This is a genomic window from Microcoleus sp. PH2017_05_CCC_O_A, from assembly GCF_020738785.1.
Lineage (GTDB): Bacteria > Cyanobacteriota > Cyanobacteriia > Cyanobacteriales > Microcoleaceae > Microcoleus.
Window position 1 is genome coordinate 1 of record NZ_JAEQCB010000010.1, and the last position, 57671, is coordinate 57671.

Consider the following 57671-nt stretch of genomic DNA (forward strand, 5'->3'; position numbering starts at 1 on the left):
TGGGACTGGAATTGCACTTAGTTTCTGGAGAATTAAGGTTCAGAAATCCTCAAACAGGAGAGTTTCTGAAGACTTACCAGCAATCAGAACAAGAACGGCTGGCGGAACAACAAGCACGGCTGGCGGAACAACAAGCACGGCTGGCGGCGGAATCAGCTTTGCGATCGCTGATTTCTCACCTATTAAATTCGGGAATGAATTTAGAGCAAGTTGCACAAATGATGAATTTATCGACATCGGAGGCGCAGCGATTAATAGGAGAAAATGAATAGATTTCTCCCGCAACTATTTTAAGGTAGGTGTGCCGACTGCCTTTTTTTGTTTAACCAGAGGTAGTGAGAGCGCGATCGCCCGCAAAGCTTTGTCGTGAGGGCGAGATCGCCCGCATCAAATTTTTATGTAAAACATACTTGACATTAAGTAAAGCACGTATTACACTAAAGATACGGCTTGAATAGGTTCGTGCTGCAAGCTGAGGCAAAAATTTATGCAAAATCAGATCCGCGTTCTCAGAACCGAACGTCAATGGTCGCAAGCACAACTAGCAGAACGCTTGGGTGTCAGCCGCCAAACAATTAACGCCTTAGAAGCGGGTAAATATGACCCGAGTCTGCCATTAGCACTCAAAATTGCCCAACTATTTAACATCCCTATCGAAGCGATTTTCTCGCAGGAGGAAGTAACAATGTTTGCAAAGCAATCACCTTCCAATTTTTCTAACTTGCCCGAAACACCGCTCGCTCACAGATTTACCCCCAGAACGATTAAAGTTATTAAGTTGGCTCAAGAAGAAGCAGGCAACCTGGGTCATAATTGGGCCGGCACGGAGCAAATTCTGCTGGGATTAATCGAGGAAGGAACAGGAATTGCAGCTCGGGTTCTGAACGAGGCAGGAGTGAATTTCAGAGCCACACGGATTGAAGTAGAAAAAATTATTGGTCGTGGCAACGGATTTGTCACTAAAGGAAAGGCGTTTACTCCTACTGCGAGAGCAAAATCTTTGCTCGATTGTGCGGCGCGATCGGCTAGTGAATTAGGGCATTCTTATATTGATACCGAACACCTACTTTTGGGCTTGTTGCGAGTTGATAAACCCGATCGCCTCACAGAGAAAGGAGAAGGGGTGGCTGTAAAAGTTCTCCAGAACTTAGAAATAGATCTAGAAGTGCTAGAGCAACAAGTATTGCAAGTTGCTACTACAAGAGGAGAAGATTTAGGAATTGCTGCCCAAATTGAATCCCAGAGCGAATCAACCCAACAAGCTGCTTCGATAGTGGGATCTAGCGATAATTCAACAACTGACTTTGTTTCTGCCGAAATTAGCGCTCGTTTTTGTGCTTTGTTATTTGCTTGGATCGAGCCGCGTAAATTGGGACGAGCGATCGGCTATCGCACCGAATTTCACTTACCTGATGGTAATGTGCTAACTCCTCGAATCGCATTTGTTGCTGCCGAACGTCTCAAACGAGTTCCTCGCATCTATCCAGAATTAGCACCGGATATGTTTGTTGAGATTAAATCTGTTGTCGATCGATCGCCTCGATTGCAGGAGCAAGTACAAGCAGCGATCGCCTTGGGTGTTAAGGTAGGATTGCTGATCGATCCTGACGAGCAAACAGTCACGATATATCGCTCTGAAGGGGCGATCGCAACATTGCGCGATCGGGATGTGTTAACAGTGCCGGAGTTACTGCCCGGTTGGAAAATTCCGGTGGCAAATCTTTGGTCGCCGATGTTTTAGAAAATATCTGCGATCGAAACTTCCAATCTGCTATAATTAAACGCTCCAGCGCCAGAGATTACGGAGAGAAGGGAGAGTTTTTTCGATCTATTTTTGCGATCGAGCTGAATAGAGAAGCATGAGAATTATACCAAATCCGGGTTAGATATACCTCAATCGATCGGCGGTTGAAACCGCTGCTACACGCACAAAGTCCGCATATTCAGAGGACTGAAGTCCTCACTACGAACCAAATTACAATCTCGGATCAACAGGTTCGCTCTCCATCGCTAAAACTCCGAAAACGCACTCGTGGACTTGTCTCAACGGAGCACCAGCCACAAATCTCTCCAACGATTCTACACCGAGAGCAAACTCTCGCAAAGCTAAAGAACGCTTCCCGGAAAGCCCGCGCGATCGCAATTTGTCTAAATGCTCCGGCAAAGAATATTCCAAGCCGTAAATAATTCGCAAATACTCTTTACCGCGACATTTGATCGCAGGCTGTACGAGTCCTTTGCTATTGTTCACAATAAATTCCATCGGTTTAACCACCATCCCTTCTCCCCCAGCATCAGTCATTTTTTCCCACCATTGAATCCCTGCCAATTGACTGTCAAGATCGGGAATTCTCACTACTTTATATTCAGTAGCTAACAGCAATTCTAGGTCAAAATTACAGATTTCTGCTATCTGTTCCATGTGCCAGCAGTGATTCTGATCGGTGTGAACATTTCCCTCGGTTGCCAAGATGTGGAAAGGCGCTAACTTGAGGTCGGAGATGGATTTCACGGGCCAGCAGTAGCGCTGGTAGGCATTGACATAGCGATCGGCTAAATCGGCTCGTTCCCGGTAGCTAGCCAACACAGAATCAACCTCAACTCCCCGCTGTTTCGCCTGTTCTAGCTGCTGAATCGCCTCTGCAAACCCGTGACGGGATGCGGTTCCCACGGCAGCATATTGTTCTTGCAATAAACCTTGAGCTTTGGCAGACCAAGGCATTAATTCGCAGTCCAAACACACCCAATCGGTTTTAAATTTATCCCAAAAATTGCTGGCAGAAAGAGCGCGATTTACCCGCGTTAAAAACTCGGTTTCTAAGGTAGAATTATCGAAGAAATGGCGACCTGTACGGGTGTAACAAATGCCAATGCTGTTGTTGAGAATCCCAAAGCGCCGTTTGGCCGCCGATTCATCGCGGCAAACAATGACAACTGCACGGGAACCCATGTGCTTTTCTTCGCAGACAACTGTTGATACGCCCTGCTGTTGGTAGTAGTTAAAGGCTTCGGCTGGATGTTCTAAAAGTCCGGGTTCTTGGGAGGTAGCAGCGGGAGACATGGTGGGCGGTAAGTAAATCAGCCATTTGGGATTGGCGGCAAATCTGCTCATTACTTCTAGGGCTGCGATCGCATTTTCTGCGCGAATTGTTATGTTACGTTGCAGCCTGGTTGAAATCATGCGTTTTCCGAGCACGTCGGCAATATCCAGCACGTCATCAAACTGCTGTTGGGCGGTGAGATTTGTGGCGGGAAAACTGTTATCTGGAGTTGCAATGGATGGAAATGCGATCGGTTTGGCTGGTTCGCAGTAAATCATCGCAGCAGGAACGCTGACAAATTCTCTTTCAGGATACCGCAAAGCTGTTAGCTTGCCGCCGAAAACGCAGCCTGTGTCAATATCAACAGTATTGTTCAACCATTCTGTTTCGGGAATCGGGGTATGTCCGTAAACAACAGCAGCTTGACCTCGATATTCTGCGGCCCAATTGTAGCGGACTGGTAAGCCGAATTCATCGATTTCGCCTGTGGTTTCTCCGTACAATGCGAAATCTCGAACGCGGGCCGATGCGCGTCCCTGAAGTTCTGCTTTCATTCCGGCGTGGGCGACGACTAATTTGCCACCGTCGAGGACGTAATGCCCGATTAAACTATCTAGAAATTGGCTAATTTCGCTAACTGCTGATTCGCGCAATTCATCCGGTAAATCTGCAATTTCTGCTAAGGTTTGTTCGAGTCCGTGGTTGATTTTGACATTTTTGCCGCTGAGTTTTCGCAATAATTTGATGTCGTGATTTCCGGGGACGCACAAAGCGGTTGATGCTGCTACCATGTTGCGGACGAGTTTGAGGGTGTCGAGAATGCGCGGGCCTCGATCGACCAAATCGCCCAAAAACACGGCTTTACGACCTTCTGGATGGGCGTAGGTGGGATAATCCCAAAAGCCAGATGCGCTGGATGGTTCGACAATTTGATAGCCCAACTGTTGCAGCAATTGTGACAATTCGCCACAGCATCCGTGAACGTCACCGATGATGTCAAAGGGGCCTGTGTCCTGTTTGCGGTTGTTCCACAGCGGTTGTCTCTCGATTTGGGCTGCTGCGATGTCTTCTGGGGAACGGAGGATGTGAACGTAGCGGAAGCCTTCGCGATCGAGATTTCGGAGCGATCGTCTTAAATTTTGAACGTGGCGGCGAATGACATGACTGCCAAAATTGCGGTTTGGACGCTGTTGATTGCGATCGGCACACAATTTTTCGGGCAAATCCAGCACAATTGCTACTAAAAAGCAATGATATTTTCGGGCTAATTCTAACAGCGGTTTGCGACTTTCTGGCTGCACATTCGTAGCATCAATCACAGTTAATTTACCCGCAGCCAGACGTTTAGCAGCGATTAAATGCAGCACTTCAAAAGCATCAGCGGTAGCCGCTTGATTGTTTTCGTCGTCGGAAACCAGGCCGCGGCAGTAATCGGATGAAATGATTTCTGTCGGTTGGAAATGCTGGCGCGCAAAGGTAGATTTGCCGGAACCCGATGCACCGATGAGCAGGACTAAAGATAGTTCGGGAATTGTAATTTTCATGGTTTAATAATATTATTCAGCAAACATCTGCGCCAGAATATCTAAAACAGCTTTTTGTTCGTCAGCGCTGATTTTACCGAGATATTGAACTAATCGATTTTTGTCAACAGTCCGAATTTGATCCAGGATAATTTGTCCATCTTTGCCTTGAAAATTACAAGCTATCCGGCTGGGATATGCTTGCCCCTTCGTTGTCATTGGAGCAATGATGACAGTGGAAATGCGCTTGTTCATATCATCGGGTGAAATCACTAAACAAGGTCTTGTTTTCTTAATTTCACTGCCAACAGTGGGGTCGAGATTAACTAAAAAAACATCAAAACGTTTGACTACCATTGCCACTCATTCTCCTCCCACTCAGTAGTTATGACATCATCAAGCAGGACATCATCATGTTGTTCTGCCATTTTTGCGAACGCTTCTTCCCAACCAGCACGCGGTTTTATAGCTGCACGAATGACGATTCGATCGCCCTGAACTTCGATTTCTACTGCTTCACTAATACCAATTTGCTCTAATAAAGATTTAGGAATGCGAATTCCTTGAGACCGATCGACTTTAATTATCTGGGTTTGGATAGATTTGCTCATAGCTGAAGCCTGCCTTTTTCCAAGTTTAACTACATTGTAAGCACAAAAAACTGTAGCAGTTATTCTATCAAAGCAAATATTGCCATTTGTGTAGGCGAACCAAGTGCTAAATCCTCCGATCCAACGGATCGAAACTCCACCCTAAAACCAAACCGTTCAGCCACCCCATTCGCCCAAGTCTGAAACTCTGCGCGCGTCCACTCAAAGCGGTGATCGCGGTGGCGAAATTTACCCGCCGGCAAGTTTTCAAACCGAACATTGTACTCAACGTTGGGAGTTGTGACGATCGCAAATTTCGGCCGCACAAACTCAAACAAAACCCGTTCAAAAGCAGCCAACCGTTCTAAATCGAGATGTTCGATCACCTCAATCACCGCTGCTGCGTCAAAATCAGTCAAGCGGCTGTCCCGATAAATCAGGGAACTTTGGATCAATTGTAAGCGAGATTGCTGTGCGGGAGAAAAGCGATCGACCTGCAATCGTTCCTTAGCGATTTCCAACGCCCGAAAAGACACATCGACTCCGGTAATTTGGGCGATCGCACTTTCGGCTAAAAGCAATCGCAGCAGTTTTCCCTCACCGCAGCCCAAATCTACCACTCGCTGAGCACCGCGGGCTTTTAAAACAGTCATCACAGCTTCTAAACGTTGTTCGTTGAGGCTAATTCGCTGTTCTAAAACTTCCTCTTCTAAAGCACGAGAAACTTCGCTTGCATCGCAGTCAAGATTATCTTCTTCTGCTAATTGTGCCACAGCAAGGCGAGTCAAACGGCGCTGGCGTTTCAAATAGCGATCGGCAATTTGTTCGCGGGCGGGATGCGAGTTCAACCAACCTTCGCCGTGACGCAATAACTTCTCGATTTCATCATCGCCCACCCAATAATGTTTATCGTCATCTAAGACAGGAATTAGTACATAAAGATGACTCAACAAATCCGCCAACCGCACTGTATTTTGCAGTTCCACAGCAAAGTAAGGACTCGCGCCCCACTCGGGAAATTGTTCGTCAAGAATCAGCGGTTTTGCTGCGACTTGATAGCCCAGCGGCTCAAACATTTGGCGCAGGAACTTCTCGCCCCCGCGACAGGGCAAAACCGACAGCTTAACTGTCAGCGGAATGGCAGTTTCTGCGAGTTCTGGACGGTCTTTGCAGCGCCCGGATAGGGCGGTACGGAAGACCTGGGCGAGGGCGACACTGAGAAAGGATGAGGCTACGTAGGGGCGATCGTTGACGTATTGTTCTAAAGGGCGATCGCCCGATTTGGTCTTACCGCGCACCAAACCAACCGGATCGACATCTAACAGCAAAGCTGCCGTGCACTTGTCTGCATTTGCTTCAGGATAAAACACGCTGGCTTGTCCGAAAGTCATCGGGAAGCATTGAAGGCGATCGGGATGTTTGTGCAGCAAATAGCCTAAATCCGTAGCAGGGACGCGAGTTGTGGAGATAGTTAATAACATAATATTGGGAATTGGGCATCGGGCATCGGGCATCGGGCATCGGGCATTGGGAATTGGTGTTTGTTATTTCATAATTACTTCTTTTTACTAATGACTAATGACTACTGACTACTGACTAATGACTACTGACTACTAAGATTGCTGTTTTTCCACACTTCCCAAATTCAACTTAGCGCGCAATTCATCCTTAATCCGATTTAAAATAGAATCCTCATCCAAAGAAGCCAAAATCTTACTCACCACAGCCTTCGGCCCATCATCACCCCAAGAAGCACCATTAGCCAAATAAGCCTTAGTAACTTGACCAATTCCGTAGCAAGAAACCCCAGCAATTGCAGCTTGAGTCACAGCCACAGAAACATAAGGCCCCAAAGCCAAACCACCCGTCGCCGGCGTCGCCAAACCCAGCAATCCTTTCAAAGAACTTAAGCCAAAATTCGCTAACAATTCCCCCGCAGTAATTCCCCCCATACTAATCGCAATCTTTTGCAGCAATTCCACCGCCCCCGCTTCGGTCATCGGAATGCCGTAAACTTTAGATAGAGTTAATATCATCACCACATCAATTACCGCCCCGCTGAGAATATCAACTATTGTAATTGGATTCAGGGCGATCGCCACAGCTTTAGTCATTACCCCATTCCAGATAATCCGGTTAGCAGCATCATCGCGAATCTCCATTTTTCGCTGCACCAACTGCTCGTTAATATCCCCCGCACAGAGCATCGTATTCAGCGCCACCAAAGATTTACCTTCTCTGTCTAAAATCTCCAAAATTTTTAATTTTAAATCTTGTACTTGTGGTAAACTGCGCGTCATTTTTACTCCCATACTTCCGTCGGGACGGCGCACCGCCTGCGCTGTCAAAGGTGAAGCCGCCGACATCACAATTTCATCGGGAGATAGCAATTCTCTCACGCGATCGTCCCGGATTTTATGATAAATTGCCAGCCTGTCTGCATCGGGATACTGGTCAATTTTATTAAACACTAATAACATCGGTTTTCCGGCTTCCCGCAACTGCGAAAGTGCTGCGTATTCTACTTTTGTAATATCGCCAGCCACCACAAACAAAATCAAATCGGCTTGTTGCGCGACGCGACGGGCTAAAAGTTCGCGAGTTTCGCCGTCAACTTCATCAATTCCCGGAGTATCGATTAATTCTACTTGCGACAAACGGTAAATAACCGGCGAAAGTCTATCGGGTAAATCATCATCAACACCATCTCCGACATCCCACTGGCCAATAGTTGTGGTGCGAGTCACCCCGTGAGTCGGGCCCGTTTCAAACACATTTTGACCCAAAAGCGCGTTCAAAACCGAAGATTTTCCCCTTCCTACCATCCCAAACACAGCGATTTGCACGCAAGCGCGCTCTAGCTTGTCGAGCATGGTTTCCAAGCCGCCAATTTCCGGCTCCAGTCCAGTTCGCTCTTGTGCTGTCAAATCGAGATTTTCTACTATATCTCGCAGAGCATCTTTGGCGCGGCGCAGGTTTAGTTCTGCTTGAATGTCTGCGAAGCTTAATATTGTGTCGTCTAATTCGCGATCGACATTTGAAAAATCCGATACTTCAGTCATTGTTACCTGATGTTATAGCTTTGCTTTACTTAAAGTTTCTACCGATATGATGCTATTCTAGCTTTTTCTGTGGGCTTTGTACATTAGGGGTAGGGCAATGGCGTGTTTATAATCCGGGTATGGACACAGCAATGCTGTGTCCTCATCCTGGTAAGGACACAGCAATGCTGTGTCCCTACAGATATCATGTAAAACTTGTTTAATTTACAACAATGATTAACCGCCTCCAAATAATAGCCAGTTATCCATTTCCATTACGTGTAATAATTTTCCTCTTAATCTTAGCAGCAATCTGGCTACCGCTAGCCGTACCAATTTATCTCTTAGTTAAAGATAGTAACCTAGCAACCATTCTGACAATGGGATTGCTGTTTACCGAGTTTTTGTTGCTACTTCCGCGCTGGGGAAAACAGGTTTACAGACAAACGCAATTGCTCAAAAGTTATGGTTTAGTAAATACGCGACAAAACGGTTTTGAGCTTTTGACGGGATTGGCGATCGGCATTTCGATTACTTTCACCCTATTTTTTGTGCAAGGGCTGCTCGGCTTTGTCGCATGGCAAAATTCTCATAATTTGCCGAGAATCATCGCAGAAGGGCTATTAAGCGCCCTGGGAGTGGGTTTTGCAGAGGAGTTGGTATTCCGGGGTTGGTTGTTCGACGAGTTGCAGCGGGATTACAGTTATCCGATGTCTGTGCGGGCGAACAGTCTGGTGTTTGCCCTATCTCATTTTATCAAACCCGTGGAGGCAATGCTGCGGACTTGGCCTCAGTTTCCGGGGCTGTTGTTGCTGGGTTTGATCCTGGTTTTGGCAAAGCGAAGTTGTCAAAATCGATTGGGTTTGTCGATCGGGCTTCATGCAGGTTTAGTCTGGGGATACTATATAATTAACGTCGGAGAGTTAGTGCGATATTCTGGCTCTGTGCCGGATTGGGTGACTGGAATTAATGGCAATCCGTTGGCTGGTGCGATCGGGCTATTGTTTTTGAGCGTGTTGGCTGTGGGAATGCGGCAGATGTCCCAACAGTCCAAAGGTTTGTAGTCAGGACTTTAGTCCTTCTTCCCAAATTTTCACCCTTGATTCTATAGTCTCTTAGAGAGGGACATCGTTTGTATAGACGCGGTTTAAACCGCCAATTATTCTACTCTACAACCAACCTGGGGAACTTTTTATGCAGCTTGCTGAACTTCTACCACTCGTGAAAAATTTGCCTCACACTGACAAACTTTTACTACTGCATTTTATCGTATCAGAATTACTCCAAGAATCAGGTATAGTTCCGCTAGAAGAGCAAGGCAAAGTATCTAGCACTAATTCCTACAACTCTTTTGAAGCCGCTGCTGTATTAGCAAAGGCATTATCAGAAGAAAAAGCAGTAAAACATGGTTGATAAAGTCAGATTTGCGTTTACCGAAATCGATCCGCAACTGGGTGCATTAAGTACATTGCCTTACTTGCCACTAACTTTAACTTATCAGAATTGCTCTTTAAGTGCATCAGGCTTGCTAGATACAGGTTCTAGTGTTAACGTATTGCCCTACGAAATGGGATTAAGATTAGGAGCAATTTGGGAACGTCAAACACTTTCTGTTCCATTAGGAGGCAATTTGGCTAGGTTTGAGGCGCGGGCTTTGGTATTGAGGGCGAACATTGAGCGCTTTCCTCCAGTGGATTTAGCTTTTGCTTGGACAAAAGACAGGAATGCTCCATTAATTCTAGGACACATGAATTTCTTTCTGGAGTTTGATGTCTGCTTATACCGGGCTGAATTATTATTTGAAATTAGTCCTAAAAGGAGAGGAGAGCAAAGATAGGCTGGGTTTGTCGATCGGGATTCATGCAGGTTTAGTCTGGGGATACTATATAATTAACGTCGGAGAGTTAGTGCGATATTCTGGCTCTGTCCCGGATTGGGTGACAGGAATTAACGGCAATCCGTTGGCTGGTGCGATCGGGCTATTGTTTTTGAGCGTGTTGGCTGTGGCAATGCGGCAGATATCGGAACAGTCCAAAGGTTTGTAATATATCCATCAGGTGCGGATCTATCAGATTGTTGGTATTGAGTTAGGAATTTATCGCAGGATCCACACCCTACAACTACTTAGGCTTATGTCTCAGAATTTTCAGATAATTAGCATTTCTGGTGAAATCATGGGCGGAACACCTGTTTTTATTGGCACTAGGGTTCCTGTCCAAACACTTTTTGACTATTTAGAAGCCGGAGAGTCAATTGATGATTTTTTAGATGGATTTCCCACTGTAACTAGGGAGCAAGTAATTGCTCTCTTGGAAGTTCTTAGAAAACAATTGATTGCGATGGTGGCGTAGAATTAAGCCGATCTTAGCTAACGTAGTTAATTGATAATTATGTTATACTGAATTCATAAAAACGCAAAAACCATGCTAAGTAAATCTTCGCGCCTTATTTACGGCGATGAATTAATTACCGCAACAGAATTGAACCAGCAACTGAATCGAGTGCTAGATTTGGCGATGGAACACCCTGTCACTATCACTCGCAACGACCAGCATTTTGCTTTACTGCGCCGGGAAGAGATGACGCTGTGGGTAAAAGCTGCGACGCTTTCTTTGACTGTATTTGAAGTAAGTGCCGCTGCTTACCGGCTGCGATTGGGAGAAGCGATTAGTTCAGCAAATCCCTATCACTGGCTGACAGTATTTGACTCAGATGAACTGTGCGAATTGATTGCTGAATTAGAAAAAGCTTACCGACTTGCTGAGTCGGAATCTGGCGCATGGAATCAGATTGAGATTGTAATTCATGAATGGCATGAAAGCGCTAAAGCAATTTCTAGCCCGGAACTCGCAGCAGCTTTCAGCGATGAAATTGACGAAGTTTTGCTGACACCACCTCAAATAGAAAGCACTACTGAATCGACTCAGTTATGACCCACACTCCACCTACTCCAGACGATTCAGAAACTGGCGTTTCCTCTGAAGAACTTTCCGTACCTGTACCCGTGATTTCCGAGTTGGTAATCCCACCTGAAGAAGCACTTACAGCACCCCGAACATCCCTATCTACTAAAGAAAATGCAGCCGAAATTATCGTGCAATTGCCTGAATCGCCCTGGTTAGTAGTAGCGAAAAACCGACGGGTTAACCGAGATTGGGAAGCTTTATTGTTACGCGCCCCTGAGAATACTCGTCGCTGCTATCAGGATTTATGTACTAGCCCGATGGTGAGAAAACCGAGGAGAGTTTTTCCGTTAAAAGGCAAACTTTATCAAGGTGCGTGGGAATACGAAGTAACAAGTTCAGACAGAGTATTTTATGTACCGGATGAACACAAACGCAAGGTGCTTGTTTATTACGCGGGAACCCATCCTAAATCAGCACCAACTCCTCCGTAAATAAACCAGACTATTTCAGCAGACTTGTCTCTACAGAAAGCATTGGCAAATTGACAGTAATTTTCCCAAACAAAACTTACGCACAGGTGGCTAGAAACCGGGTTTTTTGACGATAATCCTTCGCTGTACTCCACAGAAAGTGTAAAAAACCCGGTTTCTTTGTCGGGAGTGCATCCACGAGTGCCAAAAATAAATCGAGTCACCAGAGGCGATAAGGGGAAGGGAAAAGAGAAGAAGAGTAAAGGACAAAAGAGCAAAAAAACAAAGGGCTAAGAAGTCCACGCAGCCACACACACAACCCGAAAACCCTTGCCGTAGTCGCCCCAGTCCTGCCCATTACTGTGCCTAGAAGCAGAACGGCAAAGCCCCGAATCGTTGACGAACGAACCACCGCGCAAGAGCCGCCTTCGACTATCTCCACCACTTTCCCAAGCACTACCATCAGTCGGCGCACCGTTATAAATATCGGGCCAAATATCTTGACACCATTCCCAGACATTCCCGTGCATATCATAAAGTCCAAAGGTATTAGGCGGAAAACTACCCACAGCAGTTGTTTTTGCACGATAGGTTCCCTTCGGTGCAGAACCATAGGGATAATTCCCGTCATAATTAACTAAATCCAGGGTAATAGTGTCCCCAAAATAAAAAGGTGTCGTCGTTCCTGCACGACAAGCATATTCCCATTCGGCTTCACTAGGCAATCTATAATTGCGTCCAGTAAGTCGAGATAACCTCGCACAGAATTCTATAGCATCATTCCAACTTACTTGCTCAACAGGTAAATCATCACCTTTAAAATTAGAAGGATTAGCCTTGAGGTCAATCTTGACTTTTGGAAAACCGGCCACAGCACGCCATTGAGCCTGAGTCACCTCATATTTTCCCATCAAAAAAGCGGCGACATTAACAGTACGCTGTGGTCCTTCATTCTTCTCTCGTCTTGGTTCCGTATCGGGGGAACCCATGACGAAACTACCCCCAGGAATTGCCATCATGTCTAAAGTTATGCCATTGGCGATAGTTTCAGTAAAAACCTGTGCTTGACTTTGGCTGCGCTTGGTGATTTCCCCCTTTGAATTCACTGTCACCGTTTCAAATTGAACTGTTTTTAGGGTATTTGACGATACTTTTGGCGCTGGAGTTTTTGGTGGTGGTGGTTCTAGTTGTCGGATTTCTGAAGGTGGCAAAGGAGATGGTGTATCATTGCGTAATCTCGGTGACGATGGCTGAACCGTTGGAGTTTGAGAGGAGTTGTTTAGCAAGTTTTGAATCACAACTGAACCGACAAGTCCTACTCCAGCAAAACCGACTAATTGTAAAAAACCTCGCCTTGTCGGTGGCGGTGGTGGCGGTGGTGGCGGTGGTGGCGGTGGCGGCGGGGAAGACTGCGACAAAGATAAAATTGCCTGGAATGCTTCATCTGCATTTTGATAACGCTGACTGAAATTGTCGCGCACCATTTTATCTAAAACATTAGCTAAATTATTACTCACTTGAGCCTGATTTCGCCAAATTACCTCTCCTGTCCGCGTATCTTCTCGTAAGTTAAAAGGATGTTCACCAGTCAATGCTTGAATTCCAATCATCCCCACTGCATGAATATCACTGGCAAATCTAGGTTTGCCCTTCGCTTGTTCGCTCGGCATATAACCAGGAGTACCAATTGCAATAGTTAAGCTAGTTTGCTTTTGAGCATTTACAACTATTGTGCTAATTTCCTTGACAGCGCCAAAGTCAATCAAGACAATTTTACCATCTTGGCGACGCATTAAATTATCAGGTTTAAGATCGCGATGAATCACCTTTTGCTGATGAACAATTGCTAATATTTCTAAGATATTGTGCAATAATGTAATAGTATATGATTCGCTTAATTTTTTACCGGGAATCAGTTCTTTCGTAAGGTCATGTCCGGCGATAAAATTTTGCACCAAATAAAATTCCCCATTTTCCTCAAAGTGGGCGGAAAGCTTGGGGATTTGGTCGTGTAGACTACCCAATTTATACAGAGTTTGGGCTTCCGTCTCGAATAAGCGTTTGGCCATTAGCAAAAGGCCAGGGTCAGCGTTTTTCGGTTTAAGATGTTTGACAACGCACTGGGGATGTCCGGGTAAGTCTAAATCTTTGGCAAGGTAGGTGTGGCCAAAACCGCCTTTCCCCAAGAATTTGATAATTTGATAATGATTGCGGAGGGTACGACCCAGCATAGTTTTCAGGGAATGCAGTGGAAGTTAGGATATATTGTCGCACAAAAAGTAATGAGATGCTTAAACTCAGAATCGTTTCCACAATTGTACTGCTAGTTAGTGCCAGTTGTTCATCTCCCGCACAGGCGCAAAATCCTGCACAAATAAAGCCAAATAATTCTTTAGTTCAAGTCCAGCCAACCCGCGAACAAATCCTCAATGCTTGCGTGCTCAATCGTGCGGAAACTCTGCCAAATCCTTTTACCGATGTGCCATCAAATCACTGGGCTTACAAAGCTGTTTTGACGATGTATTATTGCGGCGCTTACCGAGAAGCAACCCCGCCTGCTTTAATTCAAGAATTGCTGGAATCAACACCAACAAATTGACTATCCCGCATTTCATCTGCGTTAATCCGCGTTCATCTGCGGTTAAAAAAACAAAAACCGCAGATTTCAGGCAGATAAACACAGATAAACGCAGATTATTTCAAGATTATTTGGGAATGAGTGCAAGAGGTTTATTCTCAAAATTCAGCCCGAACCGTAAACGAATAATCGCCGCCCGGTTCAAGCTGATAATCCCATTTCTCTAAAAAACGGTGCAGCGGTTCCTGAATCAATGCCCTACCCTGAGAAGGTTCCAGAATTAGTGTTTTTTCTTCCCGAAAACGCCATTGAAAGTGCCACTCAAAACTGCCGGCAGTCACTTCACCTTCAAGCGTGCCTTTTAGCCAAGATTGACCCGTAACTCGGACATGGGCTGTAGTTTCAGGCAAACGTCTCGAACTCACCTTTTTGTTTCCGCGTTTGTTTCTATAATGGTACGATTGTTGTAGAGACTCATGCTTTTTTCTATTCCTTGTTGCAGACTTAGCTCGATCGCCTCTACAACCAATTTCAGCATCTTCTCTACTAACTGACTTTCCTCTGAGGAAAATTTTCCTAATACGAAGGAAATCGTATCTTTATCATTTTTAGCAGGATCGCTTTGAGGTTTGCCGATGCCAATCCGCAATCGGGGAAATTTGTCTGTCCCCAAATGAGAAATTGTGGATTTCATGCCGTTGTGCCCGCCCGCTGAACCGGCTAGGCGCATTCTCATTTTCCCGATCGGCAAATCCATATCGTCGTACACTACTAACACAGCAGGCGCAGGTATTTTGTACCAATCCGCAGCCGCCCGAATCGATTGGCCCGACAGATTCATGTACGTCAGCGGTTTCAGCAAGCGAATTTTCTGTCCGCGCGGCCGATTTCCCTCGCCGAATATGCCTTGAAATTTGCGATTTTCCGACAGCGAAATCTGCCAAGCTTGAGCCAAAGCATCTACTGCATTAAAGCCGATATTGTGTCGCGTGCGATCGTACTTTGGTTCTGGATTCCCCAAACCTACAATTAGCTGGGGAATCACCAACTCTGCTGGAGTTTCCGACTTCTGAGTGTTGTTCATTTAAATGTCTGTGCTATCTTCCTTAACAGCCGCGAGTTTTTCCGGTTCCGGCTTTTTGATTGCGACTGCTTCTTCTAACTGCTTCGTTTCCCGCGTAAACTCCGACTCAAAATCCCGCGAAGCATCCTGAAAACTCCGCAGTGCTTTCCCGAAACTACGACCAATTTCTGGTAACTTTTTCGGACCGAATACCAACAGGGCGATAGTGAAAATTACTGCCATTTCCGGCAAGCCAATGCCAAAAATATTCATTTTGTTTCTCCTGCAATTTGTTTAATTAGTTAGAATTTAATTCCGACGCACTAACGGGAAAGGGCAAGGGGAAATGGGAAAACTTAGCTTTTACCCTTTCTCCTCTACCCTCAGCTTTTACTGTTAGTCTTAAATTTCGCTGCTCAAAGTTTAGCGGCCGAGACTCGACCAATCAACGTCCACATTCTCCAGAATCAGAGAAGAGTTGTAGATTTGCAAAATAATCAACAAGAACACGAAAAACAGTCCAATGAAAACGCTCATCAATAGGGTGGTTCCCCAACCGGGGGCTACCTTGCCGTATTCTGAGTTAAGGGGTTTGAGTCTGTCTCCCAACCAAGTCCGTTGTGCCATAAGTCACCTGCAATGAATCTCTACAGAAAAGTTTGACATATTTCCACCGCTAATTGCGATCGCAATTTCTCAGATCCCCCACTCGGACACTCTCCCCCTCTCCCTGTCCCACTCAGAGGCTGCCATACCGTACCGCGCCTCAAATTACTAGACTTTTAGACGAATTGTTATTTTTTGTAATATTATAGAGGGGATCACTCATAATCGCTCCTCAATATGGAACCAGCAGCAGTTCTCGGCATTTCTCTCGGTATGTGTCTGGTGGCAATCACCGGTTTCTCGATCTACACGGCTTTCGGCCCTCCTGCTAAGGAATTGAGAGATCCTTTTGAAGAACACGAAGATTAGAAATGAAGGAAGAAGGAAGAGGGAAGAAGGAAGAAGGAAGATTTTCCCTCTCTCCCCATCTCCCCCTCCCCCCTCTCTCCCCATCTCCCCCTCTCCCCCTTTCCCAATTTTCCCCCTCCCCGCTGCGATCGAACTTCTGCGTTGCGCGAATCACCGTCTCCTGCTGCTCAATGCTATATTCTTTAAAATACGCTAAATCTATATTTGAGAAATCTATCTTCCAGTTAAAGTAAAAATTATTAAGTTTCAGGGAAAAGCATTATGGGCAATAGCTTTGGGCATCTATTTCGGATATCGACATTTGGGGAATCTCACGGCGGGGGTGTGGGAGTGGTAATTGACGGTTGCCCGCCTCTGGTGTCGATCGACTCATCGGAAATTCAAGCGGAACTCGATCGCCGCCGCCCCGGACAAAGCAAAATTACCACACCCCGCAAAGAAGCAGATACCTGCGAAATTCTGTCGGGTGTGTTTGAAGGCAAAACTCTGGGAACGCCGATCGCCATTTTAGTCCGCAATCAAGACACTCGCCCCCAAGATTATGGCGAAATGGCCACAACTTACCGTCCTTCCCATGCTGATGCTACCTACGATGCTAAGTACGGAATTCGCAACTGGCAAGGCGGAGGTCGATCGTCGGCGAGAGAAACAATTGGTAGAGTAGCAGCAGGGGCGATCGCCAAAAAAATTCTCCAACAAGCAGCAGGCGTAGAAATAGTCGGCTACGTCAAACGCATCAAAGACTTAGAATGCGTCGCCGACCCGGACACTGTTACCTTAGAACAAGTAGAAAGCAACATCGTTCGCTGTCCCGATGCCGAATGCGCCATTAAAATGATTGAACTGATCGAAAAAGTTCGCGACAGTGGAGATTCGATCGGCGGCGTAGTCGAATGCGTCGCCCGCAACGTACCCAAAGGTCTGGGAATGCCGGTATTCGACAAACTCGAAGCCGATTTGGCCAAAGCGATTATGTCATTACCCGCCAGCAAAGGCTTTGAAATTGGTTCGGGCTTTGCGGGGACTCTGCTTTTGGGCAGCGAACATAATGATGAATACTATACTGATGAACAAGGAGAAATTCGTACAGTCACGAATCGCTCCGGTGGAATTCAGGGTGGCATTGCTAACGGTGAAAATATCATTCTGCGCGCGGCTTTCAAGCCAACTGCAACAATTCGCCAGCAACAGCGCACAGTCACCCGAGAGGGGGAAGCAACGCTGCTGGCGGCAAAAGGAAGGCACGACCCTTGCGTTTTACCAAGAGCTGTGCCAATGGTCGAAGCAATGGTAGCTTTAGTGTTGTGCGACCATCTGCTGCGCCATCACGGACAATGTGGAACCTTAAAGTCTGAATTTTAAAATGGAAATCAGCTTGTCCTCTGTAGTGGCAAATCCCGTTGATTGCCCTCAACCCTCCGAAGCAATAAAAGGTATAGATGATTTTGTAGTACAGTTCTGGGGCGTGCGGGGCAGTGTTCCGACACCCGGATCGGAAACTGTTCGCTACGGTGGCAATACTTCTTGTTTGGAAATGCGAGTCGGTGGAAAACGCTTGATTTTTGACGGCGGAACTGGCTTGCGGATGCTGGGAGACCAGTTGCTGCAAGAAATGCCCGTGCAAGCTTATATGTTTTTTACTCACTATCACTGGGATCACATTCAAGGGTTCCCAATGTTCGCCCCAGCTTTCATTCGCGGCAATAGCTTTGATATTTATGGGGCAATTCCCCCCGATGGAGATTGCCTGAAACGGCACTTCGTCGAACGGGTTTTGCACTCCAATTCGCCGGTACCGCTGATGGGTTTGCCGGCAGATCTGACTTTTCACGAGATCGATCACAACCAGACGATGATGCTGGACGATATTGAGATTAGAACTGGTTCTCTGAATCACCCGAATACTGCTATGGGATATCGGGTGACTTGGCAGGGACGTTCAGTTGTTTACTGTTCGGATACGGAACATTTTCCCGATCGAATAGATGAAAATGTGTACAATTTAGCCCTCGACGCTGACGTGCTGATCTACGATGCGATGTACACCGACGAGGAATATCACAACCCCAAGTCTCCGAAGGTGGGTTGGGGACACTCGACTTGGCAGGAAGCGGTGAGAATGGCTAAGGAGGCCCGGGTGAAACGGGTGGTGATTTTTCACCACGATCCGGCTCATACTGACGATTTTCTCGATCGCATCGCCGAAGACGTGCAAATCGCTTTTCCCAAGGCTGTTATGGCCCGCGAGGGTCTTATTTTGCCGATCGGCTTCTGAACTTTCGTCGGTACGGTCGATCGTATCCTTTGTCAAATCATCATGATGATGATGATGATGATGATGATGATGTGGAGTAGGTCTCGCGGCCTGCTCCACAACTTTTTTATGTGTAGCAAAGAGTCTTGGTACGTGGTATAATTCTGACTTGGTAACTTTTTAGGAAGAATATTTAAGGTTTTTTTCATTGTTTGACAGGCTCTTATTTGAGAAAATCGAACAAAATTGGCAGTTTGTTATTCAAAGCGGGAGTTTAGCTGCTCAAGTCTGTAGACCCGATTACTGGACTTTCTGTGACTGTGATGGGTAGAAATATGCCGACCGGAAAAAATATCTAGTGCAAGCAAGGTCTCAGACTTTCGCCAAATGCCATGACAGAACTAACGTCGCCCCTAAACCAAAGCAAAAATTTATTGCGACGTGCTATTATTTGCGATCGAGTAACGACGCATCTGGCCCGATCGCTTCCGCAAAATGCACAGCAAGAAGTAAAATAACTGGAGGATTGCCAGAGGCGAAAAGGTCAACGTTTTGAGTGCCAACAAACACGGCAAAGCTCGTGAGAGCAGACTCTCGCGATGAGCGGCTGGTGGCAGCAAACTTCCCAAATCCCGATCGCCCAGTAATTTTCTGAGAATTCCTAAAGATAAAAGCTGAGGTTAGATTTACGAAAAAATACAGCATTGCGATGCTTTTTTCCGAACATGAATATTGGCAACTCTGAAAAGCCGATTTGAGAGCTTTTCGTTACAATCTGAGGAATTTTTCAGCAGTCAATTTCACTCAAAAGAAAGAGACTATCGCTCTTTGGTTTGGGACTAGCTGCAAGCAAAGTGAAAGTTATGACTTGACTATCAAAATGGGAAATTTACGTTTTAGATCTTCAGCAAATCAGTACAGATGGATTGCCTTAGGCAGTTTCGCTGTAATTATGGGTATTTCAGGGGCCCTTGCCTACCGCCTAGCTCCGCCACCCGGATTCATGGCCCAAGGCACTCTCACTTCTAACAATCCGCCAGTCAAATTTTCGAGCACGGGCACGACAATTCTCAAGCAGGGAGAGCAACTGACTCCGGATGTTCTACTGGCAGATAATGTTGTCAAAGCAGTGGCAGATGCAGTTAAACTGTCGCCACAGCAAGTTCGACAAAATGCTAGCGTCCAGATTTCTAAGCCGGAACAACCGCTAGAGATTGCTGTTGGGTATCGCTCGCTCGATCAGCAGCAAGCAATCAAAACAGCGGATATGTTGATGAAGGGCATGGTTGAAAAAAGCCGGCTGATTAACAGATATCGCTGGCAATCAGTCAATCAGACGCTCAACCAACGCTTGGCACAAGTCACTCAAGACCTGAAACAAGCTCAGCAAAAACTCGACCAATACGAAAGAGAGCGCGCTCGCCTGTTGCAGCAAATGAAGCTTCAGCAAGACGTTTACAACAAAACTCAGCTTGCGATGGCGGATACGCAAGCCTCGGAAAAAGAAATGGTGAGCAGTTTGGCCGCCGCTACAGCGCCACAAATTGTGGCGACGCCCACGAGCGATCCAACTGTGCCTCTGATTGTGGGAGTTGGCCTGCTGTTAGCGATTTTGGTAAGTCGCGGTTTGATTCCTTCAGTGGCGGATTGGAGGAACAAAGCAGCTTTTCAGCGAGAAGAGAGCGAAAGGCTCCAAAGTGCTTTGTACCGACTGATCAAGGAAGGCAGCGGCGAAATCACTCTGGTACGGTTTGCGATGGAGACGCGGCTGTCGCCGGATGTCGCCCAGCGTTTTTTGAACCAACAAGCTGAAGTCTTTAATGCCAACTGTGAAATTAAAGACGACGGCAGCATTTTGTATCATTTCCACATTTAAAGGGCTGCGGGCGCGAGCCCTCCACAGAAGAGTTTAGCCGATCGAGCCACTGCTCGATCGGCTTGCTTTTTTGGGGTAAACAACGGCGAGCAGATGTTGCAGTTAAGGTTTTTTTGGTTAGGTCGGCGAGATTAAACAGAACCATGTAACAGTATGTAAATAGACTGACGAGTTCTGGTTTCTTCCCATTTGGATACTTTACGATCCTTAACATAGTTGCCTTTTAGAGCGCCGACGTACTTAATTGCGATCGCGCGTGACAGCAATCTCCGTGTCTATTTTTCACATCGTTTTGGCGATCGGAGGGTCTTAATTGAACCTGATTGAGCGATACGAGAAAAGGAAAAATCAATCACAGCAAGGGTTTCAGCTTGTTTTGGCGATCGGACGGTCTTAGCTGAACCTGATTGAGTTGTATGAGAAAACGGAAAAGCAATAATAGCAAGGGTTTCAGTAATTAACAACTCCAGATCGGCTGGCATTTGTGTTGATTTGGTAAACTTTTTTGATTTTGTGTTCAGCTCACTTAAATATCTATATAATAAAAAATAAGTAAATGTACGGTTGATTTTACCTAAGTTTCCGGATAAAGGACTACTCGATCGTTAAATATTGTTGAGAGGGTTAACAAGCTCAGTAGAAATACTGTAATCTCAAGCAATAACTTGTTGAGGGAAGTTAGATAGTTTCACATAAGAGACTCGATCTAGCAAGAGCCAAGAATCAAACTCCCAGCCTGAAAGCGTGTGTTTTTACCTTCCACTTTTGCAATGACCTGTTGAGGCTAGACTTATGATGTTTGGAATAATTTGTTCTTCTTGCGTAGTATACTTTTTGCTAATGTCGATCGCCAATTACGGTGACACAGGAATGTAAATTATTGAAGGCACTCAGGCACTCTCGACAGAAGGCAGCAGACAAAAAAACAGTTTGACAACTTCGGTGAAGTCTCAGAAGCTGACTTGTGTGTCGTGGATTTGCTAGGAATAAAAATAGATGGATGAAGGAGTCGTTAAGTACCGCTGCGAATGGCAAGAGGCAGATCCTTTAGCTGCCGAGAACATAGCAGATTTGATGGACTGGCGCGATCGACTCCACTCTTGGGGACTAATAGGCGTCTACGAAAATAGTATTGGTTTTGGTAACATCAGTATCAGAATTGGCAATTCTTGTCAGTTCATTATTTCAGGCACCCAGACGGCACACTTGCCAAATCTGGGGCCTGAATTTTATTGTACTGTTACCGAATTTAACTTAGAACAAAATTTCCTCGGCTGTCGCGGCCCCGTACCAGCTTCGTCGGAGTCTCTAACTCACGCTGCACTGTACCTTCGCAGAGATGATGTGCGTGCGATAATTCACGTTCACAATCCTCAACTATGGCAGCAACTGCTGTTTAAAATTCCTACTACTAGAAAAGAGATACCCTATGGCACTCCTCAAATGGCGCTAGAAATGTTTAGACTTTTTGACGAGGAGAATTTGGCCGATCGCAAAATTCTGGCCATGGCCGGTCACGAGGACGGAATTATCTGTTTTGGCGGCACCTTGGATGAAGCTGGCAAAGTGCTCTCGGCGGCGATCGGGTAAACTGGAGATCTCGCACTCTTGCCAGAAAAAGCTCATCGTGATATGTAGTTAGAAACCAGGTTTCTACCAATTTTGCGACAGGGATAAGAAATCTACGCAGAAACCTGGTTTCTGAGGTAAGCGAGGCCACACAGATGAACTTGTCTCTCAAAAGCGGTTTTTTTAACCAAATATTTGACTCAAACCGCAATCATGCAACTGTAGGTGTGCGCTTCAATCCCTTATAAAATCTAAAATCTAAAATCTAAAATCGGCTGATGTTGGTGCCGATCGGGGTTAAACTGGGCTTGGTCGTTGATTTGTCACCGATCGCTCTAGCGACTGCGGGTTCAAAACTTTTCAAGTGCCTCTTGCCTCTGAGGTAAGGTAAAGATATTTTAAAGAAATATATAATGTAAAAACTGAGGGCCATTGTGAATCAGACGAAACTTGTAAGCTCAAAAGAACTGCAATCAGAGGTATCTCGTCTCACCGAAGAGCTGCAAATGCGCGACCAATTGGTGCAGCAGTTATCTCAAGAACTTTTCAGACTGGTCAAGGGAAATTCGAGTTTTGTCCCGGCGCCGGAAGTTTCCGATCGCCACCAAGCTCAAATGCAGGCGATGCGAGAACAATTGCAAGCCGTGGAAGAGCAAGTTGGTTTTTATCAAGAACAAATCGCCGAGCGCGATGCTGAGGTTTACCAACTGCGACAGTCGGTGCAAGAATTGACCGATCGCTCTAGAATGCTCGAACAGGTGGTTCAGGAATTGCCGGGAGTTTACCGCCAGAAGTTTGCCGAGCGGATCGAGCCGATTAAGGAAAAGTTGCAGCAACTGCAAAAGGAAAACAACCAGTTGCACACTGAGTTACAGAGCGTGACTTACCGTCTGGCGGTACGCAACCGCAAGGCTAAGGGCCTGGATCTGCCCAGCGTCGATCCTGAGGACGATCGCGGTATTCAAATGCCGAGCTTTGGCAATGCCTAAAGTTGTGATCGTAACAGGCTACGAACAAGGCTCGGCCGATCGCCTCAAGGCTGCGATCGCTCAATCCGATCCTTTAACTGAAGTCGAGATATGTGCGGTTTCTGAACTCAATTCTGGCGCGATCGCTCTTTCGGGGGCGATCGTTTGCCCTTTGACGCTGGATGTTCCGTCCAATCTGGTTTTTCCGGGTCAATATGTGTTTCGATTTGGCGCTAATGTTGCGGCGGCGCGCGATCGAGTGGCTCGGGAACTACAAGTGTCCGTCGGCGATGGCAATTTTTGGCTGCCGGTGGTGTTGACGGCAAAGGGGCCGCTGTATGCTGAGGCGATCGCTGGGGAATCTGACAAGTTGTCGAGCGAGTTGAGTTACTCTCAACCGCTGCATTTGTCTGATGTTTGGCGGCAGCAGTTGTACGAGTTGGCTTTCCGCTTGCTCGTGGATCTTTTAAATGCGCCACCGGCGACTTATTTGATGCAGTTCGGGTTCGTTGGGGACAGGATTTGTTTCGATCGACTTTTGCCTTTTCCGGCTGCACCTGCGATCGCTTCTGTCGGCGTTCAAGTACCGGATTTATTTGTCTGTTATTGGTATTGCTTGACAAATAAGCCTATTTACGATATGCAAATTACTTCTTTATGTTCGTAGTGAGGACTTTAGTCCTTTCTTGATGAATCAATTAGGACTCTTCGTCCTTACTACGAACCTAATTATGGGTAATTAACGGGAGATACTAGAATTTTTATTAAGCAACTAAAGCGGGAGTTGCTGTTGAGATAATTTGCTCGAAAGTGTCAAAAATTTCAAAGAGTTGGTCGAGTTGAGTAATTTCAAAAATTAGCCTGACTGTGGCTGAGAGGTTGCAGATGACGAGGCGACATCCCCGGTGGCGGGCGGCGTTGAGCCCGCCGACTAAAGCGCACAGCCCCGAACTGTCGATGAAATCGACGCTAGTCATGTCAATTACCCACAGATTGTGGCGATCGGGCAAAATTTCTGCTAGCTGTTGTTGCAGGAGACTACCGGCTTGGGAGTCGAGGCAGTTTTGAGGCTGAAGCACGATGTGTTGGTGGAAGTTGGGAAATTGCATAACTGTTACCCTAAGATTGTAAAATGCGACTAAGTAAATTGATTTGCTGCTTCTGTCAAAAGACAGAATAATTTCAGCTAAAGTTTCAAGAGGCGATCGGGCTGACTAAATAATCGGAGGCGATCGCACTTGTGGTAGATTAAGTAAGATGACTGGCTTTCGATCGGAATGCAAGCGCAACAATTCCTGATTAATTGATTATCTCTGAAAGGTTAGTTTTTGCTTGAGCGGGCGATCGCAAGTGTAGTGTGTTTTTCATCACAGCGAAAGATTGCACTATTGGCCGAATCGAGCCAATATATAAAAGTATTGAGCTTTGCAAAAGTTTACGAAGGCAATATCGAAATGTCTTTTGAGTTTTTATCGTTAGAGACTATTCAGCAATTGGCGCGAGATTACGGCTACTGGGCTGTATTTTTCGGGATTTTGCTAGAAAATCTGGGAGTCCCTCTTCCAGGCGAGACAATTACGATTGCTGGCGGATTTTTGGCTGGCAGCGGGGAACTGAATTACTGGTACGTGCTCGGAAGTGCGATCGCCGGTGCGACTGTGGGGGGAAATTTCGGTTATGCGATCGGCAGATACGGCGGCTGGCCCCTGCTGCTGAAGCTGGGAAAAATCTTCCGCTTTCGGGAAGAACAACTGTTTGACTTAAAAGAAAAGTTTAGCGAAAATGCAGCTAAAGCCGTATTTTTGGGCCGTTTCATCGCACTGCTGCGAATTTTTGCCAGCCCCCTAGCGGGAATTGCAGAAATGCCCTTTTTGCAATTTTCATTCTTCAATATTTTGGGTGCCGCAAGCTGGGCATCCGTAATGGTAAGTTTGTCATACTTCTTAGGACAGGTTGTGTCTTTAGAGAAGTTAGTAGGTTGGGCTGCTCAATTTGCGGTAGTTGCTTTGCTATTAACAGTTGCTTGGATTGCAATTCCTATTTGGTTGGAGTCGCGGAATTTGGACAAGACTAAGTAGGGTTGGAGACTCTTCTCAAAAAGACTCAATCTTCTTGTGGAACGGGCATCTTGCCCGTTCTTAAAATAGTGTAACATCTGAGGTTAAACTTATATTTTACACCAATGTCAGGAACAGGCTAGAAGCCCGTTCCACAAACAATAAAACTTATTCTGAGGTAGACTTCGATATCTCTACATTTATAATAGATAGAAATCATGGGATACACTACAATCTTTGAAGGCACATTTCATTTAAATCAGCGGTTATTGGATAGCGAAACTCTTTATTTATTAGAGTTTTCTCGGACGAGGCGAATGAAGCGAAATCCTGAAATTTTGCAAGATGTTCCCGATGCGGCGAGAACAGCCGTGGGTTTGCCTGTGGGCGAAGAAGGCTGCTATTTTGTCAATGAAAAGTGGGATGAAGAGTCGGAATTGTCGATCGTAAATTACAACCGCCCGCCGAAGACTCAGCCCGGATTGTGGTGTCAGTGGATTCCGACTGCTGACGGCGGGGGGATTCAGTGGAATGGCATGGAAAAGTTTTATGATTATGTGGAATGGTTGCAGTATCTGATTGACAATTTTATCGAACCTTGGGGTTATGTTTTGAGAGGCGAGGTGAATTGGCAAGGGGAAAGGGAAGAGGATGTGGGTATGATTTGGGTTGAGAATAATGTAATTGTTTCGCCGGAGGGTGCACAGGAATTGTTGAGGTATGCGGTGTCGCCGGTATCAGTGCCAAAGGTGGTTTGGGATTATTTGCAAGCGGTGGAAGCGACGGGGAAGCCTCTGACACATTGGTATGAATTAGTCGATCGGGCGGTGGAGTTGGGACACGGGGAAGCGGCGCTGTGGTTCAAGCCTAATATGGATAAGTATTTGGATGGTTGGGAGAGGGGTTTTGAGTTTGAGGGGAAGGTAATTAAAATGACAGATAGTGAGCTTTGAGCGGTTGTTTTGATTGCGGATAATCCGGTTATAATTGTGAGTACGATCGCAGGAGGATGTAGTATGACGGCATCAACAGAAATTCGCGAAGAAGTAATTGAGAGGAAGGCACAGCCTTATTACACTCCTGAAGAGTATTTAAAGCTGGAAGAGGCAGCCGAATTTAGAAGTGAATACCACGATGGTAAGATAATCCCTATGACAGGCGGAACACCGAATCACAATCAAATTGCCCTGAATTTTGGCGGGGCAATCAATTTTGCTACGATAGGAAAAGCCTACCGAGTAAATGTAAACGATTTGCGTTTATGGATACCATCGAAGCGGGTTTATACTTATCCTGATGTGATGGTGGTTGCGGGTAAGTTGGAGTTTCTTGAGGGTAGAAAAGATACGATTACTAATGCGGTGATGGTGGCTGAGGTTTTATCGAAATCGACAGCGAATTACGATCGTGGTGACAAATTTAAACTTTTTCGCACGATTCCCACTTTGAGGGAGTATATTTTGATCGATCAGTACGAGATGCACGTCGAACAGTTTTCTAAGACGGATGACAATAAGTGGGTTTTGTCTGAGTATGATGGTGCTGATGCGGTTCTGGTGTTGAGTTCGGTGCAGTTTGAGATGTCTTTGGGCGAAATGTACGATCGTGTGGATTTTGAGTCGGAGTATGATGAGTGAGGGTGATATTGAAATTACCAATTTCGGGCGATGGGAAATCGCGTCTACACACACAAAGTCCGCCTTCGCGGACTAGGAGAACAGGAAGTGCGCTAGGACTTTATTTGATACTAAGTCAATCGCGGATGTGCTATTAATTTTGAGGAAAGTTTTACGGCACTAACGAATAACCAGGAGGACACTTTATATTGGTAAAGTTGGTAGCTGTTGGTTTTCCAGGAAGCTTTTTTGAAGGTTCATTGCTTTGACAAAGTATGTGTTCAGTAGTTGATTGACCACTAGCTGTCTTAGCTAAAATAACTATACCTGTGTAGTTTCTTATTCCATCTATCTTTGCTAAAGCAATTGATTGAGCAAAATGATTATCGTTGCTCAAGACAATACTATATAAGTAATTTTCTGTTTCTGACTTCATACCTAGTTGCAATCTATCTATTCTAGATACAAAACGATTGGTGTCGGCGTAAGCAGCTCGTTGTGCTTGATTCATCATACCAACATACATTTTTGCTTCTGATTGTCTAACCTTGTTTTGTTGCTGTTCGAGATTAACTACTCTAACATTTGCAGGCAGTGTCGTTTGTTCAGATATTTTCCGAAATATCCTTACATTAGGACTAAAAGATGTGGGTCTAGATTCTCCAATATTATCTAATTCTAAACGCAACTGACCATCTGCCGTGAGCTCAAAAATTGTCCTGGCAATAATTTTAGTTCCTACTAACATATCCAGATTCTTTGGTTGAGGAGCTAAGTTAATCTGATACTTCATTTCGGTAGCTGAAGTAGGTGTATCCAACAGAAATAACTTCCCTTCTTGTGTAAGAATTAATATTAAAGGCTGACCTGAAATTTTTGTTTGCCATTGACCTATCAATTTTTTAGCAACAGAGTTTTGAGGAATAGCAGTAGCTACAGAAGTTGAAAAAATTTTAGGATTGATTAGATTCCAGAATTCAAAGCCATCTAGCGCTAATAATACTGTCGAACCAGCACCAATTAATGCCCATTTCCAAGGTGCAAGGTTAGATTTTTTTTGAGTTAGAGTCATAGTAATTACTTTTGGGTAGTTAGAGCAGAGATTGACGATTAAATTGAAATTCAAGGATTAACTAAGGAGCAGACATAGTAAGAGTGTAATCGGTGTCTCTAATTTTTGACCGCACAAGAACAATGTAATTACCTACTCTTAAATTGCTTTTAATTATTCCGGGCTTTGAGTTGAGAGCAGATATATTGTCAAGTTGATATTGAATTACTCCAGTACCATTTTTATCTGAATATAAAATCATTTCTACTTCGCTATTCACGCCACCTAAAGACAGAGTAATGCTGCTGGGATTTGCTAGTTGAAAACTGTAAAATTTCTCTCGATTATTTAAACTAATACTGCCATTCTTAGAGATGGTTTTTTCTTCTAAATAACCAACATTTTGGATTTGGCTTGTATTGTTAATTATTTGAAGTGAATAGGGAGTTTCTCTAGCTTTCAATTTCACAACAATAATGTAACTACCCACACCCAATTCTTTTTGAATCATTCCTGTTTTTGACTTAATGGCAGATGTATTTTCAAGTTGATATTCAATTACTCCCGTGCCATCTTTATCTGAATATAAAATCATTTCTACTTCGCTATTCACATCATCTAAAAACAGGCTGATATTACTGGGATTATCTATCTTAAAACGGTAACGATTCTCTAAATTATTAGAGCTAACATTACCAGCGAAGGGGCAAGAACCCTCCAAAGAACCAAGGTTTGCGGTACTGCCATTTTGCTCTACTGTGCAGGGCTTCTCATCAACAGATACTTTTACTGGAGTTGGCGATGGCGAGACTGGCGCTGGAGTTGGCGATGGCGAGACTGGCGCTGGAGTTTGTGGTGCTGGAGAAGAAGTGGATGTTGGTGACGATGAAGGAGTAGGATCTGGTTTAGGAGACTCAGGTGGAGGGGGAGATTTAGGGCTGGGTGGTGGGGTTGGATTGTCTGGTAGATTATTATCACATTTCAGAAAACCAACATCCACACCTTTCAAATTACACAGTAGTGGGTCTCCAAAAAGAAAGGCTGCTAAAGCAATAATTGTGCCTGTAACACCTAGAACCCCTGTTATTGCTACCCAATGTACGCCACTACCACCGCTACCACCGCTACCACCTGATGACATTAATATTTCCTCTTATCCTAATAATTGTTGGTCTGTTACATTACTTTCTCAGTCCTGGACACATCAAGACCAAAGAAACCGGGTTTTTCACCTAATCTGCGGGCTATAACGAAGGATTATCGTAAAAAAACCTGGTTTCTGACCTCCCTTGCGTCCAGGACTATTTCTAATAACTAGCCTGATGTTCTTGAGAGCGACATCAAGCTAGTACCCTTGCTTTTTGCCAAGTTTCACCTAATCATCTTTTATATTGAGATCCTTAAACCAAAAGCTATCCAATATATCATTGCCAAAAAACAATCCTGTGAGCGCCCAACTTCCATCGGTATAGCGCGAGAATTTAGCTTCGCCCGGCCCGGAAAAATTTTTCTCCGTTATTGTGCCAAGAAAGTCTGTTTTAACTATTAAATTGGAAGCCTGTAATGTAGCTACAGCAGTATTATCGGGATTTTCGCGTACTCCTAATATCTGAATGGTTCCACTTCGAGAAGATTTCCATTTATTCACTATTTTTTCTGCTTTACTTGCAGATAGCGATTTATCTTGTTTAATTAAGTCACAACCCGTAGTTAAAGTAGACAATACTCCTACACTACCAAGGTAAGATAAGGCAATTAAACTGAATGTTACGAACTTTTGATTTAACATGAAACTTCCTATTACTCAGTTAATAGTCAGCAAAAATCAACCTAGACTAAGGTTTGGTACAAGACTTAAGGGTGAACACTTTTTGTAGTGATTACATTCCAGTTTAGCAAATACACATCAGTCTTAAGACATAAAAAAGTAATAAAAAAGTAATAAAAAAGTAATAATTAAGGGTATACACCAAGTGGTTAGACTTTTAGGACTTAGGCAGAAACCGGGTTTTTTTACGAAAATATTGCATCATAGCCTTTAATATCGGTGAAAAACCCGGTTTCTTTGGTATTGATGCGTCCAGGACTGACTATTGCGGTATAATCTAGTCAATCTAGTATTGCAAAGGTTTTAGGTGTGAGGAGACTTTAACACATGACTGTTGACGAAGCCATCACGATCGCAGAAACAGCCCTCAACTACGATCGCCTCAACAAAGTTCAAGAGCTAGTGTTTCGTCAATCCTGGGAAGGGCGGTCTTATAAAGAAATTGCAGCCAGTGCTGAATATGAATATGATTATATCAAAGATGCTGGTGCTAAACTATGGAAACTACTTTCAAAAGCACTAGAAGAAAAAGTTAAAAAAGATAATCTCAAGTCAGTATTGAAACGATACTTAGGACGAGGTAAAGTGAATCTACAGCGAAATCTAACCATCGAAGTTAATCTCACTGGTGCTAATCTCAGCGGAGCAAACTTAAGTGGAGCAAGATTATTCGCCAATTTAAATGAAGCTGATTATGTTCAAACTGATTTAGATAAAATAATAACTTCTGACAGTGAAACTGAATTATCTGACTCAGAAAACGAAATTAACTGGAACGGTTTTTGCTTCCATTCAGAAGCACAAGTGAAAATTGCCGAAATACTCGATCGCACATCCACTCTCTTCATCCCCAACTCCCAACTCCGACTCGCAACACCAGAAGGGAGACAAAACCAAGAAGCTGACTTTCTGATATTTCATCAAGGTAAATTAGGGATGCTGAAAATTGACAGCGAATCATCGCATCAAAACGCAACAGAAGATGAAATGTGCCAGCTTTTCATAGATTCTGGCATCAGTCTTGTCAAACATTACGATGCTACCCGATGCAGCGAACAACCCGATCTAGTTGTACAGGAGTTTTTGGAAATATTAAGTCAGGCATAGCTATGATACCAAATCCTACCATAATATCCATTCTATTCTTCAGTCCGCGAAGGCGGACTTCGTTTGTGTAGAAGCGATTTCAATCGCCGACTGACTTTCGTTGGTAAAGATTACATCCTCATAGATAGAATCCATGCTAGTGCGAAAGTCAACACTAGCCAAGTGAATTTCGCTTCCTTGGGTGTAAGAATACAAAACCCACAACCCCTCAGCATTGCGGCGAAAACACTCAACCCGCTGCCGCTTTTGACTAATTAACACATACTCCTGAAGCGTTTCTAATTCTTGATAGTCAGCAAACTTATCACCGCGATCGAATCCTTCAGTTCCTGTTGACAAAACCTCGATAATTAAACAAGGATGTCTTTTAAAAGATTGAAATGCTTTGTCCCGTTCATCGCACGTTACCATCACGTCGGGATAGTAATAAATATTCCTAGATTCAATCCTAGCTTTCATGTCTGACATATAAGCACGACAGCCACTACCCCGAACATGATTTCTCAAAAGTGCAAATAAGTTGCCAGCAACTGTCACATGAGCATCACTTGCACCTGCCATTGCGTAGGTTTCGCCCTGAATATACTCATGTTTAACCTGGCTGAGTTCTTCTAATTTCAGATACTCTTCCGGTGAGATGTAATTTTGGCTTTGATTTGCAACCATTGGCTTTATATTGAGTTTTTTATGATACTAGATTCAGACCACTTCTATTGTACCAAACCCACTAGGATTTTTAAATTATTTGATCCATATTTTAACAAATAAGGTGGGCATTGCCCACCTTACTCTTAGTCCCACTCTGCTGGGACTTTGTTTGTCAGTCTTGCTGGATGCCGAGGCCAGAAACCGGGTTTCTTCCTAAATCTCTAGTTTAGAAAGCAAAGATTTTTGATAGAAACCCGGTTTCTTTGCACAAGTCCTGTTAACACATTCTAACCCCGATTCTTCTCCGACCAAATGCGGGTTGGCAATCCCCAAACGTAGACAAATCCTTCGGCTGCTTTGTGATCGAATTCATCCTCGGCGCCGTAGGTTGCTAAGTCGAAACTGTACAGCGAATTCTCTGATTTGCGGCCGACAATTGTGGCGTTTCCTTTGAACATTTTTAGGCGCACGGTTCCAGTTACTCGCTTTTGCGTGTCTAGAATAAATGCGTCTAAAGCTGTTTTTAAAGGGTTGTACCAAAGGCCGTTGTAAATCATTTGGCTGTAGGTTTCTTCGATGCCGCGCTTGTATCGCGTGACATCTGCTGTCAAAGTCAAACTTTCTAAGTCTCGGTGCGCGTGCATCAAAACTAAAATCGCGGGGGTTTCGTAAATCTCCCGCGATTTAATCCCGACTACACGGTTTTCAATCATGTCGATGCGGCCGACTCCGTGATTTCCAGCTATTTCGTTGAGTTGGGTAATTAGGGCGACTGGTGCTAATTCTTTGCCGTTTAAACTGACTGGTTTTCCGCAGTCGAAACCGATTTCGATGTATTCGGGTGTGTCGGGAGTTTGTTCGATCGCCTTTGTCATCAAAAACACCTCTTCCGGCGGTTCCGCCCAAGGATCTTCGAGGATGCCGGCTTCGATCGCCATTCCTAACAAATTGCGATCGATACTATAAGGTGAAGACTTCTTCACCGGCGACGGAATCCCGCATCTTTCACCGTAGGCGATGGTTTCCTCGCGGCTCATTTTCCATTCCCGCGCTGGTGCTAAAATCTTAATCTTGGGATTCAGTGCGCCGATCGACACATCGAACCGTACTTGGTCATTTCCCTTACCAGTACAACCGTGGGCGATCGCATCCGCACCGTATTTTTCGGCAGCTTCTACCAACAATTTAGCAATCAGCGGGCGCGCTAGCGCCGTAGATAGCGGATACCGATTTTCGTAAAGCGCGTTAGCTTGAATTGCTGGGAAGGCATAATCTTTGACAAATTCTTCCGTAGCATCAATCACCAAAGATTCCGAAGCACCAGATGCTAAAGCTTTCTTGCGGATGGGTTCTAATTCATCTCCCTGTCCCAAATCCGCCGCCAGAGTAATTACCTCTTCGACTCCCCACTCCTTCATCAGGTAAGGAATGCAGACAGAAGTATCGACTCCGCCGGAATATGCTAGGACAACTTTTTTAGCGCGACTCATGAAAATACTCGGTAAGTGGGAAACTCAGCGGCTTTAGCCCTGAGAGGGAAACGATACGAGCGGTTTTAACCGCCTACCCCTTTCGGGGCTAGACAAGTAGAGGAATGGTACTTGTCTAATCCCTGTATTGCCGGGAGCGCCTTGCCATTCCAGTAAAGTGAGCTTCGCCAATGTTTAAAGAGCTTTTTAGACTTGCAACACTGTTCCAGTGACCTTAGAACTGTTTAATTGCAAATGACAGAGCAGGAAACTAGCTACGCATTTCCGGGTGTCGTGACTCAACAAACGTAGTCAGTTAAGACTTAGGCTGGTCAGTACGGCTTGCAGGAATTGCTCTTACAAGCCCAGTATCTTTTAGACCTGGGTTACTGACTGCTATTTACATCCTGAATTTAGATGTGATATTTAACCAACTTTGTATTATGCACCTAATTGAGATCCATTCTTGTCATAAATAGTACAGATTTATATATTCTTTTTTTGCTAAACTTTGCTATTTCCCGGCCCAGTTGCTGCGAAAAATCTGCTACCGTGGGATACGGTAACTGTGGCGATGGGGTAAAGCCGTGTTTTTTAGTGTTGTGATTCCGACGTACAATCGTAAACCGATTTTGGCAAAATGTCTACTGGCTCTAGAAAATCAGCAGTTTGATAACATTGTCACAGATTATGAAGTGATTGTAGTCGATGACGGTTCGACGGACGGGACGATCGACTGGTTGGCCGCAGATGCTGAGTTTTTGCCGCACGTGCGATCGATCTGTCAATCTCATCAAGGCCCCGCCGCCGCCAGGAATTTGGGCGTTGAAGATGCTAAAGGCGAGACAATTATTTTTATTGATAGCGATTTAGTCGTTACAAAGGATTTTTTGCAAGCACACGCAGATGCTTTGCTACAGGCTTACAAAGATACTGATGCGGTTTTTACTTACGGCAGCGTGATTAATACTTGCAATTTCGACAATCCCACTGCCGAACCTTACAAAATAACTGATTTTTCGGCTGCTTATTTTGCTACGGGAAATGTCGGCATCGCCCGTCACTGGCTGCTGGAAGCTGGACTGTTTGACACTCGCTTTCAACTTTACGGATGGGAAGATTTAGAATTGGGTGTCAGGTTAAAAAAATTAGGTTTAAAATTGATTAAATGTCCGGCTGCTGTTGGCTATCACTGGCATCCACCTTTTAGTTTAGAGCAAATTCCTGGGATGATTGACCGAGAAATTCAGCGCGGAAGAATGGGAGTTTTGTTTTATCAAAAACACCCCACTTGGGAAGTGCGGCTGATGATTCAAATGACTGTTTTGCACCAAATACTGTGGGGAGTTTTATCTTTGGGCGGGATGCTGAACGAGCGCACTATGAAACCTTTTTTGCAGTGGTTGATCGACCGAGGTAAGTCGCAGTTAGCTTTAGAAATTGCTCGAATTTTTCTGAATTGGTATAATGTCAAAGCCGTGTATGCTGCTTGCGATGAATTGCACGCTCCTACAAAGATGCCATAGATCGTGCCATTTTAGATTTTAGATTTTAGATTGATATTGACTGATGAGTAAGCTGTACGGCATTTAAATTGTAGATTTCAAGGCCCTATTCCCTACTCGTCAAATCCTCTCCTCCTTTAAGATCGCAGACAATCTAGATGCTGTACAGGCGATCGCGCCAACGCCTCAACAAAACTTAAGATACGGTAGCAGGTTGTCAGGCTAGATTTGCTTGCCGTGCAGAGCCAGTAGATATACTTAAAAACAAACATTGAGCAACTGGCCCAATAGTAGCGAAACCGCGTTCTAATCACTGTTTGAATTTTATATTTAATGAAATTTGCCGGATTTATGCCTGATTTGAGGAATATCGGCTGTTTTCTCGATCGCCTGCAATAATTTGCTGAAACAAAGAATTAAAGATGCAGACATTTTTGATAGACTGAATACAAATTAAGGGGTGCGCTATGTTGGCAGGCGATCGGACAGTGCCACTGGCATAGCACAAAAGGGAAGCTGTGTGTCTGATTTATGCTGCCATAGCTAATAAAAGCATCGCATACAGCCACTCATTGACTCCTGTCCAAAAACGGATACCGTCTCACATTCTTCTGTCACGAGCATTCCAAAATTTTAGATAAAAGTTCAATCTCCCAGATTCATCTACCCTTGTAAATCTAAAATCGTTGGACGATTTCCCTGATCGAACGTCTGATCCCGAAATCTCCAATCTAAAATAGAATGACCAGCGATTGATAAACAGGATGCGGAGCTGATAGAAACTTATACTGCTCAAATTCGCGCCATAAATCAACATCTACCCAATTTTATTGTTGCCGCAAGCTCATAGTTCTACCTATAAGCACTTGCGCTTTAATGATTCTTACAATTTGATTAATACACACTATATTACGCAGCAAAATTATCATATGAAAACAAAATAGTAAACGCTATAGATAGAAAAGCTGCGTAGATATTCCTAAGACTCTGAGGGGTTATCGTGAATAAAATTGACCAAAAATACGCCAAAATAACAACAAAAAAATCTGAAATATCTGGCTTAAAACAAAACATTTTAATTGTTGACGACCACCCAGAAAGCTTGCGTCTTTTATCCAAGTTGTTGTCCGAGCGGGGATATCAAGTGCGGCCAACACTAGATGGAAAATTAGCCCTTAAGTTTGCGCGATCGACTCCACCGGATTTAATTTTGCTGGACATTATGATGCCCGGTATAGATGGCTATCAAGTCTGCAAACAGCTAAAAGCTGCTCCTGAAACCAAAGATATTCCTGTAATTTTTATCAGCTCTTTAAATGAAACTTTTGATAAAGTTAAAGCTTTTTCGCTGGGAGCTATAGACTACATTACTAAACCATTTCAAATAGAAGAATTGGTCGCTCGCGTCGAAAGTCAAATGCATCTGAGCAGGCTTTCTCGGCAAGTAGTAGCACAAAATGCGCGGCTGGAAGCAGAAATAGAAGAACGCAAGCGGGTCGAAGCACAACTGCGAGAAAGTCAGCAATGGCTGTCGGCAGTAATTAAAATGAATCCTAATGTTTTGTACGTTTACGATGTGATAGAACAGCGAATTCTGTATCTCAATCGCGAACTATATATCGATCTTGGCTACTCGCTGGAAGAAATACAGCAAATGCCAGCAGCATTTCTTCCTAACTTAATACACCCTGACGATTTGCCAGCATTCTCAGAACATATGAGGAGGATTCAGACATCAAAAGATGGTGAAAGCTTTGAGTTTGAATACCGAATAGAACACAAAAATGGTGAATTTCGCTGGTTTTTTAGCCGGGATACGGTGTTTTCAAGGACGGTGGAGGGCAAACCTTGGAAAATTCTGGGAACTGCTACTGAAATTAGCGATCGCAAACAAGCAGAATTCGATCTTAAAACAGCTTTGTCTGCTTTGGAGCGGCAAATCAAGCAAAGATTTCTGCTAGAAACAATTACTCTCGAAATTCGCTACAGCTTAAAGCAAGACCAAGTTTATCAAACAGCGGCTGCTCAAATAGGTCGAGTTTTTAATGCCGATTCTTGCTTGATTCACACCTACAAAGAACACCCACTGCCCCGCATCTATTGTATGACTCAGTACAGGAAATCTGAATCAGCAACGCTGTGCGATGTAGTAGAAATTCCCGTCCTGGGAAATCCTCACGCTCAGTTGGTGTTGTCTCAAGATAAACCTGTAGTTTCTGACGATGTTTTTGCTGAACCGCTGCTGGAAAATGTTACTGATTTGTGCCGTCAAATAGGTTTGAAGTCGATGATAGCCATCCGCACTTCCTACCAGGGAAAACCCAACGGAATGATGTGCTTGCACCAGTACGATGAGCCCCGCCACTGGACGCAAAATGAGATCAGATTATTGAAAGCTGTCGCTGCACAAATGGGAATTGCGATCGCTCAAGCCAATCTTCTGGAACAAGATAAAGAGCAGCGACTTAAATTGCAACAAAGCGAAGCTAGTCTAGCAGCAGCCCAGAAAATTGCCCATATCGGCAATTGGGAATTCGATCTCGTCACCAATAAAAATATTTGGTCGGAAGAAGTATTCCGCATTTTTGGTCTGGACTCAGCCGCACCTGAACCGACATATATCGAACTTTTACAGATGTATCATCCAGAGGACAGAGAGTTGTTTCAACAAACTGTCAGCTTTGGTATCTCACAGGGAACTTCCTACAAAAAAGAGTTGCGAATTTTGCATCCCAGCGGTCAAATTAGATACCTCGAAACAAGGGGAGAAGCTATTTTTAACAAATCCCTAGAAGTAATTAAACTGTTTGGAACAGTAATGGATATCACCGATCGCAAAGAAGCGGAAGCAGCGCTGCAAATTAGCGAAGAACGTTTTTACCTGGCATTTGAAGCCAGTGCGACGGGATTGTGGGATTGGAATCTTGCCACGGGAGAAGTCTATTTGAATTCACGGTGGAAGACGATGCTGGGATATGAAGTAGAGGAAATAGAAAATAGTTATGCAGCCTGGGAAAGACTTGTACATCCAGATGATTTGCCTCTGGCTACAGCAGCGATAAATGCTCATCTGGCAGGCAAAAAACCGACCTACGAAGCAGAATTTCGGATGCTGACAAAATTCGGCGAATGGAAGTGGATTTTGGCTCAAGCTAAGGTGATGGAACGTGATGATTCGGGAAATCCTTTGCGGATGACGGGCACGCATATCGATATTAGCGATCGCAAACAAGCCGAAGCAAGTTTGCGAAATAGCGAACAGCGAGAACGAGAAAAAGCCCAACAGTTAGAACAAACTCTGGAATACTTAAAAAATGCTCAATCACAACTGATTCAAGCCGCAAAGATGTCAAGTATTGGGCAAATGGTGGCGGGAGTTGCCCATGAAATTAATAACCCCGTCAGCTTCATCTACGGCAATATTATTCCCGCCGCACAGTACGCTAACGATTTGGTAAAATTGATCCAGCTTTACCAGCAAAATTATCCCGAACCAGTGCCAGAAATTGCCGAAAGATTGGCAGAAATAGAAGTGGATTTTATCGCTGAGGATTTCCCCAGAGTGCTGGCTTCAATGCAAGCAGGTGCTAACAGAATTAAGCAGATCGTGTTGTCCTTGCGAAACTTTTCGAGACTCGATGAAAAAGAGCGCAAAGTAATCGATATTCATGAAGGGATAGAGAGCACTTTGGTGATTTTGCAGCATCGATTGCTGTCACAGCCAAAACGTCGGGAAATTCAAGTTGTTAAAAATTACGGCGAACTGCCCAATGTTGAGTGTTATCCGGCGCAATTAAATCAGGTATTTATGAATTTGCTGTCAAATGCGATCGATGCTGTGGAAGAGTCATCAGCAGCCTGTAATGACAAAGTTAATCAGATTCGCATTATTACGGAAGTCAGCAGCGAAAATCAAGTGTGCGTGCGGATTGCTGACAGCGGGCCCGGTATCTGTCCTGAGGTTCAGTCAAGGATGTTTGACCCATTTTTTAGTACAAAGCCGATCGGCAGTGGCACTGGTTTGGGATTGTCGATTAGTTACCAAATTGTGAAAGACCGCCATGGCGGTAATTTGTGGTGTCATTCAGAAGTTGACCGAGGTACAGAATTTGCGATCGAACTACCGATTTCGCAAAAAAAGTTGAAAGTAAAATAGGTTTGTAGTGAGGACTTTAGTCCTTCTTTCGGGAGCATCTCAGTTTTGCATTTGTAGTGCTGTCCCCGCTCGCGTGCTTTATAAAGCACGCGAGCGGGACGCTCGCACTGAAAGAAAAAATGCTTTTTGCAAAAATGAGATGCTCCCCTCAGAAAGAAGGACTTTAGTCCTCACTACGAACCTTTTATGAAGGCTAATTTACCGAAAATAATGTCAAAACCTGAAATTTTATCCGATATTTCATGCAAACCGTCTGTGGCTGAGTTTGATTTTAACCTAACTGTGATATAATTAAAGGCTACTTTTTTCGCTGCTAGACGTTGCACTCTTTCTCTTGGGAGTGAATTTTACAGTTGATTTCATACATACTATCTCAACTTAAGTCTGTAGCATCTACCACATTTTAACTGAATTATGACCGACTCAATTCGCTTCCTGATGTGCGCTCCCGACCACTACGATGTAGATTACGTGATTAACCCTTGGATGGAGGGTAACGTACACAAATCATCGCGCGATCGCGCCGTCGAACAGTGGGAGAAACTTTACCACGTGTTGAAAGACAACGCCGTTGTAGACCTGGTACCGCCCGAAAAAGGCTGGCCGGATATGGTGTTCACCGCCAACGCTGGCTTACTTTTAGGCAATACTTTTGTCCTCAGCCGCTTCTATCACAAGGAACGCCAAGGCGAAGAACCCTATTTCAAAGCATGGTTTGAAAACCAAGGTTTCACCGTGCACGAACTCCCGAAAGACTTGCCGTTTGAGGGTGCTGGTGACGCTTTGCTCGATCGCGAAGGACGCTGGTTGTGGGCAGGATACGGCTTCCGTTCCGAACTCGACTCGCATCCGTTGCTAGCAAACTGGCTGAACATTGAAGTGCTGTCGCTGCGTTTAGTAGACGAACGTTTCTATCACCTAGACACCTGTTTTTGTCCGCTCACAGGCGGATATTTGCTGTACTATCCCGCAGCATTTGACTCTTACTCGAACCGCTTAATTGAAATGCGAGTAGCGCCGGAAAAACGGATTGCGATCGAAGAAGCAGATGCCGCTAATTTTGCTTGCAATGCTGTCAATATTGACAAAGTTGTGGTAATGAACAAGGTGAGCGAAGGCTTGAAAACGCGCATCACTCAAGCGGGCTTCAAAGTCATTGAAACGCCGATGAGCGAATTTTTGAAAGCGGGCGGCGCCTGTAAGTGTTTGACGCTGCGGGTGAATGAACCTGTGCAAGAAGATCGATCGGCAAACGTGATGGTAGAAAGCCGTGCCATTCGCATGGAAGGTCACCTGCTTGATGCCGGTTTAATCAGCCGCGCTTTAGACTTAATTATCGAAAACGGTGGCAGTTTCCAAGTGCTCAATTTCAATTTAGGAGAACAGCGCCAAAGCACATCATCCGCGGATGTGAAAGTTTCGGCACCTTCCCACGATGTGATGGAAGAAATCATGGGATTGCTGATTGACTTGGGTGCAGTGCCACCGCCGCAAGAGATTTGCGACGCTATTTTAGAAGATGTCGTGCAAGATGGTGTCGGCCCAGACGACTTTTACGTTAGTACCATTTATCCTACAGAAGTGCGGGTAAACGGTCAGTGGGTGAAAGCGCGAAATCAGCGGATGGATGGTGCAGTTGCAATTACTGAAACCGCAGAAGGCCCGGTGGCTACGTGCAAATTGTTGCGCGATTTAAAAATAGGTGAAAAAGTCGTTGTTGATGTGGTTGGTATCCGTACTATCCGCAAAACAGAATCGCGGGAACAGCGCAATTCTCAAGAATTTAGCTTTATGTCCGGTAGCGTTTCTAGCGAGCGCCGGGTAGAATTGGTAGTGGAACAAGTAGCGTGGGAATTGCGCCAAATTCGCGATCGGGGCGGTAAAGTTGTGGTGACGGCGGGGCCTGTGGTGATTCACACCGGCGGTGGGGAACATTTAGCGCATTTGATCCGCGAAGGTTACGTACAAGCATTGTTAGGTGGAAATGCGATCGCAGTTCACGACATGGAACAATCTAGCATGGGAACTTCTTTGGGAGTTGACATGAAACGCGGCGTAGCTGTGCGCGGCGGACACCGCCACCACTTGAAAATGATTAACACTGTGCGCCGTTATGGCAGTATTGCTAAAACCGTTGAAGCAGGCGTGATTACTAGCGGTGTAATGTACGAGTGTGTGAAGCATAATATACCGTTTTCGCTGGCTGGTTCGATCCGCGATGACGGGCCGCTTCCCGACACGCAAATGGATTTGGTGAAGGCTCAAGAAGAGTATACTGAGCTGTTACGGGGCGCGGATATGGTGTTAATGCTGTCGTCTATGCTGCATTCGATCGGTGTGGGAAATATGACTCCTGCGGGTGTAAAGATGGTCTGTGTGGACATTAATCCGGCTGTGGTGACGAAATTGAGCGATCGGGGGTCGATCGAATCTACTGGAGTTGTCACCGATGTGGGATTGTTCCTGAGTTTGTTGGTGAATCAATTGGATAAGTTGACTAGCCGCCATCATGTAACTCAATCGGTGTAACTGAATCGATTTAGAATCGGCGATTTAAACCGTGTAGACTCGGCGGTTGAAACCGCGTCTACACAAACAATGTCCGCCGACGCGGACTGAAGAATAGAGGCTGGTAGGGTGCGCCACAAGCACCTTCCTTAGCCGATAATGCTGATTATTTTCGCTCAAAAAGCGCCCCAATAAATTGAACTATCGCCCTTTTTATCGCCGCTGGAACTTGGAGGGGATTTAATTTCCGAATTAGCTGCGGTGACGGGAGACAAATCGCCCGGTAAAGACCGAATTCGCAACTCGTTGAGCAAACCATTAATATGATGCGGCTCAGCATCCAGAATACTTGCTAACGGGAGCAGATTTTGCACTGCATATTCGCCGAGTTGAGCGTTAATACTTTCTGCTAAATAGCATAGCATAATGTATCTGCTACCGCTGCTGATAATATGAAATATTTTCTTGAACTCGTCAAAGTATTGAGTTCCCGGTATAGCTGAAGCGATTTTTGTTTCACCCTTCCAGAATAAATCTACATCTATTTGACTGGCTGGCAAAACTTGAGCTTTAGCAATCCAGACGATATCGAGGATTGGTTCAGAGTCATACTCGTGAAAAATCAGCCGCTTTAAACCAGAGATTAATTCCGGAGAATTGAGAGTTTTTTGCCATTCCCGACACCAATCATTACTTTGAGCATTTAAGGCATTTTTGACTGCCGCCGGACGTTCAATGACATCTTTTAATAAAGAAAGACTTCCGGCTAATTTGGCAAACTTTGGGGAGATTTGCTGGTGCAGTATCTGATTGGAGTCAATATAATCTTTGCGCCAAGGTGCATCGGGGATGAGAACTTGACAGGCGGGAGCAAGTGTGTTGTTTGCAGTAAGAATCGGTGGATTTTTAACTGGGCGGCCTTCTAATGACTGTTGAGATTCTAGGCGACTGATTACCTCAATTGCATAGTTTTTGTCTGCTGCGTTTAACGGCGTATTGCTGTATTCGGCTGCTAATTCTTCGAGAAAATCTAGGTAATCTTGCACAACGGGCGATCGCCCTTGTCCTAAAAGCTGATAGACTTCGGAAAATGGATGAGAAACATCTATCGTTGTGCGGCGGTTCCCGAAAAAAGGCACGTCATCCAAAAAAGCGTGTTTCGGCCGCCAAAACTTGCCCCTAGAATCATCCCACAGACATTGACGCCCAGCAAATCGCTGTTGAATTTGCTGGCGTTGTTCGCTGGAAATACTGCCTTTGATGAAAGTCTCATCAAGATATTTGTAAATTGCCTTGACTGATTGTATTTGTGCGTTTAAATCGTCGGATATTGTGATTTCAACTGTCATTTTCCCAAGTTTTTATTAATGTATCAAAGTGGTCAATAACTGTACTTGTATCTACAGGCATAAAACCAAGTGCTGTTTTGATTTCGGGTTTCAGCAAATCCCGCTGAGGGCGTGCAAATACGAATTTTTGGCTTGCAACTAACCAAACATCTTGAATGAAACAGACATCTTTAGCGCGATACAACCTCGGTTCAGGTATCGCAGCGGCGGGATATTGGCTTAACTTTTGAGGATTTTGCTCAACAGGAAGCCAAGGTTTATCTGCGAGTGTTTCAGCCAGTGTTTTGTTGGTGTTTCCAATTGAGGTATATTTTAGTGCATCCCAATTATCAATGATATAGTTAAAAACCGCAATCGAAGCATCGGTTACTGCGCCTGCACCTGAACGATTCGCAGTTTGAATTAGATTGTCAACACAAACTACAATGTCATCTGCACTCAAGGTTTTTCGCATTCCCAAATTCTCAAAGAATTCGAGCCACAGTGGATAATCCTGCGAGTAAAATTCCATATCTGGAATAGCTGCTAAATTTCCGAGAATGTTGCGGATTACTTGACTTTCGGGATTGTAAATTAGTTCGACAGAGCGCAATCTGCGATCGCTACAGCGTACCAAACGCGCCTTTTTCAGCTCTTCTTTGAATGAAAAAGCATCCTCTCCTGCCTTTTCTAGTTCTTTATAAGCTTCAGTGAGATGCTCTCGAATCCACGCCAGCGCGATTAATTGTTCTTCCGGCGCTAATGAGGCATACTCAGGTAACAAACACTCGCGAATCAGTCTAGCACGATTGAGTACCGGAACTTGCAAAAATTGGAACAGTCGCAGCCATTCTTGGTTTTTTTCTGTCCGTAAAAGCCTCAACGTACCTGCAATTTCCGGCGGTTCGTATCCGCCGCCCGGAAGGTAGACATTTTCATCGTTGAGGGAAACGATTTCGTGGGAAGTTGTGGGGTAAATTGGAAGTTGACGCAGCTTGTGGAGGCTATCTTGGTCGTAATTTGTTGGTTCTGAAGCTGCTAGGAAGTTGAGGAGAGATGTATAATGCTGTTGGTGGTAGGGTGGCAAACCTCGATCGCACCGCGAAGATACCGTGTCTAGGACATCTGGGCCTGTCAGAAAATAGACTAACAGATTTTTGTGTCTTTGGGCAAATTGGGCGATCGCACTTTCAAGTTTTGCCGGTGCTCGGACAAGCGTCACCCCAAAATACTGTACAGCCTCGATGATTTCCGCTGCAATATTATCACCGCACAACAAAGGAGTTCCCGCAGTTCCTCCTTTGTGGAGCTTACCATCATTTCCCGGAACCAGCGGAACCTTCTTTAATTCCTCGACTGTTTCTGACGACAGATATCTAGGCGAGATATTAGAAAAATAATTGTATACGAGAGTCAACCAGTCTGTATTTGGTGGATGTAGTGCATCAGCTTGCCAATCGCATTCTGACTGCGTTGAACTAATGACATGAATCAATTTTTTAGCTACTTCTGTAGCATTCATTTCTGACACACCAATCATGTTATGTCGAGGCACTACATTAGTTAAATCTCGGTGCAAAAACCATTCTAGATGATTGGCAAATATCTGCCTTGATGTATCCTCGGAAAAGTAAATAGTGCCTATCGGGTTGTAACCAAATACTTGTAAAGTATTATTCGCGAGAATAGCTAGCGGCAAACCGCGCAAATCTCGATGATTGTCGCTGATGCAATAGCGCAGCATATTCGCAATCCACTGTCTATTTTGCAGGCTGGGTTTCGGTGCATCTTGCAACGGCACACCTAGCTGTTTGTTTTCAGTTAAGTGCTGGCGCAGATTAGCCGGAGTGAATGTTTGTAATGGCAAACCTGCATCTTTAAAAGCTGCTAAAATTGAATCTGGTAATGGCGGTTCGGGAATGTCGATATTGTCGGCGCGCATTGCTGCTAATAATTCGTCCCACCACTTTTTCGAGGGTAAATTTTTAACTGTCGGAGGTGTCACCCATTTTGTTTGTGACATCGCTACCCCGCTGGATTGATTTTGATTTACAACGTGTTCTACAGCCGATCGCACAACTAATCTCTGATACAATAACTGTATGACACAGCGGTGCAGTTCTTCGAGAGCTTTGCTGACAGTAATTTTGCCAACAGGCCAAAACTTGTAAAATCCCTCTGGCTGATACCGGCCGATATCTTGCACTAAATCAACAATTAAATTAGCATAAGCGTGGGACAAAACGTGCTGTGCGAGTAGATGGTTCCAAATAGATCTCGGTCTATCTTTTCCAGTTTGTCCGCTGTCGCTGCTGAGGTTGTCGCGCGAACTATTTAAGTTGAAAAAACCATTAATGTGAATAGGTAGCCCGGTTTCGAGGGGAAGCGGCAAAAAACAGTAAACTTTTCCGTTGACAGGTTGAGGATTTCCCTCGGTACTCACAGCATTAATTCTTGCAGCAGCGCCCGCCCAAGGCAATACTTTTTCTTGGCTTTCGTACATTGCTTGTATGACTTTTGCCAACTCCCCGCCTTCGTCTGTCCGAATTAAACTGACTGTTCTCCAAGTTGATTTGGTATTTCGATTCCGGCTAATTGTTTCTATGTCGTGGCGGTATGAAACTGATACTAAACCTGCTGGATTATGGTGGCACAATTCCAGCAATTTGTCTGGTGTATCGGGAATTGCATCGAGGAGTTGTTGGCGTGCTTCTCGTACTTCTTGCTGGTTCTGGGTAACAATTGCGAGAATTTCTTGCCTAGTTTCTTGACTGTTGGCGGGAATTTCGTAAACTCTAATTTCCTGAACAGATTTCAAAAATAGCAGTAACTCTTCACCTGAATTAATCAGTTCGTCTAGCAGTTCTTTGATGTTGGATTCGGTGAAAGCTTGTTTGCGAATTTCGCTATTTTTCGCGTGTTCTGCGGTTCTTAAAGGCAAGCGAAACAAAGTGCCTTGAAAATTTGTCTCTCCTAATGGCAATCCTCCCGCTGCGTAGACTTGCATAAAATCGGGATATTTTTCGTACCATTTAGTGTTTGCTAAATTCCACTCGCGCCCGGGTTCTTGTCTGGAAGTGCCGGGGATAGCTGCGCCGTGGGGGTCAAAAAAAATAATGCGATCGCGCGAAACGAAGCTGGGATAATCTGTAACGTGATATATGGCATTAAACCCGACGCCAAATCTACCCGTTTTCTGCAAGTCTCGCGCTTTTTCACTTTGTCCGAGGCTGCGGATGCTGTCAAAGTCTTTATCTGTAAAAACGCGATCGTTGTAGACTAGCATCGCCGGCCCCATGAGCTGTATCATGCGATCGTCAGGCAATTGTTTAGGCTGATGCTGCCGCCAATCCAGAGTAATTTCTACCCGCGTTGCTTTAGCATCGTCAGCATTTTGGATCAACTCTTTGATAATGCCAACGCCTTCGGGATAATCTCGGATAATCCCTCTTAACCGGGCGATTAAGGGTTCGGATTGGTAGAAAGATTTGCCCTCAGTTTCGCTGTTGCTATAAGCCATAGATGTTATGTTCGCTTTCTACCAAATACTATACAAGCAAAGCGTAAATACAAGCAGGATTCCCACTGAGTACCCTACCGAAAGCTATTCGTAATATTCCCATAAAAAACCTCAGACCCGCAAGCCTGAGGACCGGAGTTCCTGAAAATCGTCATTTCTTACTATTATCGTCAACGAACAGCATAAAATACAAGAGGGGTGAAACCCAGCACGGCAGTTGTTGGCAGACTGAGATTTCTTCCTGACTCGCAACGCGAAAGCGGTTTTTGATTCAATACTTCATATCATGTCCGATCGATTGACCGCAATAAGTAAGGTTCGTAGTGCGGACTTCAGTCCGCAGCATTATGCGGACTGAAGTCCGCACTACGAACGGTTTTTGCGATCGAGCCACCGGACATAAGATCGCGCATACATTCACCAGGACGATCGCCATTTATCGATATCGCGCTTGATAATTATGCTTTAGGATGGGGGTCTGTCCTCGATCGCAATATAAGGCTCACCGTGAGTACCCGTATAGATTTGAGTCGGGCGGTAAATGCGGTTTGTCTCTAGCTGTTCCTTCCAGTGGGCCAGCCAACCGGCAACTCGGGCGATCGCAAAAACTGGTGTAAACAAGTCCGTCGGAATTCCCATTTTCCGGTAAACCAGACCAGAATAGAAATCTACATTAGCATAAATTCCTTTGTGAGCCAATTTCTCTTCAACGACTTCTTCCAACTTGACAGCAATGTCGTAATAATCATCGCGACCAAAGTTGTCAAATAACTGTTCCGCTAACCCTTGGAGAATAGTTGCTCTCGGATCTTTCACCTTATAAACTCGGTGTCCGAAGCCCATGATTTTGTCCTTATTTTCAACGCACTTCTCGACAAAAGGCCGCACGTTTGCTACAGAACCAATTTGCTCCAACATCTCAATCACTTCTTCATTCGCTCCCCCGTGCAGCGGCCCCGCCAAAGTGCCAACTGCTGAAGCAATCACCCCGTAAGGATCTGTTAGCGTCGAAGCTGTTACCATTGCCGAAAATGTAGAGGCATTGATAGTATGTTCGGCGTGCAGAGTCAGACAAACGTCAAAAATATTAGCTAACAGCGGATCTGGTTCTCGCTCGTTTAGCATATAAAGAAAGTTAGCCGAGTAGTTCAAGTCATCCCTCGGCCGCACGGGGTCATTACCTCGCCGCATTTGCTGGAACGCTGCTACCATTGTGGGAATCTTAGCTAGCAGCCGCACTACAGCTTCTCGAATATATGCTGGGTTAGCCAGAGCTCGGCGCGAGTAAAATAAACCTAAAGCCGCTGCTGAAGCTTGCAGGGCATCCATGGGATGTCCTCTTTCGGGAAAGCATTTCATCATGTCGCGGATGCGATATTTGATCCGGCGGTGATAGCGAATTTCATGCTCGAAAGCTTCTAGTTCTTCCTTTGTTGGAAGTACACCCCAGATTAATAAATATGACGTTTCGACAAAGGAACTTTTGAGTGCTAGTTCCTCGATGCTAATCCCGCGATATTCCAGCACCCCTTTTTGTCCATCTACGTAACTAATACTGGACAAGGTGGCGGGAACACCTTCTAAACCTGGTTTGAATTCGCCGACGACCATTGCGATACCGTGTTGTGTGAGTTGAATCTAATCAAATTACATTAGCAGAAAGCAAGATCGTGTCACCGTCTTGACCAATAATAATTCGATCGCGACTCAGGCACTCCGGCGCTCAGAAACGGGATTTTTCAACGAAGTTATCAATCGCGCCGCTAGATATTTTCGCCCCTCCCACCCGCTTTCTGCGCCCGAAAATCTGGGTTTAAGAGGGCGATTCGCCGTTTCTAGCAGAGCAAAAACTTGGGCCCAGTCAGCCAGAACATTTGGCTGCGGCCGACTGGGGAACCTGTTTCGGGGAGAATTAAACCGATGATACCTGCTTTTTTGAGAATGAGGGTGTCGTGCGATCGCCCCCAAAGCAAAGTTTCAGCCCAATTGCCCAAATCTGGTTGGTGCCCCACCAGGGCCAAGCTGCGGTTCCCTGTTTCCTGCCACTGCTTGTACCACCTCAGCCAGTCCCCGATGTCTCCTGAAGGTGCGAGGGGGAGGGATTCTTCTATTTTGGAACTCAGACCCGCTGACAGCAGGATTTGGGCGGTTTGTGTGGCGCGTAGTAGGGGACTGGAAAGAATCAGATCGAACTGAATTTCGAGCTCGTACAGCCGCTGAGCGATTTTTCGGGTTTTACGATCGCCCTCTTTAGTTAGGGGCCGTTCCTCGTCTGTATCATATTCTTCGGGTTCCGCTGCGATGCCGTGACGGACTAGGTAGAGATGCACGCTTGGCTGTCCTTTTTGATAGTTGTGCGATGGCTACGCCCCGGCTTACGCCTACGTACTTCCTTTGAAATTGGGTGCGATCGCATTTTCGCGCCATTCATTGTACAACTGCCTTACAATCCTGCGCTGTCGTCAGGTTTACTTCAAAAGTACGTTAAAGGTACGTTGTTGCGCTTTAGCGCTCTATTCTAGACTAATAGAGCGCTAAAGCGCAACAACGTACCTTAGATATCGGTTGAAAAACTCGGCTTATTCAGCCTGCGTGCCTAAATCCCGAGTGCAATCTAAACCAGAAGGAAATCTGATTGAGAAATCAAGTTATTTGCTCCAATTACCGTCGCCAAGACTTCCCCAGTGCTGGCAAATTTCAGGAAGGTAGTGTTAGCACTTTGGCTGATTTGTAACTGCGACAAATTCAAACCACCTGTGATGACAAATTTATCCGAACCAACCTCAAAATTAACAATCGTATCCGCGCCACTGCCAGGGTTTAACACAAAGCGATCGCTGCCAATACCTCCAATCAGAGTATCGTCACCCATATCGCCAATCAACCAATCATCACCCATACCACCGGTGAGTAAATCGTTATCTTTACCACCGATTAAAGTATCGTTACCTTCACCGCCAGCGAGCGTATCTTGTCCTTCATTACCGTTGATCCAATCATCGCCAGCACCGCCATCAATACAATCTTGCTGACCGATCGCACCGACAGCAACAGAGATACCTTTGTTATCTCCAAAAATCGTATCGTTGCCATCATTGCCACAGAGCATATCATTACCATTATCACCGAACATCAAGTCATTGCCTGCATCACCGTGAATAATGTCATCATCCTTGCCACCGCGTAGGGTATCGTCGTCTTTGCCGCCACTAATAGTGTCATTCGCTTCATCTCCGTTGAGGAAGTCGTTGCCACCACCACCAAATAGCAAGTCGCGTCCTTGTGTATCTCGCACCAACGAATCTGTCGTACCGCCGTACAGGATATCGTTACCGCTATCGCCGATCAAAGTATCGGAACCTATTTCGCCCCAGATCAGGTCGTTGTCTTTGCCACCGTAAGCTTTGTCGTTACCTTTACCGCCATATACGGTATCGTTGCCATTGCCACCAGCGATTAAATCCGCACCTCGATCGCCAAATATTAAGTCTCCTTCGTTAGAAGTATCAGCCATCGGGTTGCCGTAATCGCCGACGATGGTGTCTCCATCTTCGCCACCGTAGAGGGTGTCGGAACCGAGCTCGCCATATACCAAATCGCTGCCTTTTCCTCCGAAAGCTTTGTCGTTTCCCTCCCCTCCAACTAGGGTGTCGGTTCAGTATTAAAGGTTGACACAAGCGACATAGTATGTATGTTGATGTAGACCTTGGCAGGGCTCTCGCATGAGGACAAAAAAATGGTTGGCGATCTGGTAATGCGATCGCACCGAGTGTCGCGGTTGCAGGGCTGGTAGCACCTTTGTCATCGGTAGCGCTGTAAGTAAAATTAGCGCCGTTGAATGTGCCTGTCGATTTGAAGAATAACTGACTAATTTGAGCCGGAGTCAGGGTTTGACCTGCTATGACTGCCACTCCACCTGTTGCCGGATCTCCTAGAAATAAGACGCCTTGGGCTGCTGGCGGTAGCGTGTTGACGGTGTAAGATGCGATCGTCCCGTCAGCATCTGTAGCACCCAATCCGGTTACAGGGACGGTGCTACCAGGATTGACTGTAGTGCTGGGGCTAGCTGTAACAGGAGGTTGGTTCGCAGCAACAGCAGTTAAGTCAGTCGCACTGTTGTTGTTGCTAACGATCTTATCGACGATACCTTCTGGCGGAGTTGCCGTAGCTGTGTTGCTAATCGTAGTGTCGATCGCGCTATTAGCAACAGTACCAGTAACAATATAGGTAGCAGTCGATCCAGCATCTAGATCCAGTTTCGTATTGATGTTGTTGCCCGAACCCGATCGATCCGCAGCAGTCGGGAAAGCACCTACACCTGAAAGCGAAGCAGTCCAAGTGACTCCCGTCAAGCTAGCAGGAAGGTTATCGGTAAAGGATATACCTTTTATGTAGCAGGAACTGTTGTTTGTAACAGTAACTGTATAACTCAGAAGAGTGCCTGGTGTTGCAGTAGTCTGCCCGTCAGTTTTTGTGACTGCTAAGTCAGCATCGGGAGTTGGTGTCGGTAGGGTTATGCTGCCTCCGGTGTTGACACTGGTAATTAAGACGTTACCGTTGGCGATCGCATAAATAACGTTTGGCTGGCAGTCAACCGCTAGCGTGGACTGATAATCCGCGATCGCATCTACTTGAAAAGCTAAGGGAGATTCGATCGCTCCTGTTAATTTCTCTAAATTCCAGTTGCCGCCCAGTAGTGCGCTGCCCGTCAAATCTGTTGAAGCTGCAATATCAGCACCAGTTAAATAGCCTATTTTGTTTACGAAGTTTTCGCCTAATTCGCCAGCCGCCACATCGCAGCCGTAAATCAGAATATCGGCATTAGTAGTAAGTAAGTGAGTTTCCCCACTGTTGCAACTGTTCGCTATAGGTATTTAGTGTCTCAGAGTTGAGTCTTGTTGCACCCAATTGCAAGTTTCCAGAACCCCCGTGAGAAACAATATGAACGCTTTTAATATCACTCCGGCTGGCTAAAACTTCGCTAATTTGTTCTACTCCATCCCGCGCTGAATCTAAGATAAATACTTCTGTTCCCGGTCTGGCTCCGCTGGCGAGACTCTGATAATTATCTACATTTCCATCTATAAGTAGTAGTTCTTTTTTTGGTTTTACTTGTGGAATTAAGTTTATGGCATTTACATAGCTAGCAACAGTAATTTCCGAAAAATTAGAACCATTATTTTGATCGCTTGTCTCAAGAATATTCATTGTCTTTGATGGCGGATGTATTGTTTTTTATATTTAACCTACCCCTTTCTTTGGTAAGAACCTTCAGTATATTCCACATACTTTTGAATTGCATCAATTGATAATATATATGCAATTTAAAAAACAAAAAGAGCAACTATTGCGTAAAACCATTATTCTGCAATGGTTTTGCCGCAAGTTAGTTACCCTTTAACACAAAGATATTTTTTAGAGTACCCACAAAAGACTCAAGAATTTCAGGATGTGTTTATTACAAGCCTTTGGGTTTTTGCACTATTTGAAATTAAGTTAGCAAGCTATCTAAAACCTGATGGGATTTAAAACTTTTACTAATTTAATTATCAAATTGTTGTCTTTGATACAATTTTGTCAGATTTACCTTGCTAAGTCATTGGCCATTATGCTTATCTATTTTTTCACTCGTAAGCCATTTATCGGCAGTAGATTTACTTACATCAAATTTCAATAATGGTTCGATACTTATAGCGATCGCCAAAACGCTGAAAACTTTATTAATTGCTGAAACGTTTGTTTTTATTGGTTAGTGGTTATTGCTTCTTGCCTGTTTCTTCTTACTTCTGCTACGGATACTTATGTGTTTTCCCCTACGTATTTCTGTGATGACTCCACTTTATTTGCATCTAGAAGCCGATCGACTCCTGTGCGATCGTACTTTTGATCCAAATTCTGTCTTTGCCTTCGTGGCTGCGGAAGTTAGTAAAACCTATAGCGGATCTAGCTCTCATATTCGCGGACGTTGTTGGGAAGAGAGCCCTATACGTTTAAGCGGTTCTATAAGTTGTCAGTCATACCCCACCTTTTTGAGAAAGGCTATATATCGTATATAACTATTTATTCATTTAGTCGATATTGACGCTAAATTTAGTAACCAAGAGATAATTTCTCTGGCAAAATATGAGAGGCCGCCAAAAATCTATGGCAACCCCCTTTTTTTCTGGCTTATCCTATAACGGTTCTCATAAAGATCGCGTATCACAAATTATGGTACGACGATATGATTGCGATCGCACACACGCCCGGAGATCGTCTTTACTTCCACAAATCTCAGAAAGTTTATAGGAACTATCAACAGCAATTACCAATTACCCAGGATTAGATATACTTCATCTTTCTCAAAAAGACGAAGTATGATTGTTATTGGAGTTTTTGGTGCGTCCGCAAGTTGAGTGTACCATCACCACAAGAGGGCTCTCTTCCCAACAACGTACCTTCTCAAAAAGACGAAGTATGATTGTTATTGGAGTTTTTGGTGCGTCCGCAAGTTGAGTGTATAGCGGTTATCACAAAGATGAGGTATGTTGTTGGGCTTCAGCCCTCTGAGTTTAGTGGTTATATAAGTTGTCAGTTATACCTCATCTTTTTGAGAAAGGCTATATCATCACCAAAAGAGGGCTCTCTTCCCAACAACGTACCTTCTCAAAAAGACGAAGTATGACTTTTATTGGAGTTTTTGGTGCGTCGGCAAGTTGAGTATACAATCACCAAAAGAGGGCTCTCTTCCCAACAACGTACCTTCTCAAAAAGACGAAGTATGACTTTTATTGGAGTTTTTGGTGCGTCCGCAAGTTGAGTGTACCATCACCACAAGAGGGCTCTCTTCCCAACAACGTACCTTACTCTTGGAGAGAAAGGCTATACAAACTTTAACGATCGTAAACTGGATTATCGGTAGGACTAATTAAACTCATTAATTTTTGCTTAATTTGAGAATCGAATACTTCCCATTTGTGCCTTGCATAATCGCTATTCTCATTTCCACCCGAAAGAAATCCTACCGGAATTTCAAAACCGCCCGCTTGACTTCTTCCACCGCCAAAAAAGCGTCCTTGAGCATCTTGACCGAAGGCTTCTTTAATAAATTCGTCGGGGTCTAGAGTCAGTTTATTCGTTCGCAGCGATCCGATTACTACTTCGATTTCTTCGTCTTTGTCGTGCACAATTGCGTAGACAACGGCTGTATGTACGTTCTCTTCTGTTACTAAAAAGTCCGCTGCTTGGGGAATGGAATCCCGATCGTCATAGCGGAGGTAGCCGATGCCCGCGATCGAGAAATTGTTCTGGACGATGCGGTGTTTGAGCGATCGCTCGATCGCATCCATCACCCATTTAGAACGAGACGACTGTAACACCGCATTCAGCAACTGCGGGTCATAAAATCGGCTCAAATAAGCCGCAGCTAAGAATTCCTCCTCCTGTGCTTGTCTGAGGGCATTGGTATCCGATCGCAAACCGTGCATCAAAGCCGTAGCACACTTGACGTGCTGGCTGACACTACCGTCAAAAGCCACCATTCCAGCCTGCAAATACTCGGTAAAAATCGTGGCTGTAGCGCGGATATCCGGACGCAAATCGGTAAATTCTGCGTTCATTTCCCCCTGCAAACTGTGGTGGTCGATTACTGCTGCGATCGGCACTCCTGCCCCTAAAATAAACTCAGTTAAGTTACAAGTCGTGCCTTGGTTGTCGATGAAAACGCAACCCTGATACGCCGACAAATCCTTCGTTTTTGTCGTTTCCAGCGTCCACCGCTGCAACGGTAACCCGGTCAATTTAACTAAGGCAATATTTTCTTGGTGGCTGAGGGCACCGGCGTAGATAATCTCGCATTGAATATCGTACTGTTCGGCGATTAATTTGTAAGCCCAAGCGCTCGAAAGTGCGTCAGGGTCGGGAAAATCTTGCAATAATATTAACTGGCGATCGCCTCTGTGCCGATCGAACATTTGGCGCAATTGCTCAACTTTGCGATCGGGTAATTCTCCGCGGAGACTGGCGCGATCGTCTTCCGAAGCAACTTCGGCTTTGCTGCGCCGTTTCCCAGGTGTACTCGCGGATGGTACAACCTCAGCTTCGTGGTTGTCAGATACTTCATCTGAATTGGTAGGCTGGTGGTCTTTCATTGTTAAAAATTCAAAATCTAATTTTTTCAGTATTTGCGCGCCAAAAGCAATTAACCCGGTTTCTTTGTAGATACCGCGCTGTCAAACCGAATATTTCCGAAGAGAAACCGGAGTTAAGAGTCTTTAACTATTTAACTTTTCAACTCAAAACTATTGGCCCGGCGCACTCATGGCCCCACGCCTACAACTCAAAACTTCCGCAAAAAACCCCCGCGCTTTCTTGCGACAGGGGGTTTCAAAGGCCGATTACATATTTTTGCCATTCTTGGTGCATACCACTCTTAACGTGTCTAGTCACTTCAAAATAAAGACCGCTGTGAGGTTTCCTGGGCGGATAGCGCAGCAGCATTCCCGCTTCTTTCGGGGTGCGACTGCCTTTATTGACATTGCAGCGCACGCACGCCGTAGCGAGGTTTTCCCAACTTTCGCCTCCCCCGCGCGATCGAGGAATCACGTGATCCAGGGTCAAATCGTCCCCGGTATAGCCACAGTATTGACAAGAGTGGGCGTCCCGGTGCAAGATGTTCCGGCGGGTAAGCGGAATATCCTTATAGGGAACTCGGACGTAATGCCGCAGTCGAATCACAGTTGGTAGCGGGAAGTTTGGCGCAATAAATTTCCCGTTATGTTCTACCTGTTCTGCTTTTCCTTTCAGCAACAAAACTACCGCTCTTCGCCAATTGGTGATGTTGAGCGGTTCGTAGGAGGCATTCAGCACCAGAACATTGCCCATTGTTGATTATTAAAGAGAAGATTTTTATTGATGCTAACACAGGTTTCAGTTTAGGGGGGCGGACTCAGGAAGGGCAAGGCTCAACAAAAAACGGCTAAAAACCTTACCTTTACCCTATACCTTCGCGCCTGATCCCCTGCGGCTGCACCTATTTTGTGCCACAACGTTTGTCAGCCAGGGATTTTCCGTGGGTTTTGGTCTGAATAATGGCAGTATGGGCGATCGTCTCCGTTGGCGTAGCCCCCGTAGGGGGCGGGCTTCGCTAACGGCAAAACTTTACAGAATAAATTTTATTTTTTTCCCTAAATGCCTAATCTTCCCGGCAAGCAGAAGTCTAACTTTTTAGAGTATTAGTAACCATAAATGAAAAAGCTTATTACCGCCCATGAAATTTCGGCTTTTAAAGTCAGCTTTTAGTGTGTCAATTATTGCCCTTGCAGCTCCGATTTTAGCAAACAGTCAGGCTTTTGCCCAAACTCCGTCATTTTTCTGTGGCGCTGCTGGTGGCCGCCCGGCCACAATTGCTGTCCAACAAGGCAAAAATATTCCCGTTATTCTATGGGTAGCTGATAACTATTTCAATGAATCAGGAGAAGACGCCATTACTCGCTGCACCCGAGTCTCGGGAATTCTCAACAACTCGCAACCCCAAGGAAGCTGGGACAATATTGTCACAGCAGGTGCATCTTCCAGCGGTCAACTAATTATTTGTGCAGCTAATCCTCAAGACGGTTCCTGTAGATTATTATATCAAGTCCCAAAAGGGCAAAATCCCGAACAAGCCAGACAAGAACTTTTAAGAAGAGTTAAAAATCCTAATGTAAGTGTTTCGCCTGTTAAGGTAAATTAAACAGTTGACAGTTGACAGTTGACAGTTGACAGTTGACAGTTGACAGTTGACAGTTGACAGTATTTGTAGGGTGCGTCGCCATTGCTTATCCCCAAAAAAGAGTGACAATCTCATAGCGACGCACCAAACACACCCTACAAACCAGGAGCATCTCAGTTTTGCATTTGTAGTGCTGTCCCCGCTCGCACTGAAAGAAAAAATGCTTTTTGCAAAAATGAGATGCTCCCTACAAACCCAGGTCAAAAAAGTCCATGGATAGGGAAACGACATTACCGCGTGCGTATTTCCATGTTTTATTACTACTTGCAGATAGTGGAAACCCTTCTCAAATACTCCGGTTTGCTGCTGAGAAAATCGCAGCTTTGCTTCAGCAATTCTTCCAACCCTTCAACCTGCCTCAACCAGACAGTACCATTGCTTCCCGCTACAGCAATTTGCTTCCCATCTCCACTCCAACCGACACTAACAACATTCTCCTCAAAAGTAAATTGAGCAACCGGGCGCCCCGCTAAATTCCACAGCCGCACAGTCTTATCAATTCCCACAGTAGCCAGCCTTTCTCCGTCGGGACTAAAACTAATTAATTTCGCATCTAAATGCAAGGTTTCAAATTCACTAACTAATTCTTTGGCTGACAGATTCCACAGTCCGACTTTGCCATTTAATGTTACTGTAGCAAAGCGATACTGCTGTCGATCTGGACTGAAACTAATCCCAATTGCCTGCACCGGCAGCGTTTTTTCCAGTTGTCCCGACAAATCCCAAACTCGCACTGTAGATTTGCCGTCTAAAGTCGTCAAAAAATCGCCGCTGGGGCTAAAATTAACGCTTCTCACTAAACCATTGTGACCGGGAAGCTTCACTGCCGCAAATAACTTTTCTTTCGGACTAAAACTAATACTGTTAACAGAGCCTTCAATTCCTTTCAACTGAGAAATATTTTTTCCTGACAAATTCCAGAACTTAACTGTGCTATCGCTTCCGGCAGTTGCTAAAAATTTACCATCTGGGCTAAAGCTTACCATATTCACTGACTGCTGTAAAGCTTTCCATTCAGCAATTTTCTGCCCGTAAAAGTTCCAAATTCTTACTCTATCGTCTATTCCTGCGGTTGCCAAAATTTTACCGTCAGGGCTGAAACAGATGCTGGTAACAGCACCTGTATGAGCTTGCCAATTCATCTTTCTTGGTGGAAGTGATGGTGCTTTAATCTGCTGTTTTTTGCTAATTTCGTCGAGAATAACTTGTAAGGCTAACAGCGGTCTAGTTGCCGGATATTGTTCGAGATGTTGTTTGTTTTCAACTAAGGTTCTTAATTTTTTACCAGAGGCGATCGCCCTTAGCAAAGCTTCCGATAAAGCTTCGCTGCTCTCGTTTTTTTGAGATACTGCCAACAGTAAAGCATCGCTGCCATTTTGTTCGATTTCAATACTTGCTTGTGCTAGTTTAAACCGCTGGTAAGCGAGAGTTGAAAAGCCGATCGCCCCAATCAACGATCCGGCCAGTACCGCTGAACCGATGCCGATCCACTGTTGGGCTTTTTGCTTGGCTGCGCCAGCTTCACTCAAAGCTGTTTCGGCATCGCGCGTCGCTTTTTGGGTTTCTAGTTTAGCTGCCAGCAGCAGTTGATTTTGGTCGCTCAAAATCAGTTTTTGGCTGGCTGTCAAAAATTGAAAGTCTTCGTTTCTCAAACTTTTGTCTGCCGCCCAAACTAATGCTGATTGCAAATCTTCGCCGCGCAACAGTTGGGAGTCATCTTGAGAGTTAGAATTCAGCCAGACTTTGATAGCTTCCGAGTAAGGTAAGAGTTTTTCTAAGTTTTTGGCGATTAAGTCTTTGTTAAAGACAGCTTGATAAATAGGATTAGAAATAGTTAATTTTTCCCGGCGCTTGACGATTAATCCGCTTAATCGCAATTCCATTTGTTCCGCACTACCATCGGGGACGATTTCAATTTGCTGTAAAATTTGCTGATACAATCCGAGTCTTCTGACAATCCGCTGGTTTTCTCGAAAAAGCCGATCGCGAATTGTGGACAAATGTTCGGGAACATCCTGAGATTCCCAATTCTCCACAATCTTCAAGCGCACTACTTTCTCAACCCACTCTCGCGGATTTTGAATGCGATCTTGCTCCCCCCCTTGACAAGGGGGGGCTGGGGGGGGTGCATTTTCAAATAAAAGTTTGCACAGCTTTTGACTCAAAAACGGTTGCCCGCCCGTCCAATACAAAACCTCTCTCAACACTTCAGCAGAGCGATCTGTCAGCTCTGCCAACCCGGCTGCTAGCGGTTGAGCTTCTGTTTCATCAAA

50 protein-coding genes and 6 pseudogenes (1 of these 56 running past the window's edge) are annotated in these 57671 nt (G+C 45.0%); 27 read left to right on the forward strand and 29 right to left on the reverse strand.

Annotation, left to right across the window (positions count from 1 at the left end; all coding sequences use genetic code 11):
- The 4 pseudogenes from JGK20_RS03495 to JGK20_RS03510 form a co-directional block, all read left to right on the forward strand.
- Positions 1–272: pseudogene (locus tag JGK20_RS03495) on the forward strand (Uma2 family endonuclease); the annotation flags it as partial.
- A 215-nt stretch (positions 273–487) separates the two neighbouring features.
- Positions 488–667: pseudogene (locus JGK20_RS03500) on the forward strand (helix-turn-helix transcriptional regulator); the annotation flags it as partial.
- Positions 668–685: 18 nt separating this feature from the next.
- Positions 686–1192: pseudogene (locus tag JGK20_RS03505) on the forward strand (Clp protease N-terminal domain-containing protein); the annotation flags it as partial.
- A gap of 117 nt (positions 1193–1309) precedes the next feature.
- A pseudogene (locus JGK20_RS03510) lies at positions 1310–1741 on the forward strand (Uma2 family endonuclease); the annotation flags it as partial.
- Between the two features lie 234 nt (positions 1742–1975).
- Here the strand turns inward: JGK20_RS03510 and JGK20_RS03515 are convergent.
- The 5 genes from JGK20_RS03515 to JGK20_RS03535 all read right to left on the reverse strand — a co-directional run bounded on the left by JGK20_RS03515 (position 1976) and on the right by JGK20_RS03535 (position 8216).
- Positions 1976–4585, reverse strand: coding sequence for a polynucleotide kinase-phosphatase (locus JGK20_RS03515; protein WP_293229358.1), 2610 nt, complete (start codon positions 4583–4585; stop codon positions 1976–1978).
- A gap of 12 nt (positions 4586–4597) precedes the next feature.
- The gene (locus JGK20_RS03520) at positions 4598–4921 is read right to left on the reverse strand and encodes a type II toxin-antitoxin system PemK/MazF family toxin (protein WP_293180074.1); all 324 of its coding nucleotides are present in this window, start codon (positions 4919–4921) and stop codon (positions 4598–4600) included.
- On the reverse strand, positions 4915–5175 hold the full coding sequence (locus JGK20_RS03525) for an AbrB/MazE/SpoVT family DNA-binding domain-containing protein (RefSeq protein WP_293180071.1): 261 nt from the start codon (positions 5173–5175) through the stop codon (positions 4915–4917). Before JGK20_RS03525 ends, JGK20_RS03520 begins: the two co-directional genes overlap by 7 nt.
- 59 nt (positions 5176–5234) lie before the next feature.
- Complete coding sequence (locus JGK20_RS03530; RefSeq protein ID WP_293197023.1) at positions 5235–6635, reverse strand: 3' terminal RNA ribose 2'-O-methyltransferase Hen1; 1401 nt, start codon at positions 6633–6635, stop codon at positions 5235–5237.
- Between the two features lie 132 nt (positions 6636–6767).
- Positions 6768–8216, reverse strand: coding sequence for a GTP-binding protein (locus JGK20_RS03535; protein ID WP_293180065.1), 1449 nt, complete (start codon positions 8214–8216; stop codon positions 6768–6770).
- Positions 8217–8428: 212 nt separating this feature from the next.
- On the opposite strand from JGK20_RS03535, the gene JGK20_RS03540 reads away from it, so the two are divergent.
- The 7 genes and pseudogenes from JGK20_RS03540 to JGK20_RS03570 all read left to right on the forward strand — a co-directional run bounded on the left by JGK20_RS03540 (position 8429) and on the right by JGK20_RS03570 (position 11592).
- Positions 8429–9259 carry a type II CAAX endopeptidase family protein gene (locus JGK20_RS03540; RefSeq protein ID WP_293229361.1) on the forward strand — a complete coding sequence of 277 codons (831 nt, stop codon included), beginning with the start codon at positions 8429–8431 and terminating at the stop codon, positions 9257–9259.
- Positions 9260–9389: 130 nt separating this feature from the next.
- Positions 9390–9608: a hypothetical protein gene (locus tag JGK20_RS03545; RefSeq protein ID WP_293207149.1), complete on the forward strand. Its 219-nt coding sequence runs from the start codon at positions 9390–9392 to the stop codon at positions 9606–9608.
- Positions 9601–10032: a hypothetical protein gene (locus tag JGK20_RS03550; protein WP_293180059.1), complete on the forward strand. Its 432-nt coding sequence runs from the start codon at positions 9601–9603 to the stop codon at positions 10030–10032. Before JGK20_RS03545 ends, JGK20_RS03550 begins: the two co-directional genes overlap by 8 nt.
- Positions 10025–10240 (forward strand): annotated as a pseudogene (locus JGK20_RS03555) (CPBP family intramembrane glutamate endopeptidase); the annotation flags it as partial. The gene JGK20_RS03550 and the pseudogene JGK20_RS03555, both read left to right, overlap by 8 nt.
- Before the next feature lie 87 nt (positions 10241–10327).
- Complete coding sequence (locus tag JGK20_RS03560; protein ID WP_293180057.1) at positions 10328–10546, forward strand: DUF433 domain-containing protein; 219 nt, start codon at positions 10328–10330, stop codon at positions 10544–10546.
- Positions 10547–10618: 72 nt separating this feature from the next.
- On the forward strand, positions 10619–11128 hold the full coding sequence (locus JGK20_RS03565; protein ID WP_293180054.1) for a hypothetical protein: 510 nt from the start codon (positions 10619–10621) through the stop codon (positions 11126–11128).
- Positions 11125–11592 carry a hypothetical protein gene (locus JGK20_RS03570; RefSeq protein ID WP_293180051.1) on the forward strand — a complete coding sequence of 156 codons (468 nt, stop codon included), beginning with the start codon at positions 11125–11127 and terminating at the stop codon, positions 11590–11592. Before JGK20_RS03565 ends, JGK20_RS03570 begins: the two co-directional genes overlap by 4 nt.
- A 269-nt stretch (positions 11593–11861) precedes the next feature.
- On the opposite strand, the gene JGK20_RS03575 is transcribed toward JGK20_RS03570, so the two are convergent.
- On the reverse strand, positions 11862–13802 hold the full coding sequence (locus tag JGK20_RS03575; protein WP_293180048.1) for a bifunctional serine/threonine-protein kinase/formylglycine-generating enzyme family protein: 1941 nt from the start codon (positions 13800–13802) through the stop codon (positions 11862–11864).
- Between the two features lie 56 nt (positions 13803–13858).
- Between JGK20_RS03575 and JGK20_RS03580 the strand changes: the two genes are divergently transcribed.
- On the forward strand, positions 13859–14170 hold the full coding sequence (locus JGK20_RS03580; protein ID WP_293180045.1) for an S-layer protein: 312 nt from the start codon (positions 13859–13861) through the stop codon (positions 14168–14170).
- 137 nt (positions 14171–14307) lie between these two features.
- Here JGK20_RS03580 and JGK20_RS03585 read toward each other — a convergent pair whose 3' ends face one another.
- The 4 genes from JGK20_RS03585 to psbH form a co-directional block, all read right to left on the reverse strand.
- Positions 14308–14574: a DUF3146 family protein gene (locus JGK20_RS03585; protein WP_293212197.1), complete on the reverse strand. Its 267-nt coding sequence runs from the start codon at positions 14572–14574 to the stop codon at positions 14308–14310.
- Positions 14571–15233 (reverse strand): aminoacyl-tRNA hydrolase, encoded by a 663-nt coding sequence (pth, locus tag JGK20_RS03590; RefSeq protein WP_293180039.1) that lies wholly within the window; start codon positions 15231–15233, stop codon positions 14571–14573. The genes JGK20_RS03585 and pth overlap by 4 nt, the downstream gene beginning before the upstream one ends.
- Positions 15234–15485, reverse strand: coding sequence for a TatA/E family twin arginine-targeting protein translocase (locus tag JGK20_RS03595; protein ID WP_293180036.1), 252 nt, complete (start codon positions 15483–15485; stop codon positions 15234–15236).
- Between the two features lie 150 nt (positions 15486–15635).
- Entirely contained in the window at positions 15636–15839 is a 204-nt protein-coding gene (psbH, locus tag JGK20_RS03600; protein WP_293127124.1) for a photosystem II reaction center protein PsbH, read from the reverse strand.
- A gap of 216 nt (positions 15840–16055) precedes the next feature.
- On the opposite strand from psbH, the gene psbN reads away from it, so the two are divergent.
- The 3 genes from psbN to JGK20_RS03615 all read left to right on the forward strand — a co-directional run bounded on the left by psbN (position 16056) and on the right by JGK20_RS03615 (position 18462).
- The gene (gene psbN / locus JGK20_RS03605) at positions 16056–16187 is read left to right on the forward strand and encodes a photosystem II reaction center protein PsbN (protein ID WP_193971847.1); all 132 of its coding nucleotides are present in this window, start codon (positions 16056–16058) and stop codon (positions 16185–16187) included.
- Between the two features lie 261 nt (positions 16188–16448).
- Positions 16449–17549: a chorismate synthase gene (gene aroC, locus JGK20_RS03610; protein WP_293180033.1), complete on the forward strand. Its 1101-nt coding sequence runs from the start codon at positions 16449–16451 to the stop codon at positions 17547–17549.
- A 1-nt stretch (position 17550) separates the two neighbouring features.
- The gene (locus tag JGK20_RS03615; RefSeq protein ID WP_293180031.1) at positions 17551–18462 is read left to right on the forward strand and encodes an MBL fold metallo-hydrolase; all 912 of its coding nucleotides are present in this window, start codon (positions 17551–17553) and stop codon (positions 18460–18462) included.
- 426 nt (positions 18463–18888) lie between these two features.
- On the opposite strand, the gene JGK20_RS03620 is transcribed toward JGK20_RS03615, so the two are convergent.
- A complete protein-coding gene (locus JGK20_RS03620; protein ID WP_293180028.1) occupies positions 18889–19146 on the reverse strand; it encodes a hypothetical protein in 258 nt (85 codons plus the stop codon).
- Between the two features lie 247 nt (positions 19147–19393).
- Between JGK20_RS03620 and JGK20_RS03625 the strand changes: the two genes are divergently transcribed.
- Entirely contained in the window at positions 19394–20317 is a 924-nt protein-coding gene (locus JGK20_RS03625; protein ID WP_293151072.1) for a hypothetical protein, read from the forward strand.
- Positions 20318–20592: 275 nt separating this feature from the next.
- Here JGK20_RS03625 and JGK20_RS03630 read toward each other — a convergent pair whose 3' ends face one another.
- Positions 20593–20799, reverse strand: coding sequence for a hypothetical protein (locus JGK20_RS03630; protein WP_293190113.1), 207 nt, complete (start codon positions 20797–20799; stop codon positions 20593–20595).
- 514 nt (positions 20800–21313) lie between these two features.
- Between JGK20_RS03630 and JGK20_RS03635 the strand changes: the two genes are divergently transcribed.
- The 3 genes from JGK20_RS03635 (at position 21314) to JGK20_RS03645 (ending at position 23521) form a co-directional block, all read left to right on the forward strand.
- Positions 21314–21907: a class II aldolase/adducin family protein gene (locus JGK20_RS03635; protein WP_293190114.1), complete on the forward strand. Its 594-nt coding sequence runs from the start codon at positions 21314–21316 to the stop codon at positions 21905–21907.
- Positions 21908–22320: 413 nt separating this feature from the next.
- Entirely contained in the window at positions 22321–22875 is a 555-nt protein-coding gene (locus JGK20_RS03640; protein ID WP_293151059.1) for an Npun_F5560 family protein, read from the forward strand.
- Entirely contained in the window at positions 22868–23521 is a 654-nt protein-coding gene (locus tag JGK20_RS03645) for a hypothetical protein (protein WP_293197026.1), read from the forward strand. Before JGK20_RS03640 ends, JGK20_RS03645 begins: the two co-directional genes overlap by 8 nt.
- Before the next feature lie 97 nt (positions 23522–23618).
- Here the strand turns inward: JGK20_RS03645 and JGK20_RS03650 are convergent, their stop codons facing one another.
- On the reverse strand, positions 23619–23963 hold the full coding sequence (locus tag JGK20_RS03650) for an STAS domain-containing protein (protein ID WP_293197027.1): 345 nt from the start codon (positions 23961–23963) through the stop codon (positions 23619–23621).
- 345 nt (positions 23964–24308) lie between these two features.
- On the opposite strand from JGK20_RS03650, the gene JGK20_RS03655 reads away from it, so the two are divergent.
- From JGK20_RS03655 to JGK20_RS03665, 3 genes are all read left to right on the forward strand, one after another.
- Positions 24309–24932, forward strand: a complete 624-nt coding sequence (locus tag JGK20_RS03655; RefSeq protein WP_293151269.1) for a DedA family protein — start codon at positions 24309–24311, stop codon at positions 24930–24932.
- A gap of 197 nt (positions 24933–25129) precedes the next feature.
- A complete protein-coding gene (locus JGK20_RS03660) occupies positions 25130–25864 on the forward strand; it encodes a hypothetical protein (protein ID WP_293218433.1) in 735 nt (244 codons plus the stop codon).
- Between the two features lie 63 nt (positions 25865–25927).
- On the forward strand, positions 25928–26548 hold the full coding sequence (locus JGK20_RS03665) for a Uma2 family endonuclease (RefSeq protein ID WP_293229364.1): 621 nt from the start codon (positions 25928–25930) through the stop codon (positions 26546–26548).
- 151 nt (positions 26549–26699) lie between these two features.
- Here the strand turns inward: JGK20_RS03665 and JGK20_RS03670 are convergent, their stop codons facing one another.
- From JGK20_RS03670 to JGK20_RS03680, 3 genes are all read right to left on the reverse strand, one after another.
- Entirely contained in the window at positions 26700–27599 is a 900-nt protein-coding gene (locus JGK20_RS03670) for a type IV pilin-like G/H family protein (RefSeq protein WP_293218437.1), read from the reverse strand.
- Positions 27600–27660: 61 nt separating this feature from the next.
- Entirely contained in the window at positions 27661–28719 is a 1059-nt protein-coding gene (locus JGK20_RS03675; protein WP_293213194.1) for a hypothetical protein, read from the reverse strand.
- Between the two features lie 234 nt (positions 28720–28953).
- Positions 28954–29367: a hypothetical protein gene (locus tag JGK20_RS03680; RefSeq protein WP_293213192.1), complete on the reverse strand. Its 414-nt coding sequence runs from the start codon at positions 29365–29367 to the stop codon at positions 28954–28956.
- Between the two features lie 366 nt (positions 29368–29733).
- Between JGK20_RS03680 and JGK20_RS03685 the strand changes: the two genes are divergently transcribed.
- Complete coding sequence (locus tag JGK20_RS03685) at positions 29734–30513, forward strand: pentapeptide repeat-containing protein (RefSeq protein WP_293229367.1); 780 nt, start codon at positions 29734–29736, stop codon at positions 30511–30513.
- Positions 30514–30552: 39 nt separating this feature from the next.
- Here JGK20_RS03685 and JGK20_RS03690 read toward each other — a convergent pair whose 3' ends face one another.
- A complete protein-coding gene (locus tag JGK20_RS03690; RefSeq protein ID WP_293229370.1) occupies positions 30553–31179 on the reverse strand; it encodes a Uma2 family endonuclease in 627 nt (208 codons plus the stop codon).
- Positions 31180–31448: 269 nt separating this feature from the next.
- Positions 31449–32651, reverse strand: a complete 1203-nt coding sequence (locus JGK20_RS03695; protein ID WP_293179989.1) for an argininosuccinate synthase — start codon at positions 32649–32651, stop codon at positions 31449–31451.
- Between the two features lie 566 nt (positions 32652–33217).
- Here JGK20_RS03695 and JGK20_RS03700 point away from each other — a divergent pair.
- From JGK20_RS03700 to JGK20_RS03710, 3 genes are all read left to right on the forward strand, one after another.
- Complete coding sequence (locus JGK20_RS03700) at positions 33218–34156, forward strand: glycosyltransferase (RefSeq protein ID WP_293229372.1); 939 nt, start codon at positions 33218–33220, stop codon at positions 34154–34156.
- 979 nt (positions 34157–35135) lie between these two features.
- A complete protein-coding gene (locus tag JGK20_RS03705) occupies positions 35136–38291 on the forward strand; it encodes a PAS domain-containing protein (protein ID WP_293229374.1) in 3156 nt (1051 codons plus the stop codon).
- Between the two features lie 414 nt (positions 38292–38705).
- Positions 38706–40820 carry a TIGR00300 family protein gene (locus JGK20_RS03710; protein WP_293213184.1) on the forward strand — a complete coding sequence of 705 codons (2115 nt, stop codon included), beginning with the start codon at positions 38706–38708 and terminating at the stop codon, positions 40818–40820.
- 155 nt (positions 40821–40975) lie between these two features.
- Here JGK20_RS03710 and JGK20_RS03715 read toward each other — a convergent pair whose 3' ends face one another.
- The 10 genes and pseudogenes from JGK20_RS03715 to JGK20_RS03760 all read right to left on the reverse strand — a co-directional run bounded on the left by JGK20_RS03715 (position 40976) and on the right by JGK20_RS03760 (position 54509).
- On the reverse strand, positions 40976–42148 hold the full coding sequence (locus JGK20_RS03715) for a hypothetical protein (RefSeq protein ID WP_293190124.1): 1173 nt from the start codon (positions 42146–42148) through the stop codon (positions 40976–40978).
- Positions 42138–45647 carry a hypothetical protein gene (locus tag JGK20_RS03720; protein WP_293229377.1) on the reverse strand — a complete coding sequence of 1170 codons (3510 nt, stop codon included), beginning with the start codon at positions 45645–45647 and terminating at the stop codon, positions 42138–42140. Before JGK20_RS03720 ends, JGK20_RS03715 begins: the two co-directional genes overlap by 11 nt.
- 271 nt (positions 45648–45918) lie before the next feature.
- Positions 45919–46083, reverse strand: a complete 165-nt coding sequence (locus JGK20_RS03725) for a hypothetical protein (protein ID WP_293186328.1) — start codon at positions 46081–46083, stop codon at positions 45919–45921.
- A 29-nt stretch (positions 46084–46112) separates the two neighbouring features.
- Positions 46113–47258 carry a citrate synthase gene (locus JGK20_RS03730; protein ID WP_293229380.1) on the reverse strand — a complete coding sequence of 382 codons (1146 nt, stop codon included), beginning with the start codon at positions 47256–47258 and terminating at the stop codon, positions 46113–46115.
- 224 nt (positions 47259–47482) lie between these two features.
- Entirely contained in the window at positions 47483–47977 is a 495-nt protein-coding gene (gene sixA, locus JGK20_RS03735) for a phosphohistidine phosphatase SixA (protein WP_293186333.1), read from the reverse strand.
- A 284-nt stretch (positions 47978–48261) separates the two neighbouring features.
- On the reverse strand, positions 48262–49242 hold the full coding sequence (locus tag JGK20_RS03740; protein ID WP_293190128.1) for a calcium-binding protein: 981 nt from the start codon (positions 49240–49242) through the stop codon (positions 48262–48264).
- A gap of 523 nt (positions 49243–49765) precedes the next feature.
- Positions 49766–50440, reverse strand: a pseudogene (locus JGK20_RS34425) (DUF4347 domain-containing protein); the annotation flags it as partial.
- A gap of 28 nt (positions 50441–50468) precedes the next feature.
- Entirely contained in the window at positions 50469–50855 is a 387-nt protein-coding gene (locus JGK20_RS03750) for a DUF4347 domain-containing protein (protein ID WP_293213178.1), read from the reverse strand.
- Positions 50856–52519: 1664 nt separating this feature from the next.
- Positions 52520–53776: a bifunctional oligoribonuclease/PAP phosphatase NrnA gene (locus JGK20_RS03755; RefSeq protein WP_293185659.1), complete on the reverse strand. Its 1257-nt coding sequence runs from the start codon at positions 53774–53776 to the stop codon at positions 52520–52522.
- A 235-nt stretch (positions 53777–54011) separates the two neighbouring features.
- Positions 54012–54509: an HNH endonuclease gene (locus JGK20_RS03760; protein WP_293148535.1), complete on the reverse strand. Its 498-nt coding sequence runs from the start codon at positions 54507–54509 to the stop codon at positions 54012–54014.
- A gap of 418 nt (positions 54510–54927) precedes the next feature.
- On the opposite strand from JGK20_RS03760, the gene JGK20_RS03765 reads away from it, so the two are divergent.
- Entirely contained in the window at positions 54928–55359 is a 432-nt protein-coding gene (locus tag JGK20_RS03765) for a COP23 domain-containing protein (RefSeq protein ID WP_293229386.1), read from the forward strand.
- Between the two features lie 299 nt (positions 55360–55658).
- Here the strand turns inward: JGK20_RS03765 and JGK20_RS03770 are convergent, their stop codons facing one another.
- A protein-coding gene (locus tag JGK20_RS03770) for an AAA-like domain-containing protein (protein ID WP_293229389.1) crosses the window boundary here: on the reverse strand, positions 55659–57671 show its 3' portion. The gene runs 645 nt beyond the window's last position; 2013 of the gene's 2658 nt are visible here — the last part of the coding sequence; the start codon falls outside the window, past its right edge; its stop codon occupies positions 55659–55661.

Bases quoted from the DNA above. Each gene is read 5' to 3' on its own strand.
- JGK20_RS03695 (WP_293179989.1), bottom strand. From the start codon at position 32,651: ATGAGTCGCGCTAAAAAAGTTGTCCTAGCATATTCCGGCGGAGTCGAT.
- JGK20_RS03520 (WP_293180074.1), bottom strand. From the start codon at position 4,921: ATGGTAGTCAAACGTTTTGATGTTTTTTTAGTTAATCTCGACCCCACT.
- JGK20_RS03580 (WP_293180045.1), top strand. From the start codon at position 13,859: ATGCTTAAACTCAGAATCGTTTCCACAATTGTACTGCTAGTTAGTGCC.
- JGK20_RS03710 (WP_293213184.1), top strand. From the start codon at position 38,706: ATGACCGACTCAATTCGCTTCCTGATGTGCGCTCCCGACCACTACGAT.
- JGK20_RS03645 (WP_293197026.1), top strand. From the start codon at position 22,868: ATGCCTAAAGTTGTGATCGTAACAGGCTACGAACAAGGCTCGGCCGAT.
- JGK20_RS03515 (WP_293229358.1), bottom strand. From the start codon at position 4,585: ATGAAAATTACAATTCCCGAACTATCTTTAGTCCTGCTCATCGGTGCA.
- JGK20_RS03650 (WP_293197027.1), bottom strand. From the start codon at position 23,963: ATGCAATTTCCCAACTTCCACCAACACATCGTGCTTCAGCCTCAAAAC.
- JGK20_RS03655 (WP_293151269.1), top strand. From the start codon at position 24,309: ATGTCTTTTGAGTTTTTATCGTTAGAGACTATTCAGCAATTGGCGCGA.
- JGK20_RS03530 (WP_293197023.1), bottom strand. From the start codon at position 6,635: ATGTTATTAACTATCTCCACAACTCGCGTCCCTGCTACGGATTTAGGC.
- JGK20_RS03690 (WP_293229370.1), bottom strand. From the start codon at position 31,179: ATGGTTGCAAATCAAAGCCAAAATTACATCTCACCGGAAGAGTATCTG.
- JGK20_RS03760 (WP_293148535.1), bottom strand. From the start codon at position 54,509: ATGGGCAATGTTCTGGTGCTGAATGCCTCCTACGAACCGCTCAACATC.
- JGK20_RS03535 (WP_293180065.1), bottom strand. From the start codon at position 8,216: ATGACTGAAGTATCGGATTTTTCAAATGTCGATCGCGAATTAGACGAC.
- JGK20_RS03720 (WP_293229377.1), bottom strand. From the start codon at position 45,647: ATGGCTTATAGCAACAGCGAAACTGAGGGCAAATCTTTCTACCAATCC.
- JGK20_RS03560 (WP_293180057.1), top strand. From the start codon at position 10,328: ATGTCTCAGAATTTTCAGATAATTAGCATTTCTGGTGAAATCATGGGC.
- JGK20_RS03730 (WP_293229380.1), bottom strand. From the start codon at position 47,258: ATGGTCGTCGGCGAATTCAAACCAGGTTTAGAAGGTGTTCCCGCCACC.
- JGK20_RS03630 (WP_293190113.1), bottom strand. From the start codon at position 20,799: ATGCCAGCCGATCTGGAGTTGTTAATTACTGAAACCCTTGCTATTATT.
- JGK20_RS03660 (WP_293218433.1), top strand. From the start codon at position 25,130: ATGGGATACACTACAATCTTTGAAGGCACATTTCATTTAAATCAGCGG.
- psbH (WP_293127124.1), bottom strand. From the start codon at position 15,839: ATGGCACAACGGACTTGGTTGGGAGACAGACTCAAACCCCTTAACTCA.
- JGK20_RS03715 (WP_293190124.1), bottom strand. From the start codon at position 42,148: ATGACAGTTGAAATCACAATATCCGACGATTTAAACGCACAAATACAA.
- JGK20_RS03725 (WP_293186328.1), bottom strand. From the start codon at position 46,083: ATGGCGATCGTCCTGGTGAATGTATGCGCGATCTTATGTCCGGTGGCT.
- JGK20_RS03550 (WP_293180059.1), top strand. From the start codon at position 9,601: ATGGTTGATAAAGTCAGATTTGCGTTTACCGAAATCGATCCGCAACTG.
- JGK20_RS03665 (WP_293229364.1), top strand. From the start codon at position 25,928: ATGACGGCATCAACAGAAATTCGCGAAGAAGTAATTGAGAGGAAGGCA.
- aroC (WP_293180033.1), top strand. From the start codon at position 16,449: ATGGGCAATAGCTTTGGGCATCTATTTCGGATATCGACATTTGGGGAA.
- JGK20_RS03755 (WP_293185659.1), bottom strand. From the start codon at position 53,776: ATGAAAGACCACCAGCCTACCAATTCAGATGAAGTATCTGACAACCAC.
- JGK20_RS03670 (WP_293218437.1), bottom strand. From the start codon at position 27,599: ATGACTCTAACTCAAAAAAAATCTAACCTTGCACCTTGGAAATGGGCA.
- JGK20_RS03545 (WP_293207149.1), top strand. From the start codon at position 9,390: ATGCAGCTTGCTGAACTTCTACCACTCGTGAAAAATTTGCCTCACACT.
- JGK20_RS03680 (WP_293213192.1), bottom strand. From the start codon at position 29,367: ATGTTAAATCAAAAGTTCGTAACATTCAGTTTAATTGCCTTATCTTAC.
- JGK20_RS03525 (WP_293180071.1), bottom strand. From the start codon at position 5,175: ATGAGCAAATCTATCCAAACCCAGATAATTAAAGTCGATCGGTCTCAA.
- psbN (WP_193971847.1), top strand. From the start codon at position 16,056: ATGGAACCAGCAGCAGTTCTCGGCATTTCTCTCGGTATGTGTCTGGTG.
- JGK20_RS03540 (WP_293229361.1), top strand. From the start codon at position 8,429: ATGATTAACCGCCTCCAAATAATAGCCAGTTATCCATTTCCATTACGT.
- JGK20_RS03620 (WP_293180028.1), bottom strand. From the start codon at position 19,146: ATGCTGTATTTTTTCGTAAATCTAACCTCAGCTTTTATCTTTAGGAAT.
- JGK20_RS03575 (WP_293180048.1), bottom strand. From the start codon at position 13,802: ATGCTGGGTCGTACCCTCCGCAATCATTATCAAATTATCAAATTCTTG.
- JGK20_RS03635 (WP_293190114.1), top strand. From the start codon at position 21,314: ATGGATGAAGGAGTCGTTAAGTACCGCTGCGAATGGCAAGAGGCAGAT.
- JGK20_RS03750 (WP_293213178.1), bottom strand. From the start codon at position 50,855: ATGAATATTCTTGAGACAAGCGATCAAAATAATGGTTCTAATTTTTCG.
- JGK20_RS03625 (WP_293151072.1), top strand. From the start codon at position 19,394: ATGGGTATTTCAGGGGCCCTTGCCTACCGCCTAGCTCCGCCACCCGGA.
- JGK20_RS03595 (WP_293180036.1), bottom strand. From the start codon at position 15,485: ATGAATATTTTTGGCATTGGCTTGCCGGAAATGGCAGTAATTTTCACT.
- JGK20_RS03565 (WP_293180054.1), top strand. From the start codon at position 10,619: ATGCTAAGTAAATCTTCGCGCCTTATTTACGGCGATGAATTAATTACC.
- JGK20_RS03675 (WP_293213194.1), bottom strand. From the start codon at position 28,719: ATGTCATCAGGTGGTAGCGGTGGTAGCGGTGGTAGTGGCGTACATTGG.
- JGK20_RS03685 (WP_293229367.1), top strand. From the start codon at position 29,734: ATGACTGTTGACGAAGCCATCACGATCGCAGAAACAGCCCTCAACTAC.
- pth (WP_293180039.1), bottom strand. From the start codon at position 15,233: ATGAACAACACTCAGAAGTCGGAAACTCCAGCAGAGTTGGTGATTCCC.
- JGK20_RS03615 (WP_293180031.1), top strand. From the start codon at position 17,551: ATGGAAATCAGCTTGTCCTCTGTAGTGGCAAATCCCGTTGATTGCCCT.
- JGK20_RS03570 (WP_293180051.1), top strand. From the start codon at position 11,125: ATGACCCACACTCCACCTACTCCAGACGATTCAGAAACTGGCGTTTCC.